47 protein-coding genes (1 of these 47 running past the window's edge) are annotated in these 57,671 nt (G+C 41.9%); 14 read left to right on the top strand and 33 right to left on the bottom strand.

Annotation, left to right across the window (positions count from 1 at the left end; all coding sequences use genetic code 11):
* The 11 genes from Q0Q74_RS02180 to asnA all read right to left on the bottom strand — a co-directional run.
* Positions 1-735, bottom strand: the 5' portion of a protein-coding gene (locus Q0Q74_RS02180) for a zinc-ribbon domain-containing protein (protein WP_294428071.1). It extends 588 nt beyond the left edge of the window; 735 of the gene's 1,323 nt are visible here — the first part of the coding sequence; it begins with the start codon at positions 733-735; its stop codon lies off the left edge, out of view.
* A gap of 18 nt (positions 736-753) precedes the next feature.
* On the bottom strand, positions 754-1,494 hold the full coding sequence (locus Q0Q74_RS02175) for a hypothetical protein (RefSeq protein WP_294428070.1): 741 nt from the start codon (positions 1,492-1,494) through the stop codon (positions 754-756).
* Between the two features lie 2 nt (positions 1,495-1,496).
* Complete coding sequence (locus Q0Q74_RS02170; protein WP_294428069.1) at positions 1,497-2,888, bottom strand: PrsW family glutamic-type intramembrane protease; 1,392 nt, start codon at positions 2,886-2,888, stop codon at positions 1,497-1,499.
* A 113-nt stretch (positions 2,889-3,001) separates the two neighbouring features.
* Positions 3,002-3,334: a hypothetical protein gene (locus Q0Q74_RS02165; RefSeq protein ID WP_294428068.1), complete on the bottom strand. Its 333-nt coding sequence runs from the start codon at positions 3,332-3,334 to the stop codon at positions 3,002-3,004.
* Positions 3,327-3,791, bottom strand: coding sequence for a hypothetical protein (locus Q0Q74_RS02160; protein ID WP_294428065.1), 465 nt, complete (start codon positions 3,789-3,791; stop codon positions 3,327-3,329). The genes Q0Q74_RS02165 and Q0Q74_RS02160 overlap by 8 nt, the downstream gene beginning before the upstream one ends.
* Before the next feature lie 104 nt (positions 3,792-3,895).
* The gene (gene dnaJ, locus Q0Q74_RS02155) at positions 3,896-5,047 is read right to left on the bottom strand and encodes a molecular chaperone DnaJ (RefSeq protein WP_294428059.1); all 1,152 of its coding nucleotides are present in this window, start codon (positions 5,045-5,047) and stop codon (positions 3,896-3,898) included.
* 145 nt (positions 5,048-5,192) lie between these two features.
* Positions 5,193-7,139, bottom strand: coding sequence for a molecular chaperone DnaK (gene dnaK, locus Q0Q74_RS02150; protein WP_294428058.1), 1,947 nt, complete (start codon positions 7,137-7,139; stop codon positions 5,193-5,195).
* A gap of 33 nt (positions 7,140-7,172) precedes the next feature.
* On the bottom strand, positions 7,173-7,820 hold the full coding sequence (locus tag Q0Q74_RS02145; RefSeq protein ID WP_294428056.1) for a nucleotide exchange factor GrpE: 648 nt from the start codon (positions 7,818-7,820) through the stop codon (positions 7,173-7,175).
* A gap of 100 nt (positions 7,821-7,920) precedes the next feature.
* Positions 7,921-8,922, bottom strand: a complete 1,002-nt coding sequence (locus tag Q0Q74_RS02140) for a hypothetical protein (RefSeq protein ID WP_294428054.1) — start codon at positions 8,920-8,922, stop codon at positions 7,921-7,923.
* 76 nt (positions 8,923-8,998) lie between these two features.
* On the bottom strand, positions 8,999-10,024 hold the full coding sequence (locus Q0Q74_RS02135) for a GGDEF domain-containing protein (RefSeq protein ID WP_294428052.1): 1,026 nt from the start codon (positions 10,022-10,024) through the stop codon (positions 8,999-9,001).
* Between the two features lie 250 nt (positions 10,025-10,274).
* Positions 10,275-11,312 carry an aspartate--ammonia ligase gene (gene asnA, locus Q0Q74_RS02130; protein ID WP_294428050.1) on the bottom strand — a complete coding sequence of 346 codons (1,038 nt, stop codon included), beginning with the start codon at positions 11,310-11,312 and terminating at the stop codon, positions 10,275-10,277.
* 80 nt (positions 11,313-11,392) lie between these two features.
* Between asnA and Q0Q74_RS02125 the strand changes: the two genes are divergently transcribed.
* Together Q0Q74_RS02125 and Q0Q74_RS02120 are read left to right on the top strand one after the other, a co-directional pair.
* Positions 11,393-12,403 (top strand): DNA/RNA non-specific endonuclease, encoded by a 1,011-nt coding sequence (locus Q0Q74_RS02125; protein ID WP_294428048.1) that lies wholly within the window; start codon positions 11,393-11,395, stop codon positions 12,401-12,403.
* A 105-nt stretch (positions 12,404-12,508) separates the two neighbouring features.
* The gene (locus Q0Q74_RS02120) at positions 12,509-13,861 is read left to right on the top strand and encodes a citrate/2-methylcitrate synthase (protein WP_294428046.1); all 1,353 of its coding nucleotides are present in this window, start codon (positions 12,509-12,511) and stop codon (positions 13,859-13,861) included.
* Positions 13,862-13,917: 56 nt separating this feature from the next.
* On the opposite strand, the gene Q0Q74_RS02115 is transcribed toward Q0Q74_RS02120, so the two are convergent.
* Entirely contained in the window at positions 13,918-15,009 is a 1,092-nt protein-coding gene (locus tag Q0Q74_RS02115; protein WP_294428045.1) for a hypothetical protein, read from the bottom strand.
* A 129-nt stretch (positions 15,010-15,138) separates the two neighbouring features.
* On the opposite strand from Q0Q74_RS02115, the gene Q0Q74_RS02110 reads away from it, so the two are divergent.
* Together Q0Q74_RS02110 and Q0Q74_RS02105 are read left to right on the top strand one after the other, a co-directional pair.
* Positions 15,139-16,476, top strand: a complete 1,338-nt coding sequence (locus tag Q0Q74_RS02110) for an AAA family ATPase (RefSeq protein WP_294428042.1) — start codon at positions 15,139-15,141, stop codon at positions 16,474-16,476.
* Between the two features lie 100 nt (positions 16,477-16,576).
* Positions 16,577-17,380: a pseudouridine synthase gene (locus Q0Q74_RS02105; RefSeq protein ID WP_294428041.1), complete on the top strand. Its 804-nt coding sequence runs from the start codon at positions 16,577-16,579 to the stop codon at positions 17,378-17,380.
* A 242-nt stretch (positions 17,381-17,622) separates the two neighbouring features.
* Here Q0Q74_RS02105 and fabG read toward each other — a convergent pair whose 3' ends face one another.
* Positions 17,623-18,372, bottom strand: a complete 750-nt coding sequence (fabG, locus tag Q0Q74_RS02100; RefSeq protein WP_294428039.1) for a 3-oxoacyl-[acyl-carrier-protein] reductase — start codon at positions 18,370-18,372, stop codon at positions 17,623-17,625.
* A gap of 13 nt (positions 18,373-18,385) precedes the next feature.
* On the bottom strand, positions 18,386-19,342 hold the full coding sequence (locus Q0Q74_RS02095) for an ACP S-malonyltransferase (protein ID WP_294428036.1): 957 nt from the start codon (positions 19,340-19,342) through the stop codon (positions 18,386-18,388).
* Between the two features lie 161 nt (positions 19,343-19,503).
* Between Q0Q74_RS02095 and Q0Q74_RS02090 the strand changes: the two genes are divergently transcribed.
* Positions 19,504-20,451, top strand: a complete 948-nt coding sequence (locus Q0Q74_RS02090; RefSeq protein ID WP_294428034.1) for a phosphatase PAP2 family protein — start codon at positions 19,504-19,506, stop codon at positions 20,449-20,451.
* Between the two features lie 12 nt (positions 20,452-20,463).
* Here Q0Q74_RS02090 and Q0Q74_RS02085 read toward each other — a convergent pair whose 3' ends face one another.
* A complete protein-coding gene (locus Q0Q74_RS02085; RefSeq protein ID WP_294428033.1) occupies positions 20,464-21,135 on the bottom strand; it encodes a M15 family metallopeptidase in 672 nt (223 codons plus the stop codon).
* 73 nt (positions 21,136-21,208) lie between these two features.
* Positions 21,209-26,428, bottom strand: coding sequence for an Ig-like domain-containing protein (locus Q0Q74_RS02080; protein WP_294428031.1), 5,220 nt, complete (start codon positions 26,426-26,428; stop codon positions 21,209-21,211).
* Positions 26,429-26,555: 127 nt separating this feature from the next.
* Here Q0Q74_RS02080 and Q0Q74_RS02075 point away from each other — a divergent pair, with 127 nt between their 5' ends.
* Positions 26,556-27,299 (top strand): NAD-dependent protein deacylase, encoded by a 744-nt coding sequence (locus tag Q0Q74_RS02075; RefSeq protein WP_294428029.1) that lies wholly within the window; start codon positions 26,556-26,558, stop codon positions 27,297-27,299.
* Here Q0Q74_RS02075 and Q0Q74_RS02070 read toward each other — a convergent pair.
* Positions 27,248-28,543, bottom strand: coding sequence for an SAM-dependent methyltransferase (locus tag Q0Q74_RS02070; protein ID WP_294428028.1), 1,296 nt, complete (start codon positions 28,541-28,543; stop codon positions 27,248-27,250). The two genes, Q0Q74_RS02075 and Q0Q74_RS02070, sit on opposite strands and share 52 nt — an antisense overlap.
* Positions 28,544-28,855: 312 nt before the next feature.
* On the opposite strand from Q0Q74_RS02070, the gene Q0Q74_RS02065 reads away from it, so the two are divergent.
* The gene (locus Q0Q74_RS02065; protein ID WP_294428026.1) at positions 28,856-29,626 is read left to right on the top strand and encodes a ParA family protein; all 771 of its coding nucleotides are present in this window, start codon (positions 28,856-28,858) and stop codon (positions 29,624-29,626) included.
* A complete protein-coding gene (locus Q0Q74_RS02060; RefSeq protein WP_294428025.1) occupies positions 29,619-30,677 on the top strand; it encodes a ParB/RepB/Spo0J family partition protein in 1,059 nt (352 codons plus the stop codon). The genes Q0Q74_RS02065 and Q0Q74_RS02060 overlap by 8 nt, the downstream gene beginning before the upstream one ends.
* Before the next feature lie 160 nt (positions 30,678-30,837).
* Here Q0Q74_RS02060 and Q0Q74_RS02055 read toward each other — a convergent pair whose 3' ends face one another.
* A complete protein-coding gene (locus Q0Q74_RS02055; protein WP_294428023.1) occupies positions 30,838-31,851 on the bottom strand; it encodes an ABC transporter substrate-binding protein in 1,014 nt (337 codons plus the stop codon).
* 372 nt (positions 31,852-32,223) lie between these two features.
* On the opposite strand from Q0Q74_RS02055, the gene Q0Q74_RS02050 reads away from it, so the two are divergent.
* From Q0Q74_RS02050 to Q0Q74_RS02035, 4 genes are all read left to right on the top strand, one after another.
* Positions 32,224-33,654 carry an ATP-binding protein gene (locus Q0Q74_RS02050; RefSeq protein ID WP_294428021.1) on the top strand — a complete coding sequence of 477 codons (1,431 nt, stop codon included), beginning with the start codon at positions 32,224-32,226 and terminating at the stop codon, positions 33,652-33,654.
* Positions 33,655-34,011: 357 nt separating this feature from the next.
* Entirely contained in the window at positions 34,012-36,849 is a 2,838-nt protein-coding gene (locus Q0Q74_RS02045; RefSeq protein WP_294428020.1) for a hypothetical protein, read from the top strand.
* Positions 36,850-37,090: 241 nt separating this feature from the next.
* A complete protein-coding gene (gene gpmI, locus Q0Q74_RS02040) occupies positions 37,091-38,758 on the top strand; it encodes a 2,3-bisphosphoglycerate-independent phosphoglycerate mutase (protein WP_294428019.1) in 1,668 nt (555 codons plus the stop codon).
* An 82-nt stretch (positions 38,759-38,840) separates the two neighbouring features.
* Positions 38,841-38,978, top strand: coding sequence for a hypothetical protein (locus tag Q0Q74_RS02035; protein WP_294428017.1), 138 nt, complete (start codon positions 38,841-38,843; stop codon positions 38,976-38,978).
* Between the two features lie 17 nt (positions 38,979-38,995).
* Here the strand turns inward: Q0Q74_RS02035 and Q0Q74_RS02030 are convergent, their stop codons facing one another.
* The 6 genes from Q0Q74_RS02030 to Q0Q74_RS02005 all read right to left on the bottom strand — a co-directional run bounded on the left by Q0Q74_RS02030 (position 38,996) and on the right by Q0Q74_RS02005 (position 46,591).
* Positions 38,996-40,348: a cell wall metabolism sensor histidine kinase WalK gene (locus Q0Q74_RS02030; protein WP_294428015.1), complete on the bottom strand. Its 1,353-nt coding sequence runs from the start codon at positions 40,346-40,348 to the stop codon at positions 38,996-38,998.
* Positions 40,345-41,040: a response regulator transcription factor gene (locus Q0Q74_RS02025; RefSeq protein ID WP_294428013.1), complete on the bottom strand. Its 696-nt coding sequence runs from the start codon at positions 41,038-41,040 to the stop codon at positions 40,345-40,347. Before Q0Q74_RS02025 ends, Q0Q74_RS02030 begins: the two co-directional genes overlap by 4 nt.
* Positions 41,007-41,594 (bottom strand): hypothetical protein, encoded by a 588-nt coding sequence (locus tag Q0Q74_RS02020; RefSeq protein ID WP_294428011.1) that lies wholly within the window; start codon positions 41,592-41,594, stop codon positions 41,007-41,009. Before Q0Q74_RS02020 ends, Q0Q74_RS02025 begins: the two co-directional genes overlap by 34 nt.
* 73 nt (positions 41,595-41,667) lie before the next feature.
* Entirely contained in the window at positions 41,668-42,012 is a 345-nt protein-coding gene (locus Q0Q74_RS02015) for an Hpt domain-containing protein (protein WP_294428009.1), read from the bottom strand.
* Positions 41,999-43,702: an EAL domain-containing protein gene (locus Q0Q74_RS02010; protein ID WP_294428007.1), complete on the bottom strand. Its 1,704-nt coding sequence runs from the start codon at positions 43,700-43,702 to the stop codon at positions 41,999-42,001. Before Q0Q74_RS02010 ends, Q0Q74_RS02015 begins: the two co-directional genes overlap by 14 nt.
* A 36-nt stretch (positions 43,703-43,738) precedes the next feature.
* Positions 43,739-46,591, bottom strand: a complete 2,853-nt coding sequence (locus Q0Q74_RS02005; RefSeq protein WP_294428006.1) for an amino acid permease — start codon at positions 46,589-46,591, stop codon at positions 43,739-43,741.
* A 172-nt stretch (positions 46,592-46,763) separates the two neighbouring features.
* On the opposite strand from Q0Q74_RS02005, the gene Q0Q74_RS02000 reads away from it, so the two are divergent.
* A complete protein-coding gene (locus Q0Q74_RS02000) occupies positions 46,764-47,306 on the top strand; it encodes a DUF5666 domain-containing protein (protein ID WP_294428004.1) in 543 nt (180 codons plus the stop codon).
* Between the two features lie 29 nt (positions 47,307-47,335).
* Here Q0Q74_RS02000 and Q0Q74_RS01995 read toward each other — a convergent pair whose 3' ends face one another.
* The 4 genes from Q0Q74_RS01995 to Q0Q74_RS01980 all read right to left on the bottom strand — a co-directional run bounded on the left by Q0Q74_RS01995 (position 47,336) and on the right by Q0Q74_RS01980 (position 51,045).
* Entirely contained in the window at positions 47,336-48,136 is an 801-nt protein-coding gene (locus Q0Q74_RS01995; protein ID WP_294428003.1) for an ABC transporter ATP-binding protein, read from the bottom strand.
* Positions 48,130-49,050 carry an ABC transporter permease gene (locus tag Q0Q74_RS01990; RefSeq protein WP_294428001.1) on the bottom strand — a complete coding sequence of 307 codons (921 nt, stop codon included), beginning with the start codon at positions 49,048-49,050 and terminating at the stop codon, positions 48,130-48,132. Before Q0Q74_RS01990 ends, Q0Q74_RS01995 begins: the two co-directional genes overlap by 7 nt.
* A gap of 64 nt (positions 49,051-49,114) precedes the next feature.
* Positions 49,115-50,485 carry an MATE family efflux transporter gene (locus Q0Q74_RS01985; protein ID WP_294428000.1) on the bottom strand — a complete coding sequence of 457 codons (1,371 nt, stop codon included), beginning with the start codon at positions 50,483-50,485 and terminating at the stop codon, positions 49,115-49,117.
* Positions 50,482-51,045: a hypothetical protein gene (locus Q0Q74_RS01980; RefSeq protein ID WP_294427998.1), complete on the bottom strand. Its 564-nt coding sequence runs from the start codon at positions 51,043-51,045 to the stop codon at positions 50,482-50,484. The genes Q0Q74_RS01985 and Q0Q74_RS01980 overlap by 4 nt, the downstream gene beginning before the upstream one ends.
* 73 nt (positions 51,046-51,118) lie before the next feature.
* On the opposite strand from Q0Q74_RS01980, the gene ybaK reads away from it, so the two are divergent.
* Complete coding sequence (ybaK, locus tag Q0Q74_RS01975; RefSeq protein WP_294427996.1) at positions 51,119-51,607, top strand: Cys-tRNA(Pro) deacylase; 489 nt, start codon at positions 51,119-51,121, stop codon at positions 51,605-51,607.
* 95 nt (positions 51,608-51,702) lie between these two features.
* Here ybaK and Q0Q74_RS01970 read toward each other — a convergent pair whose 3' ends face one another.
* The 5 genes from Q0Q74_RS01970 to aroA all read right to left on the bottom strand — a co-directional run bounded on the left by Q0Q74_RS01970 (position 51,703) and on the right by aroA (position 57,504).
* Positions 51,703-52,449, bottom strand: coding sequence for a hypothetical protein (locus tag Q0Q74_RS01970; RefSeq protein ID WP_294427994.1), 747 nt, complete (start codon positions 52,447-52,449; stop codon positions 51,703-51,705).
* A 16-nt stretch (positions 52,450-52,465) separates the two neighbouring features.
* Complete coding sequence (locus Q0Q74_RS01965; protein ID WP_294427992.1) at positions 52,466-53,407, bottom strand: ABC transporter substrate-binding protein; 942 nt, start codon at positions 53,405-53,407, stop codon at positions 52,466-52,468.
* A 111-nt stretch (positions 53,408-53,518) separates the two neighbouring features.
* The gene (locus Q0Q74_RS01960; protein ID WP_294427991.1) at positions 53,519-54,334 is read right to left on the bottom strand and encodes a hypothetical protein; all 816 of its coding nucleotides are present in this window, start codon (positions 54,332-54,334) and stop codon (positions 53,519-53,521) included.
* 83 nt (positions 54,335-54,417) lie between these two features.
* Positions 54,418-56,100 (bottom strand): formate--tetrahydrofolate ligase, encoded by a 1,683-nt coding sequence (locus Q0Q74_RS01955; RefSeq protein WP_294427989.1) that lies wholly within the window; start codon positions 56,098-56,100, stop codon positions 54,418-54,420.
* A 3-nt stretch (positions 56,101-56,103) separates the two neighbouring features.
* Positions 56,104-57,504, bottom strand: coding sequence for a 3-phosphoshikimate 1-carboxyvinyltransferase (gene aroA, locus Q0Q74_RS01950; protein WP_294427986.1), 1,401 nt, complete (start codon positions 57,502-57,504; stop codon positions 56,104-56,106).
* Positions 57,505-57,671: the final 167 nt, after the last annotated feature.

Below are 57,671 nucleotides of genomic sequence, written 5' to 3'. Positions count from 1 at the left end.
GCCCACTTTAAGTCCTGTATTATATTCAGCTGCTGAATTATTGTTTTTAGTATTTTTACTTGTTTCTATAAAAAATGCCAAAATTAAAGATAATATAAAACCAATAATCAAAACTATTGCAAATGTAGAACTTCCTTTTTCCTCAGTAGAAGTCTTTGGAATGTTTTCCTTTATAGATTCAGCCTTATTTGGAATATCCTGTTTTGTACTTCCTTTTTTGGAAACCTGTGCATCAGAAATTAATTGTTCATTTTTATCGTTAGGAACTTCTGATTTTTGATAGGTAACTTCGGAAGTGTCTTCCATTTTGTCGATTTTTGTTGCTACAGCTTTTTCTTCGATTGTTTTGTCGTTTGCAAAATTTACTAATGGAGAAGTTTTAGTTTCTAGAGCACCTAATTGTATATTTTCCCCAGTTTTCATTTCTTCTATCGTTTTAGGGTTGTCTTCGCATGAATTCTCAGATGCTGCAATTATTGGAATATCATTTTCTGTCTTTTCTTGAGTTGCCTCTATTTTTGAGGAGTCTGGTATTGTTTCTGTAGAAAAAACACCATTGAATTCAATCTTTTTCCCACAGTTCGAACAAAATGCAGAATCTTCGTCCAGTTTGCTTCCGCAATTTATACAGAACCTGATTTCTTCTTTTGAGACATCAGCTGTTAGTTTTTTCCCGCAATTCGTACAGAAAACTGCATCGTCATCTAATTTGTTTCCACAATTTACACAAAACATACTTATCTCCCTTTCTATTTATTTTCTTTGTCGCCATTTTCCTTGTTTTTGTTTTTCTTCAAGATTTCCTTTACAAGCTTTCAACTTATAAATACAGAATAAAATTAAGGCACTGATTAAAATTCCTAAGATTTTAGCAAATATTTGTTCGTTATTTTGGACAAATTGACAAAATCTTTTATTTAAAAATAAAAGTATAAAATGAAATATACTTAAAACAGCAGAAACAACCATCAAAATTATTGAAGTCACAGTTGTAATCTTCGTAACAGAATAGTCATAAGCAGACTTTCTTAATGCAGACTTATCAAATTCATCCGTTTCAGTATTCAGAATCGTTTTATACAATTTTCCTGAAAACAAATCTTCCATTACATCAATATGGGCTTCCCAGTTTTTCTGCCAAAACTTAGAACCTTTATTTATGAGAACCCATGAAATACAGAATATAAAACACATGCAAGAAAGAAGTAAAAGGAGAATTTTTGATAAAGATGGAAATCGTATTAGTGTACAAAGTGTAAGACATTTATCTCCAAGTATTTTTTCAAAGAGCATGAAATACGCTGTAAACGAAGCCAAAATAAAAGCCCAAAAATAAGTTCCGCGTTTCCAAAACAATTCAATTTCAAATTTACGGACATCATGAGCTAATTCAAACGCTTTTTCTATTTTTTTATAATCGGATGAATCAATTCTGTTTTTAGCCGAGTCAAAAACTTTTTCAAAGTATTCATCATCATTAAAACAATTACTCATTTTTATTCACCCTCCCCATTTTTACTTCCTTCTTCCCCCACAAAGTTCTCATCCACAAATTTCGAAATCTGCCATACTATTACAACCCATGCTACAATACAAAGCATAATTAACTTGAAATAAGCCGCTGGAGTGTTTGTGTCCCAAATCGCATGAAGAATAAAACAGACGGCGAACATCTTTATAAAATTAAAATTCAGTGTTTTTTCTTTGGCGAATGACGCTCCTGTTATCGCTGCCCAAGCTGTGTGTCCGCCGAACGAAAGAATAGAACGCAAGAAAATGTTGAAATTCATTTCAGCAATTGAATCCGCATATTGATATTGGTAGTACCATGGAAGATATTCATTGACCATATTTGCACGAGTATTCCAATCGTGAGCGTCCAAGAAAACATTGAAAGCATAACCTGCACTCTCAAAAACTGCGAATCCACAACCAATTGCTCCGCCAATCAAAAGTCCATGAAGAACCGTGTAATTTTTGTTACGAGTTATCAACATCATCACAATGCAGGCTTTTCCTATTTCTTCAACAACACTTATTAAAGAAGCATGTGCAAAATCATAATTCTCCCCACTTGGAAATATCGCATACAAGAATAATGTAAACAAAAGTGAAGTGGCTCCGCCTAAAAGAAAGATACCTATTACTTTATAGAAGCTGATGTCTTTATAAACATTCAATTCAAAATACATCGTAAGAAGCGAAAAAGGAATCATCAAAGAACCTATCAGCATTACAGCCGGCATTAAATTTGAGTTATGGAAACTGAGAAGCCCGATTTCAAAAACGCCAAACACTGCAAGCAAAATCAAGAACACACGAGAATAAAGCCAGGGCTGGAAACTTTCATTTTTGATTTCTAGATTTTCATTTGAAACAATACCAGCTTTCAAAATCTCATCTCTTTCTTTTGGTGTATGAGATTTAAAAACTTGAACGAACAGATTTCTAATGGAAAATTTTTCAATTTTTTGAGTTACATCGAAATCTTTTTCTGTTTCAGGCTTTTCGTTGTCATTTAGCTTTATAGAAGTATTTTCTGACTCTTCCTGTTTTTGTTGTGGATGCTCAGTTGTATTCAAATTCTTTTGAATCTGATTTATCTCTGTTTTTGCAGAGAGTGTTTTCGGACTCTCACTTTTATCTTCAATTTGCGTATTTAAAATTGGTGAAGGTTGTTTTCCACATTTTGAGCAAAATTGTGCTGTTGCAGACAATTGTTTTCCGCAGTATTTACAAAACTTTATTTCTTTGACTTCGTCAGATTTGTCTGTAGCTTCATTAATTTTTGTTTCAACGGCATTTAATTCAGAAACAAGTTTCCCGCCACATTTTGAGCAAAATTTCACATTATTAGCTAATTCTTTTCCACAATACTTACAGAACATTTTTACCCTAAAATATAAACCTTCGCTTATATTAAAATAATTATAAAGTATCATCTGTAAGTTTTCAACAGAAGCCCATTTAGTCTAAAATAATCAATAAACGACTTTACAATTCATTGCCAAATATCTTCTCTGAGAGGGGGAAAGAACAATAATTTTATCACTGAATGAAAAAGGCTTCTTTTTGTGGGCTTGTATAAAACAGACGCATTAATATTTCTACAGAGTTTTACAGAAACAGAAACTATTTTACCGATAAAAAATTTTTTCATTTCATTTATAACATCATTATCTGTTCTGAAATTTCCCCTTTCAACCGAAAGTCCGTTTTTATCAAGAAATGCTGCGGATGAAACATGATTTCCATCTTTCCAAAACATTTTACTCATTTCCGGCGGATAAACGGCTCTGTATAAAAGCTCTGCATCGTTGAAAGTATTATTCATAAAACACCCCTACAAGATTGTTCAATTCTACAGGAGAGAAACGAATAAATCCCGTAGACTCAACGCCGTTTTTGTCTACCTTATAATATGAAAGTTTATTCTTTTTCGTAATCTGAAGCTCAAGATAAGAATTATTTTCTCCGTCATATTCAATCTGAATCGAGTCGTTCGCTGTCGGAAAAATCTGAGGTTGTTTTTCCAAATCTATGATTAAAGTCTTTGCTTTCTTTATAATTTTTTTTGAAATGGGTTTCGAATTGTTACCATTCCAGTTTTTTCTTAGAGCTTTGATTTCCTCGAGTTTTGAAAGATTCGCACGCAAAGCTGGGGAAAAGTTTTTTTCAATTGTCTCTCCCCATAGTTTTTCAATCAGAATTTTTCTGACTGATTTTCCTGTAAGAGAAGACTCTTTTTTGACGACTGTTTGTATTTCATACGGAATTGAAAAATATAACATCAGAATCTCCTCCTTAAAATAAATTTATGTAATATATTATTCAAAGTCAAGTAAAAAAAAACTGACGAAAAACATATTCGTCAGTTTGTGATAATAAACTTATCTTATCTGCTCAGGCTTGCCAGCGGCACACAGCTTGGAGATGTTGTTGCGTTCTCAATGCGGGCGAATTCTTCCATGAGTTTTTTCTGCTCGCTTGTAAGGCGGGTCGGAATCTGCACGATAATTTTGACATACAAATCGCCTTTGCGGGAATCTGCATAAGGAACGCCTTCCCCCTTGATTTTGTAGAGCTTACCGTTTGTAGTTCCAGCTGGAAGCGCGAATTTGATTTTTTTGCCATCCAAAGATGTAATGTCAAGCGAAACACCCAAAGCAGCTTGAGCAAATGTGACAGGAACCGCACAATACAAGTCACGGCCATCACGCTCAAAATATTCGTGTTGCTCGACATGAAGAACGACAATCAAATCACCTGCCGGACCGCCGTTCGAACCGGCATCGCCCATGCGCGGAATTGCGATTCGCTTTCCGTCATCAACGCCAGCGGGAATTGTAAGAGACATTTTTTTGGTGACAGTCTCAAAACCTGTACCACGGCATTTTTTACAAGGATTGTCGATTTTTGTTCCGGCACCACCACAGGCAGGACAAGTCTGCTGAACTGCAAAAAAACCTGCCTGACGACGAACCTGACCTGCACCGCCACAAGTCGGACAAGGCTTTCGTTTTGCACCTTTTGCACCGCCTGTTCCATGGCATTCAGTACAAGATTCATTATGCTGGAATGTGATTTCGGCTTTTGTTCCGTAAACAGCATCTTTGAAAGAAATATTAAGATCGTAGCGAAGGCTCTGTCCCTGGCTCGGCTCATCCGGTCTTCTGCGCGAAGAGCGTCCACCGCCACCAAAGATATTCTCAAAAATGTCTGAGAAGCCACCGCCCCCCATTCCACCAAACAAGTCTGAAAAGTCATGGAACGCGCGTGAATACTGAGCGCCACCGCCGCCGCCCATGCCACCCATTCCGTCAAGGCCGGCAAAACCATACTGGTCATAAATAGGACGCTTCTGGTCATCAGAAAGAATCTCATACGCTTCAGTGGCTTCCTTAAACTTTTCTTCTGCCTCTTTATTCCCTGGATTTCGGTCAGGATGATACTTGACAGCAAGCTTTCGGTAAGCCTTTTTAATTTCATCCTCAGTAGCGTTTTTCTGAATTCCTAAAACTTCGTAATAATCTCTTTTTCCAGCCATGATTTTGTTCCGTAAATAATTTCGTTACAACACAAGAATGCCCTGCACGAGGCAGGGTAGAAGCAAAGAGAGAAAATTCTGTTTGCCGTTAGTTGAACAGAATTTTCTCGTTATGCCAAAAAATACAAGGATGTATTTTTTGGTATTAGTGTACTTCGTACTCTACATCGTCGGCACTGCCTTTGTCGAATTTGCTGCCGCCATTGGCATCACCAGCATTTCCGGCATCAGCACCAGCCTGTGCATTCGGGTCAGCGCCCGGCTGTGCACCAGCTGCACCCTGCTGTTTGTAGACTTCTTCGGCAATTTTGTATGAAGCGTTCTTCAAAGCCTCTGTTTTTGCCTTGATGTCTTCTGTATTTCCGCCTTCCAGAGCCTTTTTGAGGGCTGCAACAGCATCATCAATTGCCTGTTTGTCAGCACCCTTAACTTTGTCCCCAAGCTCTTTCATGCTCTTTTCTGTCTGGTAAACAAGGCTGTCTGCCTCATTCTTAACATCGATTGCTTCACGCTGTTTTTTATCTGCCTCAGCGTTTGCCTCAGCATCTTTTACCATGCGGTTGATTTCTTCTTCGCTCAAGCCGCTTGAAGAAGTAATCTGGATGTGCTGCTCTTTGCCTGTTCCCAAGTCTTTTGCAGAAACATGGACGATACCGTTTGCGTCGATATCGAATGTAACTTCAATCTGTGGAACACCACGAGGAGCGGCAGGGATTCCGACCAGGTCAAAATTGCCCAAAGTGCGGTTCTGGCTTGCCATCTCACGCTCACCCTGCAGGACATGGATAGAAACTGCTGTCTGTCCGTCGGCTGCTGTTGAGAAGACCTGGCTCTTCTTTGTAGGAATAGTGGTGTTGCGAGCGATGAGTTTTGTCATAACGCCGCCCATTGTCTCGATACCAAGTGAAAGTGGAGTTACATCGAGCAAGAGGATGTCTTTTACATCGCCCTGGAGAACGCCGCCCTGAACGGCTGCACCGATTGCAACAGCTTCATCCGGGTTAACAGCGCGTGAACCTTCTTTCCCGAAGATTGATTTTACGATTTCCTGAACTTTTGGCATTCGTGAAGAACCACCAACGAGGAGAACTTCATCGATGTCGCTTGTTGAGATGCCTGCATCAGCGAGAGCCTTTCGACAAGGTTCCTTTGTGCGCTCGAAGAGGTCATCTGTCATTTTTTCAAATTCTGCACGAGAAAGGCTTCTCTGCAAGTGTTTTGGTCCTGTTGCATCAGCTGTGATGAATGGAAGATTGATGTCTACAGTTGTCTGATTTGAAAGAGCGATTTTTGCTTTTTCTGCTTCATCACGAAGTCGCTGGAGAGCCATTGCGTCTCCGCTCAAATCGATACCTGTGTCAGCTTTGAAGCCTGCGATGAGCCAGTTTACGATAGCACGGTCCCAGTCGTCACCACCAAGGTGAGTATCACCGTTTGTTGATTTAACTTCGAATACGCCGTCAGCAAGCTCAAGGATAGAAATATCGAATGTACCACCACCCAAGTCATAAACAGCGATTGTCTTTTCTTTTGACTGGTCTTTGTTAAAACCGAAAGCAAGAGCTGCGGCAGTCGGTTCGTTGATGATTCGTTTTACATCGAGACCTGCGATTTTACCGGCATCTTTTGTAGCCTGACGCTGAGAGTCGTTGAAGTAAGCAGGAACTGTGATTACGGCTTCTGTGACTTCCTGACCAAGATAATCTTCAGCGGTTTTCTTCATCTTCTGCAGGATGAAAGCTGAGATTTCCTGAGGGCTGAACTCTTTTTTAGAGCCGTTCTCCGTAACCTCAACGCGGACATCCTGACCGTTATCTTTGATTGCATAAGGAAGTTTTGTAGCTTCGCCAGAAAGTTCTGAATATCTGTGGCCGATAAGTCGTTTTACAGAATAAACTGTGTTTTTTGGGTTTGTGACCATCTGGTTTTTAGCAGGAAGACCTACAACACGGTCGCCTTTTGCAGTAAAACCAACGATAGATGGAGTTGTGCGGAAACCTTCAGAGTTCTGAATAACAACTGGTTCACCGTTTTCCATTACAGAAACACAAGAGTTTGTAGTACCCAAGTCAATACCAATAATCTTTCCCATTTTTATGTTCTCCTATAGTATTATTTACGATTTTTACTCAGCCGGCTTAACCACCATGACTTTTGCGTGGCGGATAACCCTGTCTTTGAGTTTGTAGCCTTTAAGATAGACTGCGGCAAGTTCTTCTTTTTTGACTTTGCCTTCCTGCATACCGATTGCCTCGTGCAAATCAGGATCAAAAGCATCGCCCTCTTTTCCGAATGCGACGAGATTGTATTTATTTTCAAGCATGCTAACGAGCGATTTGTTAATCATACGGATTCCGTCAGCAATTGATTTTGCATCCTTTGCATCTTTTGCGGCATCAAGGGTACGGTCAAAGTTGTCGAGTGAATCAAGCAAGTCTTTGAGGAGATTTGCATTGCCGTAATCAAATGCATCCTGTTTTTCCTGCATCATGCGCTTACGGTAGTTGTCGAAGTCTGCAGCGCGACGCAAGAGCTGATCTTTAAGGTCAGCATTTTCTTTTTCAAGTTCTGCAATCCGCTCTTCCGGGGTCTTTTCTTTTGGTGCTTCGGCAGATTCTTTGGAATCTTTTGACTCTTCAGAACTTTCCGATTTTTCAGCAGATTCAGAAGCCTGAGAAGCGCCCTCTTCTGCTTTTTCTGAAGTCTGCTCAGTTGCTTTCTGCTCAGACTCGTTTACATTTTCTTCGGTTTGTTCATGTTTTTCGTGTTTCATGATTACTTCCTGAATATTCTTTTCTTATGAATAAAGATAGTAAAATCTATCAAAAATCGTCAAGAAAAAAAAGATGATAAATAGATTTTTTTTTGAATTTCTAGCAATACCGCCAGTCGACATCTTCTTTCCCCATGAAGACTTTGACCGTGCTGTTTTCCATGAAGGAATTGTCGAAAAAGCCCTGAATGTCCATTGCGGCACCCGAAAGAAGCTCATCCGGATTGTAGGATAAATCAAGCCGGCTTTCCTCGCCCTCACCGAAACAGCGGGAAAAAGCACCGTTCAGGCGAACGACATTGCTCACTACCTCAAAAAGCTGCGGTTTGTTTTTTTCTTCATATTTGAACTTTAAGAAGGCGAGCTGCATTTTTTCGATTTCGGTGTGCTTTGCCTGTTCAGGTTTCCAGCCAGAAGAAAGCGAAAAGTTATTGTGGTTCTGCCACTCAGCAAAATCCTGGAAGAATTTTGAAGGAGTCATTTTGAGCGGGGCAAGAACTGCCAGAAACCATGTGACCGCCCTTCCATAGCTGTAAAAAGTAGAAGCCGCAAAGGCCGTCTCCTTCGTCATCTTTATGTCCTGAGTAGAGAAAGTCGCCGTCGGTTTAGGCATTTTAATAGAAGAATTTGCTTCGTTCTGGGAATCAATCTGCGGAAAATCAATGTGGTTCGGGTAAAGTGAAAGCGCAAAATCAAGTCTGTCGCGGAAAGATTTTACCGAATCGCCGGGCACACAAGCAAAATCCATGTCAAAGCCAAAGACAAGCCCCAAAGTATTGAGCATATCCGAGCGGCGGGAAAAGAATTTTTTGTCAAAAAGATAAGAGCCGCCCTTGCTGAGCCCCGAAAAAGGAATTTCAAGCGTACAATAAAGCTCGGCACAGGCCTTGCACACGTCCATATCAAGAACGTTCGCCGAAACAGGCAAAGTCAGGAAAACATCTCCCGCCTCTTTCTGGAAAACCTGCAAAAAATGAAGCAATTTGCCCTTATGAGAAAGAATCTGCTTGTCCTGCAATGTGAATTCAGTGATTCCTTTTGACGAAAAAGACGAAAGAGAAGATTCTAGCTGTGAAGAAGAAAATTTTACCGTATCTGCCATATACAATTCCAATCAAGTATATTTGAAACGGTCATAAAAATCTATCTGATAATGAGAGTTTATTCGGAATAAACAATTACCTTACGACACAATTTTTTCCGTTGCGCTTGCCGTAGTAAAGTTTGTCGTCGGCCTGACGGATTACATTTTCATAGTCTGTAAGGTCACTTCCGGTGCACATTCCGACCGTAACAGTGACTCTAATTTTGTGCTCATCATATTCAACTGTAGTACTGCGGATTTTATTGCATAATTTTTCAAGATGATTATAGGCTTCATTTTCAGAAGTCTGAGGCATGTAAAGTATGAATTCCTCTCCGCCCCATCTGACCGTAACATAATCTTGCTGGGAATTGTCTTCAAGGATTTCACTCACCGTTTTTAAAACGCAGTCGCCCGCCTGATGACCGTAAGTGTCATTGACCTTTTTGAAATCATCTATATCGAAAATTGCAATCGTGTAATCATTTTCATTTTCTGTCTTGTTGCGCTGCATGATATGCTCAAAAAAACGACGGTTAAAAAGACCAGTCATCAAATCATGGTTCGAGCAGTAAGTAAGCGTATCACTAGCCGCATTCATTTCAAAGAAGTAAAGATTTGAAATATAGAACAAAGTGAAAAGTGTTATGCCAAGATTCAGAAAACCGATTTTTCCCTTGTAAGAATCAACGATTTGAGCGTATTCCGGGAAAAGACAGATTTGCTTCATGTAAACAAGATAAATTGCAATCGCATAAATGATTCCAATCCACTGAAAAAGATGCTTCATTCGTTTTTTGGGCGGAAGAAGATAGAAAACCACGGAAATCATTCCGACAACATAGAAAATATAGCAGAAAGCTCCGCCTGAAAAAAGTTCGCTTATAAATGAAAAAGTGATAATTTCAAAATATGTGAAGACAATGTAAAAATCAGTATTTTTTTTGAAACAAAGTAAAACTGTTGCATAGAAAATCGTGCTGAAAACATTCAAAACTGAAAAAGGAAACAAGCCGATGCAATAGAAAAGAACAGCGTTAAATGCATGTACCATGAGGCACATTATTAAAAAAAGCAGCGTTTTCTGTTTGGAAAGGAATTCGAGTATCTTTTCACCCATACAGACTCCCAATTCTCTGAAAATTGCCTTATACAATTGTAACACAGAAAGCAGAAAAGGAAACAATTTTTTTTTAGAAAAAAACACAATTAAGAAAGGAAGGTTCAGCGTATGAGCAATAATCGAAAAAAAAAGAAAAGCAGTTGGCAAAGATAGGGAAACTTTCAGGGGCACAGAAAGTTTCCCATAAAATTAGCAATGTGCAATTAGCAATTTTTTTTATTTCTCATTGCTAATTGCTAATTTCTAATTACAAAAGGTGGATTCCATGCTTTTCGCAGTCGGCTTTCATTGAATCCGGCCACATTGAAACCTGGATTTCGCCGATGTGAGCTTTTCGAAGGAAGAACATGCACAAGCGGCTCTGACCGATACCGCCACCCATCGTGAAGCTGAGCTCACCGTTCAAAAGTCGTTTGTGGAATTCAAGATTTGCTCGTTCCGGGCAGCCCCGCTCTTCAAGCTGAAGTTTGAGACTTTCTGGACTTACGCGGATACCCATTGAAGAAAGCTCAAATGAAGATTCCAAAACAGGATTCCAGACAAGAAGATCGCCATTCAAGCCTTTGTGACCGTTACCGCTGTCAGAAATCCAGTCGTCATAGTCAGGAGCACGACCATCGTGAATTGTGCCGTCCGGCAATTTGCCGCCGATACCGATAATGAAAACAGCTCCATATTCTTCACAGATTTTTGACTCGCGCTCTTTCGGAGTCAAATCTGGATATCGCTTCTGCAAATCATCAGCGTAAACAAACTGAATGTTTTCTGGCAAAATCGGTTTAATATCTTCGTAGCGGTCGTAAATGTAGAATTCAGTGCGTTTAAGGCAGGCATAAATCTTCTGGACAGCAGCTTTTAAATATTCAATAGTGCGGTCTTCTTTATTGATGCACTCACACCAGTCCCACTGGTCAACATAAAGAGAGTGAATGTTGTCCAAATCCTCGTCGGCACGAATTGCGTTCATATCAGTGTAAATTCCAAAACCTGCAGGAAGCTTCATTTCGCTGACCTTAACACGCTTCCATTTTGCGAGCGAGTGAACGATTTCCATCTGAGCGTCGCCCATGTCCTTAACAGGGAATTTTACGGCTCGTTCAACGCCATTCAAATCATCGTTCAAGCCCTTTCCGCTCTGAACAAAAAGCGGTGCGGTAACTCGTGTGAGATTGAGAGCTGTTGAAAGCTGAGTCTGGAAGAAATCTTTAATCATTACGATTGCGTGCTCAGTCTCTTTTTCACCAAGCAGCGATTTGTAGTTTCCTGGAATCTGTACTGTTGCCATTATGTGCCTCTATTTTTTGAATTAATTTTTATCTTAAAATTATGATAGCTAAAACACATTTTTTTTTCTATACTATATCCATGGCAAAAAAACGAAAATCACGCAGACGAAAGCAGTCTCACTCGCTAATATTCTTCTATATAATTCTTGCAGTTCTCGTCGCACTGGCAATTTATTCATACAAAACTAACGAAGAATTCCGCGCTCAGGTTGACGAAATTTTCAGTCCAATTCTGAAGCCCGAAGATTCCTCTCCAACTATTATAGAAGATTCTGAAGCAGAACCTGCACAATCATCAAAAAGCGGGCAATCCACTTCCGAAAAACAGAAAAAGCCTTCAAAACAAAAAGGATTCGTCGCTCTGCCCGAAAATCTAGAATTTCCGCTGTGCGCCGGAAAACACAATGCGGCAGACCATCAAATCAGGAATTTTGCGCATTATTCCGTATGTTACAGAGAAAGCTACGAGCAGGCTGAATGGAGCGCGTACTGCCTCACCGAAGATGAGCTTGTAAAAAACACAAACCGCTCCGATGACTTCCGCTCGGACCCCGAAATCGTCACAGGTTCGGCAACACCGGCCGACTACAAAAAATCCGGCTACGACAGAGGGCATCTTTCACCGGCGGCAGATTTTGCTTTCGATGAGATGGCGATGAGCCAGACTTTTTACATGAGCAATATGAGTCCGCAGACAGGCGGATTAAACCGCGGAATCTGGAAAGACCTTGAAGCCGAAGTGCGTCTCTGGGCAAAGAATTTCGGACGCGTTTATGTTGTTTCAGGCCCGATTCTTGAAAAGCCAGCCTCTGAATACAAATCAATCGGTGAAAACCATGTTGCAGTTCCAGAATTCTACTACAAGGTGATTTTAGCCCCGCTCTATGCAGACGAAAAAGACAAAGCGACTCCCGAAGACGCAGAAAGCGCAGTCGCTCTTGGCTTCATTTTTCCGAACGAAAAATGCGAGGGTACTCTCGACGATTACGCCGTCACTGTTGATGAAGTTGAAAAACGCACCAAACTGGATTTCTTCTCGCTTTTGGAAGACAAAGTTGAAAATGAGATTGAAAGACAAATTAAGCGCTAATTTTTATCTTGCAACGATATGCACAAATTTGTATAATTATAAACATATTTTCACAAAAATTGCATAAATATGCAATACCGCTAACGCGGGGTTTAAGGAGTAGCTATGACAGAATCAGAAAGTTTGTTTATCGGCAGATTGTCCGTTCTTGCGGAACGAAATGACCCAATCGACAAAAGCCTTTATGACAAATACGATGTCAAACGCGGTCTCCGAAACGCAAACGGCACCGGCGTTCTTGTCGGACTTACGAGCATTGGTGATGTAGTCGGTTACGAAGTTCAGGATGACAAAAAAATCGCAATTCCTGGCCGCCTTATTTACCGTGGCTACAATGTTGAGGATTTGATTAACGACGCAGAGGCTCACAATCAGTTTGGCTACGAGCAGTGCGTTTATCTTCTATTATTTGGTGAGCTTCCGACTCAGGCTGAGCTTGATCATTTCAAAGAATACCTCGGTTCTCTCCGCCAGCTCCCGGACAACTTCACCGAAGACATGATTATGAAGGCTCCTTCTGCCGACATCATGAACAAACTTGCGCGCGGTGTTCTGGCTTCTTATTCTTACGACTCAAACCCGGAAGACCGCTCGCTTTCAAATGTTTTGCGCCAGTGTATCGAGCTTACTTCACGATTCTCCACTCTCACGGCATACGCTTATCAGGCAAAACGTCGCTACTACGACGGAAAATCAATGTACATTCACAATCCGCTGCCAGAGCTTTCTACAGCCGAGAATTTCTTGCGCCTTATCCGAAACAACAAGGCTTTCACTGACGAAGAGGCAAAATTGCTCGACCTCGCTTTGATTTTGCACGCTGAGCACGGTGGCGGTAACAACTCTTCTCTTACAGTTCATGTCGTTTCTTCTGCTGATACGGACACTTATTCTGCAATTGGTGCGGCAGTCGGCTCACTCAAAGGCCGCCGTCACGGTGGTGCGAACATTCAGGTTGCCGCAATGATGGACGACATCAAAGAGAATGTAAAAGACTGGTCAAGCGAAATCGAAGTCAAACGCTACCTCGAAAAAATTGCCAACAAAGAGGCTTTCAACCGCACAGGCTTGATTTACGGTATGGGTCACGCAGTTTACACAATCAACGATCCGCGAGCAACAATCCTGCGTGACAGAGCTGCAAAACTCGCACACGAAAAGGGCCTCGACGAAGAATACAATCTTTACAAGATGGTAGAAAAATTCAGCCCGGATATTCTTTACGAAAAGCACGGCGACGGCAAGAAAATCTGTGCGAATGTTGACTTGTACTCTGGATTCGTTTATTCGATGCTCAATATCCCGCGCGAGCTTTTCACACCGATTTTCGCAATCTCACGAATCGCAGGCTGGAGCGCACACCGAATCGAGGAAATTGTTGCAGGCGGAAAGATTTACCGTCCGGCATACAAGAACATTTCCGCAGAAAGGGAATATGTTCCAATCGAAAAACGATAAGAAACACCTGATTCCACGGATTAACAAAAAACAGCTTTTGTATCCGTGGAATTAGCTCACACATTGATTCCGATATTTTGCAAGAATCGTTTTGTAGTATTCAGTGTAGAGTGATTTAGCATCTTTTTTACACTTTCCAGGTTATGACTTTTAGAATATTCCATTAACACAGCAAAGTATCGGAAATTTTTTAGTCCGTATGGATGTTTTATTTTGCCTTCCGAATACAGTTTCTTTATTTGTTTCAGAATTATATTTTTACATGATTGAAAAGAAATATTTTTATTTGAGAAATACGCCTCTCCAATTCCATAATATTCATTTTCCACATGGTCACGACTGATTTTTTCCCAAAATCTCGCCAGTAAATCATTATACCATTGAGGAGAATTTATATATTCATAATATCCTCTAAAACCTGCACCATCAGATTCTGAAATAATCCACCCTTCAGGCTCCACTGCATTCCAATTTTCATCAGGTCGATAACAATAAGCAACTGAAATTTCTGTACCTTGTAAAACTCCATCGACAAGAATTTTTTGATTTAGATTTTCAAATTCCGCATAAGAAAAAGATGCCTGCAAAAAATCAGCATCAGAATACGCTTTCACACTAATAACTGCAAGAATCACAGCTTTTTCTATTGGCAAGGAATTTATTATTTCCTGGACTTCCTCTTCTGAAGGAATTAAATACTGCTCGCCACATTTATAATCAATTTCAGACAGTTTTACATCATCAAACGGATTTGAAATCAGAAGTTTCTTTTCATATATGAATGAATAGAATTTACGGACACGAGAAACCAATACACGAACAATCCCCTGAGACATTCCGTTACTGTACGCTTCTTTCACAAAGGCAACAATATCATTCCCGTTCACTTTAAAAAAAGGAATGTTTTGTTGAAGACAAAATTCATCGAACTTCGATATTGCTTTTTCGGCTTCTTTTTTGTACTCCGGACTCACACTCTCCAAATATTCATTAACCAAATCAGATTGTCTTGGAAAATTGTCAGTCGCCTTATAATCCAAAAGGAAATTCTGAAATTTATTCGTAATTTCAATTATTTTTTCTGGCTCATAAGTCAGCAATACAGGGAAAGTTGAAATGATTTCTTTAAATAGTCGTTCTTCATCCATATGAATAACAATAGAATAAATACAAAAAAGATTCAATATAACGCGTTAATATTGACAAAATCTTATTTTCGTATAAAATACAAATTATAACGCGTTATTTTACACTTTAAAAAGAAAGGAGACACAAAAATGGACCAAAATAAAAATATGCTCTCTATCGCAAAAAAAGCCGTAGCACTCTTGGATAACAACGACTTATCAGACGAGACAAAATACGAACAGCTGGCCACTCTTTTGGTACAGTTCGCCTTTACATGCACAAACATTTCTAATTCAGAAGAAACATACACCATCGAGGAGTCTGATGAAGCTCCAACAGAAGAGGACTATACAGAAGACCAAGATTTTGATGAATCTGATGAGCCTAATGATTACCTCCAAGAAGCCATTCGAGAAGCAAATGAAGTAATGCAAGAGGAAGAGCGTACAGAAAACCAGGATTCTGCTGAACATGATTCCTTGTTCTCTATTGATGAATTCAACAGAATCTATTCATCGCTTGATACAACTAAGGAAAATGACAAAAACATCAGCTCTATCAAAGAATCTCTGTCCGGCGTTCCATATTTTAAAGAATACACGGAAGAACATATTCAGAAAATGAAGGACTTATTTGAGAAATATCCGAATTTTAAGGAATATGAAGAAATTTTCATCCCTTCCAAAGAAGTTTTGAGCTTAAAAACGGATAAAAAAATCTTAATGAGCAACATCCTTATAATCGGTGAACCATCCTGCGGTAAATCATCTTTTGTAAACAAATTATGCGAAATTTATGGATATTACCATCGCACCACTTTGGGAAGCGGAAGCGTAAACTTCACCTTGACGGGAGGTGACAAAGGCTACGACAAAAGTAACTGCGGTGATATTTTACGCTCACTTTTTAAGAAAGACGGTCATCCTATCGCAAACCCGCTTGTAATTCTGGATGAAATAGACAAAGCTGACTACGGCTATGGCGGCGACAGAGATTTATCAGGAGCATTTTCGGTACTTCTTGAGAAAAACAATGCAAAACATTTTGCAGACAACTTCTTTAAGGTTGAAGTTGACGCATCGCATATAAATTATATTGCAATCGCAAATGATATTTCAAAGATTCCGGCTCATATTCTAAGTCGATTTCCAATAAAGCTGAACATCAGAAATTACACGAAAGAAGAAATCAAATCCGTTGTCATTGAAAATCAATACAAGGATTGGATTACTGATAATTCAATCAATACGAAGCTTGTTCCAGAGCATATACCTGAAAAAACTAAAGAATTGATTTTCGAGCTAAGTCATGGTCGACCAAGAGAAGTTCCTTCCGTGCTATCACAAATCGCAGCGAAATCAATATGTCAAAAAAACGAATGCGTCATCGCAAGTTTTTCTCTGGATGAAAATAACACAAGAGAATTAAGGAAATTATTTGAATCCGAGAGTTTTGGCAATAACAGGAAAATAGGATTTCAGAATTAACAGGTAAAAATAGGATTCTGGATTCTTTCTCTTGGCAGGCATATATTATATAATGGAATCTTGTTATGCTTCAAATGTTTGAATTAAAGGATTACCGCTAATGGAAAGAATCGATAAAATTTTGTCTCATCATGGATTCGGCTCTCGAAAAGATGTCAAAAAGCTGCTCCGTGATGAACGAGTCACCGTCAACGGCAAATTTGTTTATGACTCAGGATTTCAGCTCGACATTGAGAATGATGTTGTTTGCGTGGACAAGGAAGAAATCCGACTTCAGCACGACCTCTACATTATGATGAACAAATGCCAGGATGTCGTTTGCGCGAACAAGGATGGAGAGCATCAGACAGTCTTCGATTTGCTCGACGAATCTCTAAAACACAAATTCTTAGGCGGCGACCTTCACTGTATGGGCAGGCTCGACATCGATACCGAGGGTCTGCTGATTCTCACTACAGATGGGAAGCTCACGCACAGGCTTCTCTCGCCAAAAACTCACGCACCCAAAACTTACGCCGTGGGTTTGCGGGATTCTCTCACCGAAGAAGAAAAACAGAACTACACAGAAAAATTCTCAAAAGGCTTCTGGATTGACCGCGAAGGAAACGAAAACGGATTTGATGCAAAACCGGCAGAGATTAAGTTTGAAGTTAGCAGTGAGCAGTTAGCAGTGAGCAGTTGTGAAAGCTCGCAGGGGAGCGGGGAAAACACACGGCATATCGATTGTCTTCTCAAGATTTATGAAGGGAAATTTCATCAGGTAAAGCGGATGTTTGCTCAGCTGGGAAACGAAGTTGTTTATTTGAAACGCGTGAAGATGGGAAATCTAGAACTTGATCCCACAATTCCTCTCGGTGGTTACCGTGAACTCAGCAAAGAAGAAATCAAACTACTGAGCGACTAAAGACAGCGGCACGGATAGGGAGCGACCCGCTCTAGCGGGGCAAAACCTGTGAGACAGGTTTTGAGCTAGTCTCCAAGCAGCTATGCTGCGAAGGGCCGCGTCATTTAAAAGACAGGGAATTCCGCGAGTTTTTGGAACAAAAACTCGTCGAAGTAAGAAACTACATGGATACGCTAGCCGCGTAAGCGGCGAGTTAATTATTTCCACTCATGTCAACGACACGAAGTGGCGTATGTAGTTTCTTACGCCCCCATACCGCCGTCAACGCCAAGAACCTGGCCTGTGATGTATGTGCTCAAATCACTTGCGAGGAAGAGCGCTGCATTTGCGATGTCCTCTGGTTTTCCGGCCCGTTTGAGTGGAAGACCTTCAATCCACTGAGCTTTCATGTCGTCTTTGAGAACGGCAGTCATATCAGTCTCGATGAATCCTGGTGCGATTGCATTTACGCGAACTCCACGGCTTCCGACTTCTTTTGCAAGAGCCTTTGAGTAAGCGATGATTCCGCCCTTAGATGCTGCATAGTTGACCTGACCGCCCTGTCCGTGAAGACCGACGATTGAAGCCATATTGATGATTGAGCATGATTTGTCTTTTGCACGAATCATGTTGCTTGAAACAATCTGGCTGATAAGGAATACGCTTGTGAGGTTGATGCGAAGAACATCGTCCCAGTCCTCTTTCTTCATGCGGAAAGAAAGACCGTCGCGTGTGATTCCGGCATTGTTTACGAGAACATCGAATGTACCAGCTTCTGCAAGGGCTACCTTTACGACTTCAGTAACCTGCTCTGCATTTCCGACATCAGCGTAAATCTCATGGAAAGCAACTCCGTTCTCTGAAGCAAGCTTCTCCAAATCTTCTTTTGCGGCACTAGGCTTAGAGCACAAGCCCCAGACTTCAGCGCCATTTTTAATGAAAGCCTCAACGATAGCGCGACCAATACCGCGGCTAGAACCAGTTACAAGTGCTTTTTTATTCTTCAACAACATAAATTTCTCCTTTTTACAGTGACTGAATAGCCTCAGCTGTGTTTACTGGTGTACATGCGAGAGTTGCACCGAGTTCTGTCTGCCCCCACAAGCCGCTCAGGACTTTTCCTGGTCCCACTTCGAGGATTACCCATTCGTTTGCAGAATCTTCTTTAATCATGTCTGCGAGAACTTTCTCTTCGTCTGTCCAGCGAACCGGGTGTGTGAGGTGATCAACTGCGCTTGCTTTTGCAGGAGCACCTTCTGTTACTTTTTTGCCTGTAACATTTGAGAAAAGAGTGATTTTTGGGTCACAGAATGTGTACGGCTCCAAAGCGATCTTGAAATTATCAGCGGCACGCTGCATGAGCGGGCTGTGGAATGGGCCTGCAACGGCGAGGCGGACGGTTCTGCGAGCACCAGCGGCTTTTGCAGCTTCTTCAGCCTTTGTAAGACCGTCAGCAGTACCAGAGATTACGGTCTGTTTGACGCTGTTGAGGTTTGCGGCATAAGCACCTTCGATTCCGTTTGCAATTTCTTCAACTTTCTCTGGTGGAAGACCAAGTATTGCGCTCATTCCAGGAGCATTTCCTGCGTTCTCTTCAGCAATCTGTTCACAAACTTTCTGCATGATTGAACCACGCTCGCAAACAACTTTGATTACATCTTCAAAAGAAAGGATTCCTGCAGCATACAAAGCAGGGAATTCACCCAAGCTGAAACCCATTGCGGCACTTGGCTCGATTCCTTTTGATTTCAATGCTGCCATTACGGCAAGACTAGCTGCAGTAATTGCAAGCTGACTGTTATCACTTCTGTTCAATTCAGTCTGCTCAGTTTCCCAGAGCAATTTAGGAATATCTTTTCCAGTAACCTTGGAAATATCGTCAATGACCTTGCGTGCTTCCGGGAAAGCCTCACAAACATCTTTAATCATTCCCTGAGCCTGTGCGCCCTGTCCTGGGAACAAAAATGCATACTTCTTAGCCATTTGCTTCTCCTTTTATTATGACAAAAATCGTTAAAATGTCATACTCGATTATATTATAGGAATATATGGATTTATGCAAGAGAAATGAGGCAATTTTAAAACTTGCAGAATATCAGAAAAGCGTGCTATTCTGACTATAAGATTTTTTTAAGGAGGCCACAATGTTGGATATTCAATACTTATTATTTCTTCAACGACTGAGGGAATTATCAGGGGGAGTTTTCGATGAAGTCTTCAACGATATTTCAAAAATTGCACTCGATGTTCTTTTCTATCTGCCTTTCGTGATTTATTGGGCTATCGATAAGGAATGGGGCAAGCGTTTTATCGGGGTAATGCAAGGCTCAGAGCTAGTAAACTCTTTGGTAAAACTCACAGTCTGCGCATACCGTCCGTGGATTCGTTCTGATTTAATAGAGCCTGCCGGTGATTCAAAAGTTGCTGCCACAGGCTATTCATTTCCAAGCGGTCATACGAACCGTGCAGCAGCGGTTCTTGGAACAACAGCCGTCTGGCAATACAAAAAAAGACGCTGGCTTGCGATTTTGAGTGCAATCGGCATTCTTCTCACAGGTTTTTCACGCAATTTTCTTGGCGTACACACACCACAAGATGTCCTCGTTGGATTCCTTCTTTCAATAATCGCAATTTTCGTAGTAGGAAAAATTCTGAATTGTGTCAAAGGCAAAGATAAGCTCGCCGATATTTTGACATTTGCAGGTCTCGTGTTTGTTGCGGCAGCCATCGTATACATTAAATTCAAACCGTATCCAATGGATTATGTTGACGGTAAATTGCTTGCTGATCCAGAAAAACTTATGAACGATGCCTTCAAAATCTGTGGAAGTTTCAGTGCACTTCTTTTGGGCCTGTACATTGACCGGCATTATATTCATTATGAAATTCCAGTCGGACACAAAAATCTTCCAGTTCTAACAGCTGTTGGGCTGGGTATCTATGCTTCATGGAAGATTTATCTTTCAAAGACACTTTTAGTCACACCTCTCGGTGGCCACCTTGGAAATTTCATCGCCTATTTTATTGGTGGAATCCTTGCAATGGTGATTATTCCGATTTTTATCACAAAGTTCACAAAAAACGAAGAATAGACAGCACAGATTTCAGTTCTTGAATTCAAAATGCTGCCAGTCTTTACAGTCCTGCCAGTCGCCGCCCCATTCAAAGCCGCGACTGGTAAAGAGCTTGTATGCAAGGTCATTGTGGTCGATTTTGTACGGAAAGTTTTTGCTTCGGTCAAGATATTCGCCGCTGTTTGCAGGCTCCAGGTTCGGTTTACCGTTCACGAACTTGTAATACGGGTTGTAAAGCGGATTTATGTCTACGGCCAGCCCTGCCCCATGTTTTGAAACCACCTTCGTATGGGAAATAAATCTGAAATTGAAGCACGAAGAGTTATTATCGCTCATACTTCGCTCATCGTCGGCATCATATTCATCAATCAGGTGGATTTTTTCAATAGGATAATCAGCAGAATATAATTCCTTGAAAATATCAAGAAGTATGTCAGCGATTTTTACATTGCAGACAAGTTCGCCATCTTTTACAGTGCCTTCAAGAGTTTTATGAAGAACATGGAGATAACGCAAATCTGAACGAGGAATAGTACAGTTATCCTTAAAAGATTTTCCCTGCATTTTCTTGAAAAGGGCATCAGAAATCTCAGTAATATAAAAATCCTTTTCCAAACTCAAATCCTTATCTTCAACAAGAAATATCTCTTCTTTTTGGGCGCAATTTTCTGTGACCTGAGGCTTTTCCCAACGGACAGCCATATTTTTTGGATAAAAAAAATCTTCCGCATACAGACCGAAACAAAATGCAGTCAGCAGCGGAAGATAAATGATTTTAGAATACATTTACACGCAAACCGAATGAAATCTGCGGAACAATACTTCTGATTTCCTCTTCTGAAGAAACATCAGTTGGAATGAACCACAGCTGCCCCTCAGTATAGAAGGCAATCGTTCGGAACATCTTCTGGCGTGAGAATGTAACACGCGGGAATTCAAGTTGCAAGAGTCCGGCAGAAAGAATCTGCGGCTTACCAGAACCAGATTCATTGAATCGTGTAAAGTTTGCACCAACCGCAACATTCAAGCTGAGCCATTCCCAGTCAGGTCCAAGATAATACCTGAACGGCATATAGAACACATTTGCAAGAAGCTTGACACCAAGAACATTGTTTCCGCCGTAGCGCATGTCATTCTGGTCAAACAGAGCGCGCTGCTGCTGTGTAAACTGTCCCCACTGAAGCTGGAGCTTAACATTGTCATCGAAGAATGTAAGGCCTGCACCGACATTGAAGAGCGTAGCACCCCAGAACTGCCAGTCAAAGTAGAGGCCCTGAATGAATCCAGGAATCTCATACATAGACTTATCGCCCTGTCGCAATGCAAGGGTAAGGCTCTTGAGAGCAACATCATCCTTTGCAAGACCAGAGAATTCAAGCTGCTGATTATAATGTCCGCCTGAACCAGGTGAAATAAGCTTAATAGTCGGCTTAGTGCTGTCAACCTGAACAATACAACGGGTAACAGCAACTTCACCATTTTTCATTGTAGCTCGAACGAGAAGGAAGTGGTATCCCTCTTCAATATCCTCATTTTCGACTCTGTAGCGCCATTTTCCAGAAGTAGAAAGACGCTTGAAAGTTTTTCCATTGTCGAGTGAAAGTTCAACACATTCTACTGATTTGCCAGCAAGACTGTCTTTGATTTCTTTAGAAGCGCCCTTTGCATTTGCACGGACAACCTCTTCTTCATCGTAAGAATAACCGGCATTTCCAATGATATACGGTCGTTCAACAGCAAAATCACCATAAGTGAAGTTATCAATTGTAACCCAAGGACCTACAGCACCATAATTGAGATACTGAGTATTCGAAACAATTTTTGAAGTATCAGCAAGAGAAGCTTCAACTCGGATAGTGTGAGCACCCTCCTCAATCATTGTTTGATCGAGTGTATATTTGAAGAAACCGCTTTCACTAAGTTCTGTCTGGGCAACAGTTTTTCCGTCTACGAAAAGCGTAAGGCTCTGAATATCAACTTCACTGACAGCCGTACCATAGATATTAAAGATACCCTGAACAAACTCGCCGTTTAGAGGATAAAGCAGGTCAACTTTAGCCTTAGGAGCTTTTTTATCGAGCTGAATGTTTCGGCTCACACGGGTGATGTTTGCAGCGGCATCAACTCCAGTAAGTTCAATATTGTAGAATCCATCATCAAGATTTGAAATATCCAATGCCTGAGTAATGATTTCATCAGGAGTCAAATCTGTGCGTGCAAGTTTTGAATTGACCGATTTTCCATCAAGAGAACGGATTGTAATATAAAGTTTCGTAAGGTCAATGTTATCCATAGTCTGACCAGAGAAGAATACCATACCAGTAGATTTTGAATCGTCTACAGGGAGAGCAAGGTCAATTTTTGGAGCTGTATTATCGATGTTGATTAATGATGAATACAAACCTTCTATGCCGTACCAGTCAACAACCTTCATGAATACAACATGAGTTCCGTCTTCTACGACGCGTGTATCAAATTCGTAAGTCCAGTTACACTGAGTCATTTCGTGGCCAAAGTTTCCTTTTGCCTCATTGTAAGAATTTCCGTTATCAACTGAAATATAGACAGCCTTAATGCCGTTCTTATCAGTTGCGATACCAGTCATTTTTACAGTCTGCTTTACAGTTTCACTGATTGGTGGTGTAAGGACAGAGCCTTTTGGTTCCTCAAGAGAAATTCTGAAATTGCGGGTGAATTCAGGTCCCTTAACGCCATTAATATCAACTGCATAAACAGTAATTGCATGTTCGTTATCCGTGAAATCAGTCAGTTTTTTAGGGATGATAAAACTTGTACCAATCTGATCAAGTTCTTCATATCGTCCGCTGTCAAATTTATAGAAGATTTTTGGACCTGCAACTACATTTCCAAGCTCATCTTTCTTAACACCGTCATCATCATAGATTACGCCAGAGAATTCAAAATCACGCGTAATTACGGCATTTTCTTCAGGAACATGAACTTCCGCAACAGGAAGGTCACTTGCATTATCAATGATAAAAGCCCACTGCTTGATATCAGTAGAATTTCCGATTGCATCAGAGAATTTGAATGTCATCAAATCATCAATCGGTTTTTCAGCCGTTCCGACCTGAGTTACAATCATTGAAGCAAGAGGAATATCAACCGGCTTTGAAGTTTCGCCACGCTTTGCAGGAGCAAAATACTCAACCTTTGAAAGAAGACCGTTATCCTTTGCAATAAATGCAATCAGGTTTTCACCATTTACAATATCCTCACTGCCAGGAAGAATTACTTCAACTTCCGGAGGAGTTGTGTCTTTATGAATTGCAATAGATTTAACAGTCTGACGACCTACAGCATCAGTTGCACGGACATCAATTCCAACAAGACCGTCTTCAAAACTGCTCAGTCCGACATTTGCAGTGTACTGACCACCAGCCAGTTTCAAGTCTGCCCATGATGCACCGCCGTCAAGAGAATATTCGACCTTAGAGATTCCGTTTGCATCAGAAGCACTTACATTAAGAGTTGTGCTATTCTGAACCCAAAGATGATTCTTAGGCGCAACAATCTCAACAGAAGGAGCCTCGCTGTCAACAACAAGATTTACGAGAGAAGAACTGTAACTCTTGCCTTTGCCATCCTTAACGCTAACTGCAATATTTTTATATGTTCCGTCTTTTGAAGGAATTACTGCAATTGATTTTCCGTTATTCTCAAGCTGAAGTTCTGAATTTGAAAGACTAGCCGTGACCGGAGAAGCTACATGAGCGTATCCATAGAATGGCTCGCCAGCTTTAAGAACATAAGCATTGAGCGAACTGTTATATCGAGCATTTTCGGCAGGAATCCAGTGAATGTCGCCCTCTTTCCAGCTGCTCTTCTTTGAAGGAACCGGTCGAACAACACAGAATGTGACTTTGCAGCTTCCTGAAGCAATTTTTCCAGCTTCAGCACGAACAGTGAGGGTTGTAACTCTTGACGGAAGATTTGCTAATTTGACTTCATAGTGATCATCAACAAGAACGGCCTTTCCAGACTGTTTAAGATCACCACCGACTTCGTCTTCGCCTTCGATTAAATATGAAACGGAAACCGTTTTTTCTTCTGTTCCAACATTAAATACAGCAGTAGCAGGTTCTGATGCCCCGTACGGAATGATGACATTCATGCCGCCCTTATACTCAGCACCATTAATGCTTACGATTTCGACTGAAACACCTGAATTATCTGAACCTTCGATGATTTTGTCAGCAAGCGGAGAATTGAGCAAATCCTCGTGGATATAAGTCAAATCCTTAATGTTAATAAGAGACTTCTTTTCAACCACGCGCTCGTAAATATCCTTTACTGAAACAGTTATCTGAACAAGTCCCCACGGAGCATTTGAAAGCGGAATTCGAACAGAGACATTCTTTTCTGGAGCTTTTGTGGTAAATTCTTCTGTTGCAAAGACTTCATTGAATCCAGATTCGATTGTATAGCTGTATGAAACGATGCCTGTCGGTGAAGAAGCAGAAACTTCATATACAGGGTTTGATTCCGGGTGAACAAGAAGACCATTTGTGACTTCTGTAGAACCGATTTTTGCATTTGAGAAAGAAGCTTTTGGTCCCATTGAAGTGAATGAAACTGTTGCAGGATTGCCTTTTACACCGTAAATATCTTTTGCAACAACCGTGATTCTATGAGTACCAGCAAAAAGGTCATCCGCAGGAATCTGTGCAGCAAAAACGCCCTGAGATTCAAGTGTAACTGGTGATGAGCCATCAAGGCTGTATTCAACAGAAGCAACCCCATCATCATCCTTTACGATTCCGCGAACAAAGACAGTTCCAGCCTCGCCAGAAAGAACTGAATCGGCAACAGGACTCTGAATTGTAACTACAGGCTTGTCATCTTCCTGATTGAGTGCGATGGACTTTTTGACTGTAACGATATTTCCAGCTGTATCGACTGCAGTAATGGTAAATTCTGTACTTTTGCCAGCAATTCCGCGAGTATCAATTTCTTTTGACCAGTACGGGTTTCCAGGAATAAGCTCAAATTCTTCGCTCTGACCATTGAAAGACCATGAAAGCTTATGAAGACCAACTTTATCTTTTGCAAAACCTGCGATAGTGAAAATACCATTGCAAACTTCATCTTCTTTTGGAGAAACAACCTTTACATCAGGCTTTGTATTATCAATGAAGTAAAGATATGAAGAAACACCGACAGACCCCATTTTATCGATTGCCTTGAACCAAAGGATTGCCGGACCATCTTTTGAAAGTCGTGTATCGATAGGCAAATCGAAATAGCAGTTTCCGTCTTTTTTATCTTCAGAAATTTTTGTCTGAATATAGGTTTCGCCGTTATCGAGAGAATAATAGAGGGATTTGATTCCATTGCCGTCTGAAACAGTACCTTTGAGACTGATTTTTCCAGAAACAAGCTCACCGAGCGCATGATTTGTTACGGTTGTAACCGGCTTACGGCGGTCAAGGTTCCAGGTTACGAAAGCCTTTTTCTTTGGCTTTTCCTGAGAAGAAAGGCCATTGATATCAACACCCCAAACTTCGATTGTATGAGGACCTTCTTCGAGATTATTTGTATCAAGATAGTAAGACCAGAATTCCTTGCCTTCTGCACGAACAGGTTCTCCGCCGTCCAAAATGAGCCAGACTTCAGCAACGGCATCATCATCAACACAAGTACCGACGATATTGAGGTTGCCCGGAACACGCATATTATTGATTGGGTTTGTTATGCCGGAAATTGCATAGTCAGAATCCGGGTCAATGAAAAGATTGAAAGGACCAGCTACTTCGGTATTGCCACCCTTATCTTTTGCTTCAACATAGATGTTATACTTACCTTCTTTCTTTTCGTTGATGTCAAAAGTTTCCTGCCAGCTGTCCATGTGTTCAACATCACGATAATCTGCATCTCGTTTTCCAAAAGCAAATGCACCAAAACAGCTTGCGACAAAAACAGAAGCCGAAATAATTTTTTTGAGGTTTTTCTTCATAGCCCTGACCTTAAACATTTTTTTACTCCTCATATTCTAGACGAAGAAAGAAACAAAATCAAATCTATCAAAAAAAATTTTGCATTTTTTTGAAATTCATTCTAAAATTTCGGTAAATTTACATAAATTCTAGAGGAAAAAACACATGGATGAAAAAATTTCTGAATTGCAAAAGATGATTGACGAGTCAAACCAAATCGTTTTTTTCGGCGGCGCAGGTGTTTCAACCGAAAGCGGAATCCCTGATTTTCGAAGCCAGGACGGTCTTTATCAGCAGGAATGGAAATATCCGCCCGAAACAATTATATCGCGTTCATTCTTTGATGCGAATCCAAAAGAATTCTACCGTTTTTATAGAAAGAAATTGATTATAAAAGATGTCAAACCGAACATCACGCATATCAGGCTTGCCGAACTTGAAGCCGCAGGAAAGCTTAATTCAGTTGTGACTCAGAACATCGACGGACTTCACCAGCTTGCAGGAAGCAAAACCGTCTGGGAACTCCACGGAAGCACGCTCCGAAATTACTGCATGAAGTGCGGCAAATTCCACGACATAGATTTTATCGCCGCAAGCGAAGACCGTGAAGACAAACTCCCGATTTGTGAATGCGGCGGTCTCGTAAAGCCAGATGTAGTCCTTTACGAAGAAGGTCTTGACGACAAAGTGATTAACGGTGCAGTTGAAGCAATCGCAAATGCCGACATGCTGATTATCGGAGGCACATCGCTGGTAGTGTATCCGGCGGCAGGCTTAATCCGCTACTTTAGGGGCAAACATCTGGTACTGATAAACAAAAGCGAAACCTCAGCCGACGCAAACTGCGACCTGGTAATTCACGATTCGCTTGGCAAGGTGTTTGAGCAAATCAAAGTATCTAAAGTCTGATTCACTTGCAGCGTGTTGAGCAGTGGAGATTTTTCTGGATTTTGATTCATCTGTGTTAATCTGCGTGTATCTGCGTCCATTTTTTTCACTGCGCGAATCAAAAGATTCTTTGGAGTTGCACTTTCTTCTATAAATTCGAGTATCTGGACTTTGTAGCCTTCTCTTTCCAAAAGCTCTGCGCGGATTGCATCGGTTACAAGGGCAGAAAATCGCTCTTTTATGAGACCGTGCTTCAAGAGAGGTGCGAACGGAGAATCTTGTGGAACAGATTTTGCTGAAAGCTGACTGTTGATTTCGTGCTGGCAACATGGAACAGAAAGAATTGCATTCGCTTTGTGCGAAATCGCATAATCGAGAGCATAATCAGTAGCGGTGTCACAAGCATGAAGCGTCACGATGATGTCAGGGTGCTTTTCTTCGCCAAATGAAGCTATATCCCCTACCGCAAACGAAAGATTTTTGAGACCGAGTTTTTGAGAAAGACCATTGCAATAAGCGATTACATCTTTTTTAAGGTCAAGTCCAAAGATTTCGCAAGGGATTTTTTTGATTTCGGTGAGGTAATGCTGCACGGCAAAAGTGAGATAGCTCTTTCCTGAACCAAAATCTACTATATTAAGAGGTGAATTTTCAGATACAGGATTTTTTCCGCCCTCACGAAGAGCGATTACATCCTCAAGAATATCGTCAAGCATTTCAAGGAAACGGTTAATCTGCCTGAATTTGTCATATTTTGCCTTAACGACCTTCCCCTCCGCCGTCATCACGCCCAAATGCACAAGAAAAGGCACCGCAACGCCTTCCTGAAGAAGATATTGCTTTCTCTTTTGACAAGGATTAAAACCAGCCCCATTCAAATAACTGCTCCCTGCTAACTGCTCCCTGCTAACTGCTAATTGCTCACCGCTAACTGCTAACTGCTCACTGCTCATTGCTAATTGTTTGCGAAGCAAACGCACTTTTCCTTTTTTATTCGCAAGAATCGTGATTTCCTCGGATTCAGTTCGCTGAACGCAATTTTTGAAAGTCGTGCCGGCATGCGCGGCGATAAACTCGTTAAGTTCAGCCTCGCTCATCTTTTTATGGAAGACCTGCTTTTGAGTGTAGAATTCGGCGAAGTAGTTTTCATTTTTAGAAGCCGCAAGTGAAGCCGTGAGCAACCTGATTTTAACGCGGGTATATTCCTCACCCAAAATTTCAGCGATATTTTTAACTGGTTTCGAAAATGTAACTGATAAAATCATAAAATTCCTGTCCGCTTTAAGGGGTGCGCAAGGTAGGGAGCCGGTCGCCGCAGGCGAAAAAACTCGTGAGACGAGTTTTTAGGCGAGTCTCGGAAAAATCTGTGATTTTTCCGCGGGAAAGGCCTCTACTTTGCATTGCTCTCAGCGCAAGGGTATGGAGCACCTGCGAAGCAGTTCCGAAGCGTATGCGTAGGAATGAGCGTTAGCGAAGTGCGGAACACCCGACCCGAAGGGGTGCGCCCTGAAAAATGTTTCACAAATGTTTCACGAAACACTATATATTTTAATTTAAAAATGCGATAATATAAATATATGGGAAAGATTTTTGTTTTTGTTAATCAGAAGGGTGGCGTTGGCAAAACAACTTCCGCTATCAATATTGGCGCTTACATGGCAGAACTTGGCAAAAAGGTCCTGCTCGTGGACTTCGACTCTCAGGGCAACATGTCAACCGGAGTCGGCATCACAAAAGACAAGCCTTCAATTTACGAATTCATGGACGATGATGCCCTTGCGGACACCGCAATCAAACACACCGCGGTCGCAAATCTTGATGCGATTTGTGCTGACGAGGATCTGGCTGGTGCTGCGATTGAATTTGCAGACGCAACAAAAGTTCCTGTCGATAAGCGTGATTTCATCTTAAAAGAAACACTCGAACCGCTTAAAAGCGTTTATGACTATATTTTGATTGACTGCCCTCCTTCACTCGGCGTTCTCACAACGAACGGTCTTGTTGCGGCAGATGCAGTGCTTGTTCCAATGCAGTGTGAATATTTCGCTCTGGAAGGAATTACGCTCCTTTTGCAGACAGTAAAACGAGTTCAGAATTCCACAAACCCGAACCTCACAATTGGCGGCATTTTTTTCACCATGTACGATTCAAGAACACGGCTCGCTCAGGATGTCGTACGAAATGTTCAGGCTTACTTCAAAAATTTCGTATTCAATACAATCATTCCGCGAAACATCCGTCTTTCAGAAGCACCTTCTCACGGTCAGCCAATCTGTCTCTATGACCCGAACTGCGTTGGAGCCAAGAGCTACAAAAAGCTTGCAGAAGAGGTAATCAGCCGTGGCTAAAAAATTCGGTCTTGGAGCGGGTGTTGACGCTCTCATGGGAAAAGTGGGACTGAGTGCAAACGATTTTATGCCACACGAGGAGCAGACCAATCAGTCTCAGGATTCCCAATCACAGGAATCTCAGAATTCTCAGCTTTCCGATTCAGAACAGGCGGCTCAGGCTGTCGAAAAGGCAGTTGAAGCTGGCAATATTCCGGCAGAAGTTGCTACTGGTGAGCGAAAATTGCCTGAAGGAATCAGCGTTGATGAAAACGGTCAGCTCTGGCTCAATGTCGATTTGCTCAAACCAAATCCTCACCAGCCACGAAAAGAATTTGACGAAGAAGCACTTCAGGAACTTGCAGATTCAATCCGCGAACACGGCATTTTGCAGGCAATCACAGTTGAAGATTCCGGAGACGGTTACTTCTATATTATTGCAGGTGAAAGGCGTACCCGTGCGGCAAGAATCGCTAATCTGTCAGAAGTACCAGTACAGCTTCGAAAATACTCAGATCAGAAAAAACTTGAGATTGCTTTAATCGAAAACATTCAGCGAGAAGATTTAAATCCGATTGAAGAAGCAGAGGCTTATTATCAGCTCATGGAGATTTCTGGCTTGAGTCAGGAACAGGTTGCTGCCCGCGTCGGTAAAAACCGTTCGACCGTAGCAAATGCCATCCGTCTCCTGAAATTGCCGGAAGACATGAGGACTTCACTGGTTCAGGGCCACATCACGGCCGGTCACGCAAGAGCCCTGCTTTCTGTAAAAGAAAATGCCGACATGAGGATTCTTTTTGCTAAAATCATCGGCAACGGAATGAATGTCCGCGATGCAGAAGAAATGGCAAGAACGCTCAACGAAGGTGCTGGAAACGGTGTCTCAAAAAAGAAAGAGCCTAAAGCCGACAACAAAGATCCAAACATCAAGGAACTCGAACAGAAATTCATCGAAAAACTAGGCACAAAAGTTCAGATTAAAGGCACTATGGAACGAGGCAGCCTGGAAGTTCAGTTCTTTACAAAAGACGACTTAAACAGAATCTATTACCTTATCTGCGGCAGCGAGTAAACAAAAAGCTGAAAATTGAAAATTTTACGGGACGACACTCCGCTCGTCCCGTTTTTTTTGTTGCAAGTGATTTCTTGAGAACCACACTGCTTAAAAAAGACAGAAAATGCGAAAAAAATAACCTGTGGGACGCACAGGTTATTTTTTTGTATTATTCGATTTATTTTTTTGTAAGAACGCCGTTCTCAAAAATCATGTTTGCTTTTTCGATGAATTCCTGCGGAATCGTGATTCCACAATTCTTTGCTGCATCAAGGTCAAAGAGCAAATCTGAATCACTCGGCTCCGTCATAAAGCGGACCGGGATTTCACTCGGTTTTTCGCCGTTCAAAATCTGCAAAACCATTTCGCCAGTTGCACGACCAGCCTTATAATAGTTGAATCCGCTTGCAATCACGCAGCCGCCAGACTGAGCACCTGTAACATCGCCAGAGAAAATCGGCTTTTTGCCCTCCTCAAAAACCTGTTTGAGAGCCGAAAGTGCGCTGAATACAGTGTTGTCCGTAGTCAAATACAAACCGTCAACACGGTCAACGATTGTTTCAGCAGCCTGTTTGACTTCACTTGAATTTGTGATTGCCTGTGTAACAAGAGCGAGGCCTGCCTGTTCACAGCCTTTTTTGACAAGTTCAAGAGAAGAGACAGAATTTGCCTCGCCCGTTGTATAGATATAGCCCAAAGTCTTAATGCCAGTAAGCTGCTTGAAAAGTGCGATATGCTGTTCGGTCGGAATTGCATCGCTCATGCCGGTAACATTGCGTTCACCGTGCTCCAAAGTTGAAACAAGACCTGCTCCAAGAGGATCAGTTACTGTGCCAAAAACGACAGGAATTTCATCGAGAACATTTGCAAGTGCAAGCGCAACAGGAGTTGCAATTCCGACAGCAACATCAACATTTTCATCACGATATTTCATCGCAATCTGAGCGGCAGTGTTCGGGTCGCCGTTTGCATTCTGAAGGTCGAAAGTGGCATTAACGCCGTTCTCATTGAGAACATCGACAATGCCCTGCTCAACCGAGTCAAGAGCGACATGCTGAACGATTTTAGCAATTCCGATTTTAACAGACTTTGCTGAAGCAGAATCGCCAGAAGCAGCCTTTTTGTTACAGCTGGTTAATGCGGCAAGTGAAATAAGAGCCGTTACAGCGGCAAGAATTTTTGATTTTTTCATTTATTTCTCCAATTTTTTTGATTTCATAGCTATGTTACTATAAAGAGAAACAAAATGTCAAGAGAGCAGAGCTTTGAAGAAAAAGAGAAAAATGTTTGGACAAGTCACTCTGAAATCCAATTCAGTCAAATCGTGATTTGGCGGCTACCGCTTACGCGGTCGGGCTATCCGGGGTTCCGTGCTAACCGCACTCCATTCCTACGGTCGCAAGGCTCTCTTCGGAACAAGCCTGACGGCTTGCCCCTACTATCCCTAGCCTGGTGCAAGACCATACAAAAACATCATTGACATCAGTATTTTCCGGTGTTATCATCCTTAATCAGAGGTGAAATATAATTTTTACAAACTCACCTCTGATTAAGGATAATTGTTATGATAGGTCGAAAAAAAGAGATTGCTGAATTAAACAAGCTTTATGATAAAAACAGTGCGGAATTTGTTGCAATTTATGGTCGTCGTCGTGTAGGAAAAACATTCCTTGTTGATGAAACTTTTGCAGGCCGTATTACATTCAGACACGCAGGCCTTGCACCAAATAAAGATGATGCAAAAGGTCAGATGAAAAATCAGCTTGAACACTTTTATAAATCTCTTCTCCTTCATGGAATGGAAGAATGCGATAAACCAAAATCATGGCTTGATGCATTTTTCCTGCTTGAAAAGTTTTTACAGAAAATCGACAACGGTTCCCGCCAACTTATCTTTATTGATGAATTGCCATGGCTTGATACACCTCGCTCAAAATTTTTGCAGGCTTTTGAAGGATTTTGGAACACATGGGCTTGCCATCGTAAAAACCTTATGCTGATTGTTTGTGGAAGTGCGAACTCATGGATTCTGGCCAAGCTCATTAACGCACACGGAGGACTTTATGACAGAGTTACTCATGAAATAAAACTGGCCCCTTTTACACTTTCTGAATGTGAAGAATTTTATAAATCAAACAATGTAAAACTTTCTCGATACGATATTGTTCAAAGCTATATGATTTTTGGTGGTATTCCATTTTACCTTGGCTATGTAGATGGGGAACTAAGCTTAGCTCAAAACATCGACAACATAATTTTTGCAAAAAATGCAAAATTAAAAGATGAATATGATCGTCTTTTTGCCTCAGTATTTGAAAATCCAGATTTCGTTAAATCAATTGTCAATCTGCTCGGAAAAAAGAATGCTGGTTATACGAGACAAGAAATAATTGAAAAGTTACATTTAACAGATGGTGAAGGCATCACAAAAAATTTAAAAGCACTTATTACAGGAGACTTTGTTGTTAAATATGTTCCATTCGGCTTTACAAAGCGCGAATCTCATTACAAGCTCGTAGATCCATTCTGTTTATTCTATCTTAAACTTGTAAAAGAACTGAAAACAACAAATGAAAAATTCTGGCAGCAGAATACAAGTTCACATTTACTATCATCCTGGAGAGGGAATGCTTTTGAAACTGTCTGCTTTAATCATGTTGAACAGTTAAAAAAATCTCTAGGAATTTCTGGTGTAAATACATCATCATCTGCCTGGTCTAAAAGAGCAGATGATGAAGAAGGAACACAAATCGATTTGCTCATTATTCGCGATGATAATGTAATCAATATGTGTGAGCTGAAGTTTTACAGCGGAGAATATGATGTAGACAATAAATATTATAAAACTCTAATGACTAGGGAATCTCTTCTACAAAAAGAAGTTTCTCCGAAGACAGTAATCCGAAGTACCTTAGTAACAACTTTTGGATTAAAGAAAAACGAATATAGCAGCGTGTTTTCAAATGTCATTTTGATGGATGATTTATTTGATTAAATTTAGTTTTTTCAGCAAAAGTATCAAAAGTTCCAGTTCTCTTAAGATTTTCAATTTCACTTAGAAAACAGGACTAATTTCCACCCTTCCGCTTCCGCTTTCGCTTCATTCCGCCGCTTCGCTACGCGGGCACTCTCTTTGTCGTGCCCGTTCGAACGCCTTCGGCGGGGTTACATAGCCCTGTTATGTTGTGTATAGCACAGTTGTTATGTACAGATTCTTTATCCTGAAAGTGGCAAACCGCCTTTTTTTCTCATATCTTTTTCCACCACTACAAAAACTTGACTTAAAATCGTTTTTCTTTTTACATTTGTATAGCCTTATAATGAGGTAAATATTAATTTAATGGAGATACAGATGAAAAGACTTTTAGCTGTATTAGGAATTTCAACTCTCTTGTTCGCTGGCATTTTGTTCACTTCCTGTGGAGAAGCAGAAGGTGATACGTTCTATGCCACCACTACAATCGGTACGCCGGATGTAAGCGCAAAGGCTTATCCCGGCGTAAACATCCTTACATGGAAAGAGATTAAGGATGCAGGCTCTTATACTGTTTACCGCACCGTCGGAAACGGCAAAATTGAAGAAGCAGGTGTCAGTGCTTCAAATTCTTACTATGACACAGACATCGATGAGGGCGTTACATACAAATACCGTGTCGTCGCAAATCCTTTAAATACAGCTATGCATGACGCTTCTCAAACTGAAGTCTCGCTCACGACTGCAAAAACTGCAACAGACAAAAACATTAAAGGAACATGGGCTCCGACAGGAACTTTGTTTTCAGACCTTGCACAATACGAAAAAGATTACAACGCAAATGACGAAGTTCTTTCTGCGGACACAATAAATGTAAAAGTCCTTGCAGACTCAAAGGCAAGCGTCCGAATCTCATTTCCGACAAAACCTTATGCAAAATACACTGTTTATTTGACTCAAGAAAACGGCGGACTGCTAGCTTCAAGCACAGCCCGTGAAACTTCAAAAACTATCAAAGGCTATGACTATAACGGAACTGCAAGCCTTACGCTTGATGCGCTCTATTCTGGCAAAAAACAAATCATGATTTATGCAACTCCGCTCAACGATGTGCTCTACGGAAGAAGCAGAGTCATTTCTTCAGCAATTGTTGAGGTCAAAGATTTCAATGCGGTTGCTTCTGCAACTGCAAGTAGCGTTTCTGCAAAATGGACGAATTACGATTACTATAAAAAAGTCGCTGACGCACGCGTTTACTTCAATCCTTATATTTATCAAGGCGAAGAATTTGCGACATCTGAGTACACGATTTACCGTGCCGTCTATTCCAACTCTGAAGAGCTCAGCGTAACAGATGCAAGCGGAAGCGATTTGACATTAAAAAGCTATGATTCAATCACAGAGTTGGGCTCACCAAAGAAAGACACTGCCGTCGATGTCAACGGATTGACCGTATACTACCTTGATGATTCTTTTGAAATCTCTGATATCGCAGGCGTACGCTATTTTGTCGTTCTTAACCATAACGGCTCACTCAAATCAAACTCTTCAAGGATTAAAGTTCCAAATGATTCTGATTCAGACTGGAATTTTACGACGGATTCTACAACAGTCATAACAAACGATGCTGATATTTATGACATCTACATTGAAAATGACGGAATTTTCTATTTGAAAGCAAACACTTCATACAGTGGCACACTTTCTGTCACTTATGGCACATTCAGCACATTGAATGAAGCGAAAGTTGCCGTAGAAAGCGAACTTCCAAACAAACTCACAAACAGTTATTCTTATGCGACATATACGACTTACACAGGCGTTAAAGTTAACACAAACAAATACTACGCGTTCCGAGTGCTCTCTACAAGAAGCAGTACTGCCGACGATGTTGCCACAACGATTGCCATTCCTGTAAAAGAGGGCGGCACATACTATTGGGACATTAAGACGACTCAGCCGAGCAATTATGCTTATGAAACTGTAAGCACACCTTCACTTACCCTCAAAAGCGATGTAGGCACAAGCACTTACAACAACATCACGCTCAACTACTACGCTTCAAACGCAAAGTATTACAACATTTATCGTTGCATCAGCAACTATAGCAACACCCCATATTCTTATGAGTTTGAGCTTCTTGCAACCATCACCGATTCAACTTACACAGATTCAGGCGTAAGCGGCAAGTCAATCAGCTCAAAATATATCTTCTACAAAGTTGAGGCCGTGGGCTATTACAATGCTTCTGAAAGCTCGGTCACAAAAGCATCCGCTCTTGCAACTCCTATCCTCAGTCGTGATTCAGACGGCAAAACTCTTAGCTGGAACGATGTTACAGGGGCAAGCACATACTGTCTATATCGTGCAAAAACAGAAGACGAATTAAAAGCTTTGTATGCATCCGAATACTTCACAAGCACAACTTCAACTTCATATTCTGATACACAAAGCTATTCTTCTGATTACTACTATGCAGTCCGTGCTTATGACTACTCAGATTACTCAAATCTCAGCACAAGCGTTAAAGTTCAGAAGGCAACTTTAGAGGCTCCAAGCGTAAGTATGGATTTGTACAGCTACAACGGCTCAACTTGCACATGGAATTTGACATGGGATTCTGTAAGCGGTTACTCAAACAACTATTACATCTTGAGATACACAGACTCTACTGGAAATGAAACAGAAGAAAGTGTAAAAGCTATGTTTACTGCAAATCCAGATTCTTACAACTATGGCTCAACCTACAGCAGATACTATCAGATTTCCAATGCATCTTCTTACAATAAGATGTTTGCTGCTGTTGCAACAGAAGTTTACGACAATATCGAACGCAAATATGTTTACTCTTTTGAAGATGTTTTTGAAATTGATTACACACTAAAAACAGGTTCTACACTCAATGTAAGCTCTTCTGGCAGTGCTTATGATTTGAGTTGGGATGCTATGGAAAATGCAGTTTCATACGCAGTCTATTACTACGGTTCATACTCTCAAACTCTCTATGCTTCATCAACTTCAAGCGGTCTATCGGAAGATATTCTTAGCGGAACAGGTTCAATGTCAATGGTTACAACAGTTGACGCAACCCTAGACGCATCAACTGAAACTTACAGTTACACAGGTTCAACAAACTCTTACAACTTCTTTACTGTAGTTGGATTTGACTCTGAAGGTAATCCAATTAACATGACGAATATTGTTCGAGTTCGATAATTTAATCTGTTAAATCACACTTTCTAAAACGTTTTGCCGCCCAGCAGATTCTGTTTGGCGGCATTTTTTTTCTTCATTGTCTAAAATGGAATAAAAGTGTATTATTGAGGAAATTAAAAAGCGTTAAGGATTGTAGCAGCAGCGTTAGCTGTACCGCTTGCGGTATGGAGCGATAGCGGAACTGCGAAAAGCCTGGCTCGACCGCTGAAGGCGGGCGAGAAACGCCCAAATGGAGATTCTTATGGCAGATACAATGCATGCTTTGGAAAAAAATCCAAACTGGAAAGGCCGCCGTGGTCCTGTAGTTCTCGTAATTATGGACGGCGTTGGATATGGTAAATATGAAGAAGGAGATGCTGTTAAGGCTTCAAAAATGAAGTACCTCGACTGGTTCACAGCAAACTGCCCTCACACTCAGCTCAAGGCTCACGGTACAGCAGTTGGTCTTCCTTCTGATGACGACATGGGAAACAGCGAGGTCGGTCACAATGCAATGGGTTGTGGCCGCGTGTTCGCTCAGGGCGCAAAACTCGTCGGCGAGTCAATTGCAAACGGCTCAATGTTCGCCGCTGACACATGGAAAAAACTCGTCAAAAATGTAAACGACAAAAATTCAACATTGCACTTTATTGGTTTGGTTTCAGACGGCAATGTTCACTCTCACATCGACCACCTCAAAGCAATGGTCACACAGGCTTCAAAAGACGGCGTTAAAAAGCTCCGCGTTCACGCACTTTTGGACGGCCGCGATGTTGATCCTACATCTGCTCTCAACTACATCACTCCGCTCGAAGAGTTCCTTGCAGGCTTTGCAGACGTTGACTATCAGATTGCTTCTGGCGGCGGACGAATGTACATGACAATGGACCGCTACAATGCAGACTGGTCAATGGTAGAGCGCGGCTGGAAGGCTCATGTTTTGGGCGAAGGACGCAAATTCGAATCAGCTACAAAAGCAATCGAAACATACCGTGCTGAGGTTCCAGGCCTTCTCGACCAGGATATGCACGAATTCGTAATCGCAAAAGACGGAAAGGCTGTCGGCACAATCGAAGATGGCGACAGTGTAATCTACTTCAACTTCCGTGGCGACCGTGCTCTCGAAATGACTCGTGCATTCGAAACACCAAAGGGCGGCGACTTGCCATTTGACCGTGTTCGCGTTCCAGCTGTTGAATATGCCGGCATGATGGAATACGATGGCGACGCACATGTTCCTGCTCAGTACCTCGTTAACCCGCCAAGCATCGACCGCACAATGGGCGAGTACCTCACAAAAACAGGCGTTAAATTGCTCGCTATCTCTGAGACTCAGAAATACGGCCATGTAACATACTTCTTCAACGGTAACAAACAGGGCAAATTCGATGAGAAACTTGAGGACTACATCGAAGTTCCTTCAGATGTCGTTCCGTTCGAGCAGCGCCCATGGATGAAATGTGCTGAAATCACTGACAAAGTAATCGAAGCAATCAAATCTGGCAAATATGACCACATCCGCCTCAACTTCCCGAACGGCGACATGGTTGGACACACAGGCGTATTCAACGCAGTTGTATGCTCTATGGAAGGCATGGACTTGCAGCTTGGCCGCATCAAGGCAGCAATCGATGAAGCCGGTGGTATCCTCTGTCTCACAGCTGACCACGGAAACTCAGACGATATGTACGAACACGCAAAAGACGGTTCTGTCAAAATGGACAAAGCTTCTGGCGAGCCAAAGGCAAAAACAAGCCACAGCTTGAACCCGGTTCCAGGCATCATCTATGACCCGGAATACAAAGGCGAGTACGACAACACATCTTTGAACAGCGGTCTTGGAATTTCTTCATGGCCAGCAACATTGATTAACTTGATGGGCTTTGTTCCACCAAGCGACTACGACAAATCAATCATTAACATGAAATAAATTTTCGGAATGCCGTACCGTACTTGATACGGCATTCTTTTTTCTGCTATAATGGCATACACTTTTTTAAGGAGAATTCTGTATGAGACTTGCACGACGATTCCGACCATTGGTTAGCAACAAAACAACACGCGCTAACAGCAAGAAACAGGCAAAAAGAACTGCTGCAAACTACGCACTCATTGCTTCTTTGTCAGCTGCTGATTCTAAATCAAAATAATTTTTGCTGAATACGGTTCATTCCGAACCTGCTGGAAATCCGTCTTCATTACGAGGCGGATTTTTTTTGTCTGTGAACACGAGTTTTATTACCGCACCGCCATTTTCTGCATTTTCAGCAAAGATTTCTGCCTCAAGTGCCTTTGCAAGCACTTTAGCAATTGCAAGCCCAAGTCCTGAACCGCTCACATTTCTGTCATGAGATGAATCGCCTTTGTAAAATCTCTCGAAAACATGAGGCAGTTCATTCTCTGAAAATCCCCTTCCATTGTCCCGGCTAGAAAGCTCAATTCTTCCATTGCCGCCGATTTTTGCTTCAAGCGTAATCCTGCAATTTTCTCCGGCAAATTTTACGGAATTTGACAGAACCACCGTAAAAATCTGATGCAGTTTTTGCTCATCCGTTTCGATTTCAAGAAATTCTTCGTCTTTAATTTCAAATGCTACATCAGGGCGCGTGATTTTAAACTCTTCTTTCAATTTTGCAAAAAAATTGGTCACGAAAAACCTGCTTGTTTCAACTTTGAGCTTTCCGTTTTCAATCCTGCTCATATCAAGCAAAGTCGTGACAATCGAATTCATGTTCTCTGTCTCATGAAGAATCGCAGCAATCGACTCATCAAGCTGTTTTTTATCATCTTTTCCCCAGCGTTTCAAAAGATTGGCATGACCATAAATAATCGAAATCGGTGTTTTAAGCTCATGACTGACATTGCTCGTGAATTCCTTTTCCCTGTCATAATCAGAACGGAGCTTTTTAAAAGAGGCAATCGTCTGTCGTGAAATCAAATAAGAAAGCACGAAAGAAATAAAAAGAACGGGCAACAGAGCGACCAGCGCAAGATAAGGCAGAAGATGAAGCATCTGGGCGGCAGAATCGTTGGCAATATCAATCGCGCACTCGATTATCAGTTTTTGCCCTTCAAAATCAATTTTTTTTGTTTGAAAACGGATGTTCAAATCACTGTCTGTGTAAAAATTTTTCTCAAAATAGTTATTCGCCCTTTCCGAATCCAAAAGCGGTAAAAGTGAATCGTTCGTGGCCAAAACATTCTTCGAACTGCTCTCATAAACCGTGTAAGTGATGTAATAAGGAAGCTCCAGAAAAGCCAGCTCGTCCGCTCCCCCGCCCCGAAGAGTCTGTGCGACAAGCGAAATGCCCTTCTCCAAATCAGAATCCTGTTTGTGCGTGACAGAAAGCCGCAAAAGCTGAACAAAAATCAACGCTAGAGAAAGCATTGCAAAGGCCAGAAGAAGCATGAACCTGAATGCCAGCGGAATTGATATGGAAGGAGAAAGCGGTTCAGGCACTGACGCGTTTTTTGCTCCCCCTTTTAACGGAAATGCCCTCCGTAACGCCTCCTTTCTCATTCAGCCTCCTGCATGATATAGCCCATTCCCCGCACAGTTTTAATCACTTCATCACCGAATTTTGAACGCAGATGCCGCACATATACATCAACGCTGTTTTCTTCGATGAAATAGTCTTCGCCCCAGACTTTTTTAATGATTTCGTCGCGCGAAAGGACTTTTCCTGTGTTTTCAAGGAAGTATTTTAAAAGAAGGAATTCGTTTTTTGAAAGCTCTACGGACTTTTCTTCAAAAATGACTTTCATTTCATCGGCAATCATTTCTATAAGGCCGTTTTTCAGCACATTCCTTACGACAGAGGATTTTTTCTGGCTACGGCGCAAGACTGCATTCATCCGAGCAAGAAGTTCTTCGATTTTAAAAGGCTTTGCAATATAATCATCCGCACCGCTGTTCAAGCCGTCAACCTTGTCGATTGTTTCGCCGCGTGCTGTCACCAAAATCACCGGCAAATCAGAATTCATATCGCCCCGGAGTTTTCGAAGGACTTCAAGCCCGCTCATTTTTGGGAGCATTACATCGAGCAGAATCAAATCAGGCTCTTCATTTTCAATTTTTTCAAGAGCTTCCCGGCCATCAAAAGCACTTATTACCTCAAAGCCTTCATGGCTCAACTCAAGCTGCATGATTTTTGAAAGTTCAGCATCATCCTCTACAATCAAAATTCTGTTTTTTTTGGTGATTTCTGCCATTTCTGCTCCTTTCTGCTGTATTTATAAAAAGAATTTGGTTCGAGATTTTGGATTTCGACCGGCTGAATCATTTTTCCGTCAAAAGAACGGGCAAACAGGACTTTCAGAGAGAAAGATTCCGACTGATTTTCCGTAAAACCAGAACCTACAAAGCCTTGACCGTATTCCCAAAAAGCTTTATCTACTTCAAATCGAATCATGTTTCGCGGCTTATTAAAAAGAAACTCTGTATCAGGCGGCAGGGGTCTTTCGTTTATCAGAAATCCCCGGCTCTGAATTGATTTTGAATCGAGCGGTGCGTTAAAAATCACGGAAAGCGAAAGAAAATTCCCCATATCGAAAACTTTTACGCCAATCACGCTGAGTTTTTCTTCACGCTTCTGCATTTTACGGCCATTGAAATTCATTATGTCACGAGGCGGCATCTGGCGTGGCGGTAAAAAATGCTCCTTTTCATGCCAGTCAGATGGAAGAGGCTCGGATTGCTCAGAAAAAGCAGAAAATCCGTTAAAAACGAGAAAAAGCAAAATCAGGAAAGAAAATCTTTTCCGCATGAAAAAATTATAGCACAGGCACCGCGATTTTTCTCTGAATAATCGATGAACTTTTCATGAAAATTCTTTAATCTTAGCCGTTCAATCCCTGACAAATCATCTTGCGTGCTTCAAGCAGTTTTGTCATAAGTTCAGTGCAATCACATTCTTTCATCGGACGAAGCTTTTCCGTAAGCTCACAAGCAATATCGACAAGCGGTGCAAGCGAAAGATTTGAGACAACGCCTTTTAAGGCATGAGAGCTTTCAAAAGCACCTTTCCAGTCCTGAGAATCAAGCTGTTCTGAAATCTTTGAATAGCGGCTTTCTTTAAGAGCAGATTCCACCAGCTCAAGGTAGAATTCTTCGTCATTGTCGCACCTTTTTATTGCCGTCTCGACATCACAACCAGCATCCTTCAAGAACTTAATTATAGTCATACGACACCCTTTCTTTTATGAAAGCCTCGAAATCTTTTGCCGGAACAGGACGCGAATAATAAAATCCCTGAATTAGGTTTACGCCGATTTTTTTTAGGAGTTCGTGCTGTGCTTCAACTTCAACCCCTTCCGCAACGACCTTTACATTCAGAAGCCGCGCAATTTCCATTACGATTTCGACCAGCCTGAGTGCCTTGGGATCTTCATGAATATGCTTTACAAAAGCCATGTCGAGTTTGAGAACATCGATTGGGAGAGATGAAATCATGTTCAGCGAAGAATAGCCTGTTCCAAAATCGTCCATTTCTATATGGAAACCGAAATTCCGCAACTGCTGCACGATGTCGATGATATTCTGCGAGTCTTCTGTATAGGCCGATTCCGTAATCTCAATCATGTATTCCGCTGGGGAAATTTGAGCATCCCGCACGATTTTACAAATCGTCTCGACGAAATTAGGTTCAAGCAAGTCAATTCTTGAAACATTCACTGAAATCGGGATTGTTACACCAAATTTTCTCTTCCATTCCATGACCTGATTTGCGGCCGTTTTCCAGATGAACTGATCGAGTTTCTGAATCATGCCGTTCTTTTCGAAAATCGGAATAAAAGTGTCAGGATTGATTACGCCAAGTTCATGATGCTTCCAGCGAATCAGTGCTTCCGAAGAGCTGAGATAAGGCTGTTCGGCCTGAATTGCAAATTTGGGCTGATAATAGACTTCAAATTCCCCCGCAGCAATTCCCTTTTCCATATCCTGCATAAGCCGTTCTTCATAATGCTCTTTGATGTGCATGTCAATGTCATAATAAGCAATGTCACCTTTGCGGTTTTCTTTTATGCTTTTGCAGGCCAGAAGAGCACAGTCAAATCTCTTTTCAATTTCAAGATTTTTATCAACATGGGAATAAACGCCCATTCTTATGCTGATTTTGTCTTCACCAAGCGCATCTTCAAGGGCAAGGTGTATTTTCCATAAAAGCTCTTCGGGATTATCCTGATGAAAAAGATAAATGTAAAAGGAATTCGTTCCACTGCGGCATGAAACACCGTATTTGTCATCGATATATTCAGTGATTGTTTTTCCGACAGCGGCAAGCACACGGTCTCCATAATGGCGACCGTGAATTTCGTTTATAATATGGAATCGGTTTATGTCAAGAACAAGAATATCCCTGTCCTGCTCCGGTGCGTAATTGTCTGCCATACCAACATAATTCATGAAATATTTCCATTGCAAAACCCCAGTGAGAGAATCACGCTTTGTGGCAGAAATAAGATTAAGGCTCTCATATAAAAGGATTGTCTTGTTGATTCGAGTGAGAACGACTTCAGGAATATCATAAGGTTTAGGAATAAAGTCAGCCGCTCCCATCGTAAGGCTTTTGACTTCAGCTGAATTGTCCGCCGTAAGAACAATAATCGGGATTTTCCGTAAATTCTCGTTTTTTGCGACTTCGGCCAGCAAATCATAACCGTTCATTTTTGGCATAAGAAGATCGAGAAGCACGAGTGAAAGCGTGTCCTGATTTTCTTTCATGATGGAAAGCGCTTCCTGCCCGTCAGCAGCAAGAAAGACCCTGTAATCTTTCTGCAACATTCTTTTGAGCATTTTCCTTTCAATTTCTTCATCATCAACGACAAGAATTCGCCGTTTGAGTTTAAGCCTGTTCTCAAGGAATTCTTTCAAAGCATCTCCTCCTTTTTTTGCACTCAGTTCACCCTTTTAATTTATCAGTTTGCCAAGACATTCTATGAGCTTGATTCGGTCAATCGGTTTTGTGATGAAGCCGTTCATTCCAGCTTCTTCGGCCTTTTTACGGTCTTCTTCAAAGGCATCAGCCGTAAGTGCAAGAATCGGAACATTGGCCTTTGTTTTGTTCTGCAACATTCTGATTGCACTCGTTGCCTGATAGCCGTCCATGTTTGTCATGTGAATGTCCATCAAGATTATATCATAAGTTTTCTGCGGTTCGGATTTTACTTTGTTAACCGCCGCCCTTCCGCTGTCAGCCTCATCCCAGAGCATGTTCAAGCGAGCAAGATTGCGTATAATCAGCTTGCGGTTAATGTCGATGTCGTCAACAACAAGCACCTTCTTTCCTGCAAGTTTTTTGGCGATTTCTGCCTGATGCGAGTTTTCTTCTTCAACCTGCGCAGGAGACTTTTCAACTTCTTCATCCAGCACTTCAAGTTCATCAGCTTTTTCGGCTTCAAGAAGAACCGGAAAATTAACTTTTACAGTGAAAACCGTGCCTTTATGAAGTTTGCTTTCAACAGAGATTTCACCGCCCATAATATCAACGATTGACTTTGTGATTGCAAGCCCAAGACCAGAGCCTTGCACGCCGTTCACGAGAGATTCACGCTCCCGCTCAAAAGACTCGTAAATCTTTTCAAGGAACTTCGGTGCGATTCCGATTCCATTGTCACGGACTTTAAATGTGAAGCAGGCCATTTCTTCTGTATCTTCCTGTGCGGCATCAACTTCAATAATTCCGCCCTCGTCAGTGTATTTTATGGCATTCGATACGAGATTCAAGAGAACCTGATTAAGACGAAGCCGGTCGCACATAACAAGCTCATTCTTTATTGGCGCATTTATTACAAGAGTCTGATGCTTTTGCTGAACCTGCGAATCAACGATAGTGCGGATGTCCATAAGCAGCTTTTTGATATTCACAGGGGTATTAACGAGTTCCATTTTGCCACGCTCAATTCGACTCATTTCCAGAATATTGTTGATAAGCGAAAGAAGGTAGTCGCCGGAAATCTTAATATCCTTGAGGTATTCTTCAACCAGTTCCGTGTTTTTTGTGTCCAGAAGAGCCAAATCCGTGTAGCCGATAATCGCGTTCATCGGGGTGCGTATATCATGCGACATATTTGAAAAGAAGTCCGATTTTGCCTTGTCTCGTTCTTCTGCCTGAATAATCTTATAGTCCAAATCCTTTTCGCGCTTTAAGACCGTTGAAAAAAGACTGAAAAGCATAATCAGCGCAAATCCCAGAACGAAAATCTGAATCAAATTATTGCGGATAAGCACAGTATTGATGATTGAATGTGGGCCGACAGCCGTTTCAATCTGATGTTTTGTAGTTAGTCTGAACCACATTCCGAGCGCAAAAAACAAGATGAAAAACATCATCATCCACATGACCGAAGAATAACCAAACTGCCTGTCTTTATCTTTTTTGAAAATAAACCAGTAAAAGACGATTCCCAAAAGACTCCAGACGGTGAGCATAAAATATGACTCAGGAGCAAGCACATCTTCAGTGAAAATATTCGGAACCAAAAGCAGAATAAAACTCAGTGCGGAAATCAATGCCCCGACTGCGCCGCCAACCATGTGCCTTCTGCTCACCTTTTCTTTTGCGGTGAGGTAGCAGCAGATTGAAATGTACATATAGACGATTGAAACGCTTAAAGTCGCGATGTCAGCGTTCCAGCCGATTGCCGTTCTGCCCAAAAAAGGAATAGGAAGACAGAGCAAAAAGATTACGAGGGCAGCGAGCTTTGGCTTTCCGTTCGTTTCCTTTGCAATTTTGCTCGAAATCAGATTATCATTCGCCATAATCTGAAGATTTCGCATGGATGAATTGAAAAAGCCCAGAACGCTCGTTGTGAGGGCAGAAAGTGCCGCGATTCCAACAAGCACAAGACCTTTAGTTCCCAAAATTGCATACGAATTGTAGAAAGTCGGAATCTGCTTTAATCCACGGAAATATTTTAAATGCCCGATATAGGCATGCCAGTTCGCATATTCAGGAGGAACACCGGCACAAGCGACAAAAAGCATGAAAATATAGATGAGCATTCCCGCAAAAATAGCAAAACCTGCGATTTTAAATACGGAACCAGCCTTCACCTTCACTTTGTCAATGACTTGCCCGACGACTTCAAAACCAACGAACATCCACGGTGCCAGAACGACCACATGAAGAATCTGATTCACGCTTGACTCCCGGTTGTTAAAAAACGGACGCGGAATCATAAAACCGCCCTGAGCATGGACAATCAAGGCAAAAAGAAGGACGACAGAGGCAAAAAGCGTGATTCCAAAGAACACTCGAAGAGCAGAGGCAAAACGCGGTAAAAAGCATACGACAAAGGCAAAAATCATGTCGATTATGATGTTGATTATGATTTCACCGGCAAAAATATCATAACCTGCGACCTTATAATGAATGCCCCAGCTCAAGATGTCTCCAAAAAAGTAGCGCGTCATCATGGTGAAAGTGACGGAATTCGCCCACAAAAGCGAAACATAAGCCAATTCCAAAGACCAGATTGCAAGGAAGGCATGATCACGGCCAAAAATATTGCGCGTGTAAATGTACGGGCCACCGGTTCCGGGAATATTCTGCACAAGATAGGAATAATTTGTGGCGATGACAAGCATCATAACGGTGGAAATAACAACACCGATTATCGTGCCGAGCGGGCCTGATTCGGGAAGAAAAGTGGTACCAGGCATGACAAAGGCACCCCATCCGATAATACAGCCCAAAGCTAAAGTCCATATTTGGATTCCAGAACATACATTTGATAATAAGCCAGTTTTTTCTTGATGCATGATTAAAAATTATAACACAGAAAATTAAATCTGAGAAATTTTTAATCTTTGTTTCATCTATTTTTAATGTCCTGTTGCACCAGATACGCTAAAGTTAGTATCGTCAGCTTGTGCTGATAAATCTTATCAGGCGTTTTTCCTTCTTTCCGCCGCAAATTTTAAGGAGTTTAATATGAAAAAATCATTATTCACTTCAGTCGCAGTTGCCGCACTCGTTTTTGGAATCGGCTCATCACAGGCTTTCGCTAAAGGCAAAGAGAATTCTCCCATGAATCCATTCGGGCATCCAATGGGAAATTTTTCTGAAAGAAATTTCAATCCATGCACTCCGAATATGCCTTGGATGAATGGACCCGAATTCGGCGGAATCGAAAATGCTGACCTGCTCGGAACAATCACCGCTGTAAACGCAGAAACAAAAACGCTGACCGTAAAAGACGCAGACGGAAAGGAAACACAGGTTCATGTAAATCCGTTCACAAAGCTGAAAGAACGCAAATCGCCTTCTGTTAAAGAGAATGAGCCTGCAGAAAAAGACAATGCACCATCCGAGAAAAAAAGAAAGCTGGGCCGTGAGCAAAACAATTTCCCAAGACCAGAAATCAACGAACTCAAAATCTCTGACTTAAAGGCCGGAGACTGGGTCGCAGTCAAAAAGATGCACACAGAGACAAAAACAATCGAAGCCGCACGAATTATCGTTGTAAAAGAATAAAGCGAAAACTCGACATTCGAACGGACGCTCTAATTCAGCAGAACATTGTCGTTATTGACTTTGATTTTTTTGAACAGCTCAACGATTGAATCCATCGTGAGCTGTTTTTTTTCGTCGCCGCTGATGTCGCTTATAATTTCACCTTTATTCATCATAATCAGACGGTTTCCGAAATCGAGGGCATGCTGCATGTTGTGAGTGACCATCATCACCGTAAGATTGTATTCCTGGGCAAAACGGCGGGTTAAATCCATAACGATTTGAGCGTTCGTCGGGTCAAGGGCGGCGGTATGTTCATCAAGAAGAAGAATGCTCGGCTTGCTCATAACAGCCATTAAAAGCGTGAGAGCCTGCCTCTGCCCTCCTGAAAACTGGTCAACATTGTCGCCGAGACGATTTTCGAGCCCCATATTAAGGACTTTAAGCTGCTCACGGAAAAAGTCACGCATTTTGTTGTTCAGCGAGATTTTCAAGCCCTTGAAGCCCTTCTTATAACAAATCATCATGTTGTCTTCGAGGCTCATTCTTCCGGCAGTTCCTAAAAGCGGATTCTGGAAAATTCGGCCGATATAACGAGCCCTTTTGTATTCAGGATCATTCGTGATATTCTTTGGCGCAGACTGTTCATCTGCCGAAAGAAGAAGCGTGCCCGTCGTGGGCTTTAGAGTTCCTGCAATAATATTGTAGAGAGTGGATTTTCCGGCTCCGTTCGAGCCAATCACCGTGATAAAGTCACCCTTTCTGATTTCAAGATTTACATTCTTGAGGGCAGTGTTTTCATCTGGTGTATTCGGGTGGAAAGTGATTCCGATATTTTCAAGTTTTAGCATGTTTCGTTCCTTTTCAAGTGCTGCTTAAGCCAGGCGATGATGTCTTGTTTTGAGACAATCAGGCACACTATAATCAGCAAGCCCGTAACGAGCTTTAAGTCATTGGCGTTCATTCCGATATTGTAACCGTAACGGCGGGCAAAGAACATGAGCGCACGGTAGATGATTGAACCTAAAATAACGCGCAAAGTCTGCCATCCGATTTTGTTCGAATGAATGACAAATTCACCGAGCATCAATGAAGCCAATCCAGAGACCACGACACCGCTTCCGCTTCCGACATCAGAAAATCCTGAATACATTGCAAAAAGCGCTCCACTCAAAGCAGCAAGTCCGTCACCAAAGCAAATTCCCACGCCACGAACGATTTTTGGGTCAACGCCCTGTGAAATTACCATCTGCGGATTAGAACCAAGGGCGCCCATCGTAAGGCCAAAATCAGTTGAAAAGAAAAGATTTAGAATCACGAGCAGGATTCCAACAAAAATCAAAAGGAAGAATACAATTCCCCAGTCAGGAGAAATCAAAGGAAAATAAGCCTTCATGAGATTCTTGATATTAGAAAAAGTCGTTGGAATTCGAAGGAGAGAAACATTTGCCTGATTAGACATGACACGCAGATTCACTGAATAAAGCATGGTCATCATCAAAATACCGGCAAGCAAATCAGGAATGCGGAGTTTTGTATAAATCACCGAAGTGAAAAGACCGGCAAGCATTCCGGCGACAAAAGCAATACAAAGAGCCAGCGAGGGCGAAATACCGTGAACCAGACAAGCTGCAAGAACACAGGCTCCAAGCGGAAAAGAGCCGTCCACAGTCATGTCGCAGAAATTTAAAACACGGAAAGTCATGAATACACCCAGTACCATGATTCCGAAAATCATACCTTCAATAAAAATGCCTTGAATCATACCGAATATAATATAGAAAATATTGGCAGTTAGCAATCAGTGAGGGAAAAATGCAGCGCCACAATTAAGCAGGCCGTCTTCCTTCTGCAAACATTTTAATCAGCTTTTTTCTGCTCGAAAAATATGCCGGGAGTAAAAATGCGTCGGCCAGAACCCATGCAAGCGGACTTGCAAGACAGGCCCCCTGAAAACCGAATACAGGAACAAGAAAAAGACCGATTGTAGCACGACCGACAAGTTCAAAAACTCCTGCAAAAATCGCGAGCCGTGAAAATCCCATTCCCTGAATCATAAAACGGACTACATTGACAAGCGTCAGAAGCCAGTAAGTGCAGCCGTTCGCCATGAGGAAATAGAAAACATTCTTAATCACAAGTTCTGAAGTTTGAGCGGATTCGGTTCCGCTGATAAAAAGCGCGGCCAGATTATCATAGAAAAAGTACAGAATCACAAGTGCGACTAGCGACCATGCAAAACCGATTGCAGAGCCCCAGAAAAGCCCCGGTGTGAGCCGTTCAATTTTCTTAGCCCCGACATTCTGGCCGCCATAAGTTGCCATTGTTGTTCCCAAAGCGTCAAAGGGAGTCGAAAAGAAAATCGAGATTTTTTGAGCGGTAGTCATCGCTGCGACATAAATTGAGCCAAGCACATTTACAGAGCTTTGCAAGATAACGCTTCCGATTGCCGTGATTGAATATTGCAGCCCCATTGGCACACCAATTCCCAAAAGAGTGAGCATTTTCCGCCTTGATAAGATTTTATCTTCTTTTGAAAGACGAAGAATTTCGAATTTTGACCTCATGTAAAAAAAACACAGGATTCCAGAAATTCCCTGCGAAATGACAGTCGCATAAGCCGCACCGGGAATTCCAAAGTTGAAGACCGCGATAAAAAGCAGGTCGAGAAAAATGTTCAGGCAGGCCGAAATCAATAGAAAATAGAGAGGTGTCTTTGAATCACCCACAGAACGAATCACGCCGGAAAGAATATTATAGAAGAAAACAACAGGAATTCCCGCAAGAATAATCGAAAAATAAGAATTTGCCATATCGAGGATATTTGAAGGCGTTTTTAGAAAGAGGAGCATTTCACGACAGCAAAGCACAGTCGGAATCGTGATGAAAACTGAAAAAGCAGCTACAAGAATCCATGCATTGAAAACGAACTGACGCATTGTCGTATATTCATTTCCGCCGAATTTCTGCGCAACAGGAATTGCAAAGCCGGAGCACACGCCCATGCAGAATCCGATTATGAAGAAATTGAGGCTTCCAGTGGAACCGACTGCCGCAAGAGCATCTACGCCCAAAAACTGACCGACGATGATTGTATCGACAAGATTATAAAACTGCTGAAAAAGATAACCAAAAAAAACAGGAACAGCAAAATTGAAAATGATTTTAAGTGGATGACCGCTTGTTAAATCTTTTGTCATGAATAAAACTCCGCTTTTACAAGGTCAAAAATTTCCTTTTCGTGAGGGTCTGAAAAGTGGAAATTTTCCGAACTTGAAAAGCATAACACACAATGGCTTTCAATTTCCTTAAAAAACGGCATAAATTCCTGGCAATTCTGCTCAAAATAAAGCCAGCAAAGAAGATAGATGAACTGCCCGCCCTGTGTGTAGCTTGCCTTGTCAGCCAGCGGAGAATAGATTTCAATATTTTTTATGTAAGTCGCCCCGATTTCGTCCTGATTTTCCTTATTTATGTCCATGCAGGATTTGTAAAGATTATACGCCTTTATAAGATTCTGCTCGTCACGGTCAAGAGATGCCGCTCTTTCGGAATTTTCACCAAGGACTTCAAAGGGTGAGCGGAAGATTTTATAAGTCTGAGCGACAGAAGAACGCAATTTTTCGCCGCGCTCCCTCAACTTTTCTTCGTAGTAGGAATTTTTGGACGGCGGAACGACACGCTCTGCTTTTGAGGATTTGTTGAAGCGTGCAAGTTTCTCTGAAAATGTGCTTAATACATCCTGAAAATTCTGGCTCATAATCCCCGTCCTTTATAACCATGCGGTTTCTTTTTTTCAATTTTTACTATAACATACTTCAGAGGAAAATAAAATGAAAAAAACAAATGCAATGAGGATTCTTGACGGCCTGAAGATAAAATACGAAGTTCTTTCTTACGATGATGATGGTGAGCATGAACTTTCACACGGAGCAGCAAGTCAGACAGCAGCCAAACTCGGCATTGATCCGGCAGCGTGCTTCAAAACGATTGTGATGAGAAGTGAAAGCCGACAGGTATTTGTTTTCTGCCAGAGCGCACTCCATGAAATAAACCTCAAAAAAGCAAGAAATGCCTGCGGTGCAAAAGAAATTTCACCGGTCAAACCAGAAGAACTTCTGGCGCTCACAGGTTATATCCGTGGCGGATGTTCTCCACTTGGAATGAAAAAGAAATTTCCGACTTTTATAGATGAATCAGCATTGAATCACGAAAAGATTTATGTGAGTGCGGGAATGCGCGGGGAACAGATAGCAATTAAGCCCGAAGACCTTATTAAGGCAAGTGATGCACAGCCAGTTGATTTGATTTTGGAAGGTTAATGCGGCGCCAGCTACGGAGTGGTGGCTTTGCCAGTGCCCTGTGGCACCGAGCGAAAGCGAGCCACGGAGCAGCGGCAGACAATAGAATTTTCGCCCTATAGTCCTATAGAAATTCCTGTCTGGAAGAAGGGGCGTGCACCGAAATGCGGGATTTCAAAGTAGATTCCGATATTTTTTTCTGGGCAGAACTGAATTCCGAACGGACAGAGGTCAAATGCGAAATGGTAATCCTTTGAATCCTCGTCATCGAACTCCATTGCACCAACACTAATCTCGCCGTAGAGCGAAAGTCTTGTACCGATGTCGTTGAACACTAAATGGCAGTACTCGCCATGGAATCCCACATAGTAAAAGTTCATTGAGTAAGTGTTTGAATCGGAATTCCATGTATCAATAGCAGCACCGGCCATAAAACCACAGTGAAAGTTTGCAAACGGCGGGTAAATAGTGACATTCAAATCAGTGGCAAGTTTTGGAGTCATGTGGTCATAATCATTGCCGAACGAAAAAATCGTTCCGAATACATCGCTCATTCCGGCTCCAAAAGACTGGAAAACGCCATGCGATGTAAAGAACGGGAACAACGGAATGGCAGCACGAGCTTCCAAAAATCGATGACCGCGAAGACTTGTGAAATTCTTAAGAAAAACACTGTCATTTTCATCCGAAACTTCTGATTCATTTGCAGGCAGGCTTTCAGAAGAGTTTTCTGCCGATGCCGAAAGCTCTACGCTCTCAGAAGCAGGAGCTTCAACCGGAGCCGCTTCAGATTCCTGAGCAAAAAGCCCCATAGCTGAAAAAAACATGGCAGCAGTAAAAAGATTTCTAATCTTCGCGTTCATAAATTACCCCTTTTTATTAGAGATTGTCAGGAATTTCGATTCCGATTGCTGCAGCTGTGTCTTTGTTGTAAGTGAAATCGAATTTTTCAAGATACTCGATTGGCATTGTTGCCGGAGTAGCTTCTTTTTCGATGATTTTTACAGCCTGTTTTGCAGTAAGTTTTCCAAGCTCGTAGTAGTTGATTCCGTAAGTAGCCAAGCCACCAGAAACAACCATTCCGTCTTCACCACAGATTGTCGGGAGTTTTGCGTTGTTAGCAACCATTGCAACATTTGCAAGGCCTGCAGCGAGCATATTGTCAGTCGGGATATAGAATGCATCAACTTTGCCAACGAGACTCTGTGTTACCTGCTGGATTTCATTCGAATTTGAAACAGAACCTTCAAGGAATGCAAGGCCGTTTGCAAGACATGCTTCTTTAGCGATGTTAATCTGGAAGATAGAGTTTGCTTCGCTTGAGCAATACAAAAGGCCAACGGTTTCTGCAGTTGGAACCAATTTTTTGAGAAGGCTGATCTGAGCAGCAACTGGAGTCAAGTCAGAAGTACCTGTAACATTTGTCTCTGGTTTTTTGTTTGATTTTACGAGTTTTGCTGTCTCTGGATCAGTAACAGCTGTAACGAGAATCGGGATTTTTTTGGTGAGATTAGCAACAGCCTGTGCAGCTGGTGTTGCAATTGCAAAAATCAAGTCGTCGCGATCATTGATGAATTTGTTTGCGATAGTAACACAGTTTGCCTGTTCAGCCTGTGCGTTCTGATAGTCGATAACGATATTTTCACCGTCTTTGTAGCCAGCTTCAGCAAGACCATCAACGAAGCCCTGATAGCTTTTGTCGAGAGCCGGGTGCTCAACAAGCTGAATAACACCAATTCTGATTTTGCCGTCTTTTTTGTTACATCCGGTCAAAATACAAGCTGCAGTTAAAAGAGCAGCAGCAGTAAGAAGTTTTTTCATTTTCTTTTTCTCCTAATTTTAAAGAATGAATTAAGTCTACAACTTATTGAAACTTCTATCAATAGAAGCAAAATATTTTGACTGACAAAAACAGCCTGTAAAAGCTCTGCTCTACTTCCACGGGAATACAAATGAAAGCAATTTTCTTGGGCCAAGCGATTCCATGTCATCTGCCAGCAATTCATCCCAGGGAACTTCATTTCGCTTATCACGGTCATTCGCAAAATTCGGATCTGTTTCGGCCATTTTCTCAATCCAATCATATTTGTACAGTCTGAGTCTCAGTGCATTGGTTGAAGAAAGCAAAAGGCCGTTGAGTCCAGGAACGATGAAGAAAAACACGCACGAAAGAGCAAAAAGGATTATATTATAGAAGAAAACTGAAATCGAGAAGAAAACATTATCGTAGAAGATAATGAATGATTTTTTGAGGCACTTCTTGAATCCGTTATTTTCCTGCAAAAAGTAAAGCGGAATGAACCACTGCAAGGCAATGACAGAAACCAGAAGAACCCAGCCAAGCGCAGCCGTCAGAAGAAGATTAAAGAGACTGTTTTCCTTGAAAAAAATCGAAAGATAATAGGCAATTGCAAATCTGAAAATAAGAAGAACAAGTGCAAGCAAAGAGCCGGACATAAATCCGATTTTCCACACGCTCTTTAGTGCTGAAAAGAACAGCGGAAAGGAGGCCGAACGGAAATCAGCAATTTTTGCAGCATTTGCTCCCCATGCAAAAAGGGAAACCATCAAAATCCCGGAACAAATGATGAAAGCAATTGCCGCAAGGTAAGGATTTTGAGTCACAGCAAAGCGAATTGCAAAAAAGCTCCCCGCGAGCAGAACAATTGTAACCGCATTAGAAAGCACAAGGAAGAAAAAATTATCCCAGCCGTCACAAAAATTTTTTTTCAGAAAGAATTTGAACATAGTTTCTCCAATTAGAAGGGAGCAGGTAGCCGAGAGCAGTTAGAAAAAAAAATAATTGCTAACCGCTCATTGCTAACTGCTAACTAAAATAATCCGCTGATGTTGCCGTCGTCATCGATGTCGATGTTAAGGGCGGCAGGCAGTTTTGGAAGGCCCGGCATCGTCATGATTTCACCGGCAAGAGCGACAACGAAGCCCGCACCCGAATAGAGCTGAACATCACGAATCGGGAAGATGTAATCGCGCGGTGCACCCATGAGTTTCGGGTCGTGACTGATTGAATTCTGAGTTTTTGCAACACAGACAGGAAGGTCTTTGTAGCCAAGTTCCTCGTACTCACGGAGCTTTTTAAGTACATTCGGAGCGAATTCAACATCCTTTGCACGATAAATCTCTTTTGCAAGGATTTTGATTTTATCAGCAAATGAAAGGTTAGCCTGATAAAGATAGTGGAAGTCCGCTTTGCCAGAATCAGCAACTTCTGCAACGACTTTTGCAAGTTCAGTTGCACCCTCGCCGCCTTTGCCCCAGCCTTCACAGAGAACAGCTTTTGCGCCTTTAGCTTCACAGAGTTTTTCGAGCAATGCGATTTCTTCGTCTGTATCAGTGATGAATTTATTGACAGCGATTACAGCCGGAACACCGAATTTTGCGATATTTTCGATATGAACCGCCAGATTTTCAAAACCGGCCTGCAATGCGCCTACGCTCGGAGTTGATAGGTCAGCCTTTGCCATGCCACCGTGCATTTTGAGTGCACGAACAGTCGCAACGATTACAACTACCGAAGGAGAAATTCCTGCAGCGCGACACTTGATGTCCATGAATTTTTCGGCACCCAAATCAGCCGCAAAGCCTGCCTCGGTTACAACATAATCGCCGGTCGCAAGGGCAGAAAGCGTTGCATTTACAGAGTTTGTTCCCTGAGCGATATTTGCGAATGGTCCGCCGTGAACAAAAACAGGATTTTTTTCAAGAGTCTGAACGAGATTCGGCTTGATTGCGTCTTTAAGGAGAACGGCAATCGAACCCGTACATTTGAGTTCACCGAATTTAACAGGTCGTTTGTCGAAGGTCTTTCCGATTATGATTGAATCAACCCGGTTTTTGAGGTCAGAAATTGATGTTGAAAGACAGATGATTGCCATGAGTTCGCTTGCAACCGTGATGCAGAAATGGTCTTCGCGGGGCATTCCGTCTGCGATTCCGCCCATTCCAACAACGATGTTTCGAAGCTCACGATCGTTAAGATCAACACAGCGTTTCCATGAGATTGTGCGCGGGTCAATTTGAAGCTGATTTCCCTGCTTGATGTGGTTATCGATGAGGGCAGCAATCAAGTTGTTTGCAATAGAGATTGCGTGGATATCACCTGTAAAATGAAGATTGATGTCTTCCATCGGAACAATCTGAGCGTAACCGCCGCCACATGCACCGCCCTTTACGCCAAAGCAAGGCCCAAGTGAAGGTTCGCGGAGTGCAATTACAGCTTTTTTGCCGATTTTATTGAGTCCGTCACCCAATGCGATTGAGACAGTTGATTTTCCCTCGCCGGCAGGAGTCGGAGTGAGGGCAGTCGTAAGAATCAGCTTGCCGCGGTTCTTTGGATCACTTGCCTTTTTCTGCAAGGCACGAAGTTCTTCCATTGTGATTTTTGCCTTGTATTTTCCGTAAAGTTCAAGGCTGTCTTCTTCAATTCCGATTTTTTTTGCCACATCAACAATCGGAATCATTTTATTCTTCTGTGCAATTTCAATATCTGTCATTTTTTACTCCTCAGTTTTGTAATTTGCGTTGATTTTATTCATTATCTCGTAAAAATGCGGGAAACTGACTGAACAGCATTCCGCATCATTAATGATTATTTTTTCACCTTCAGCAAGACCTAAGCCAGCGCAGGCAAGAGACATTGCCATTCGATGGTCATCATAGCTTTCACAGACAGCGCCATGCAATTTGAATGAAGGATTCGGAGAGCCGTCTTTGAGAAGCGGCGAGTGACCGTGAATAATCAGAGAATCTTCTTTTTCTTCAATTTCAGCACCAAGCCGTGAAAGTTCGATGTTGAGTACTTTGAGGCGGTCTGTTTCTTTTCGACGGCAAACTGCCGCATCTTCAATTACGACCGTTCCTTCCGTAAAGCAGGCAATCGCACTCAAAGCACACACTGCATCAGGGAAACCGGAAATATTAACATGAAGCTCACCGTTCGGGCAATTTTCTGTTGAAAGCCTGCCGATTCCGTCTTTTGAGCATTTTCCACCGGAAACCACGAGAGTTTCAGCATTTTTATCCCAAACAATATCCGCACCAATAGACTGTAATATGGAAACAATTGCATCATCTCCCTGAGTGCCGCTTGAATCCACATTTTCAATAGTGATTTTACTGTCTGTAATAAGAGCCGCAATCAGCGGGAATGCAACCCCTTCCCAGTCGCTTGGAATCGTGACATCAAAGCCCTTGAAAGATTTGCAGGGAGCTACCTTTATATGCTTAAAATCTTCAGAAATTTGACATTTAATGCCGACTTTTTCGAGCCATTTTTGAGTCATTGTGAGATATGGAGTTTCTTTTGGATTTGTGAGTTCAATTTCAATAGGATTTTCCGTGAGGATTCCGGCCATCATCAGTCCGGAAATATACTGACTTGAAATTTCCCCGGCCGTTTTGACTTTACCACCGTTTTTGATAGAACCAGTAATCACAAGAGGACAGCCGTTTGAATTTGGTCGAGTTACGAAAGCATCCGCGCCAAGCTGAGTCAAAGCATCAACCACATGAAGGACAGGGCGCCTTCGGATACTTGCATCGCCCGTAAAGACAGAAGTTCCTTCAAAACAAGCCGCAATAGGCGTAAGAAAATACAAAAGTGAACCAGAATCACCAACATTTACTACATCATCCGGAAGATGAAGATTTTTACCGGCACCTTTTACAATCCACTCAGTGCCAGGCTCTCCTTCCGTAGAAAGATTAAGGTCAATTTCCGAACCGATAAGCGGAACAGCGGCCGCCGTTGAAAGACAGTCTGCACTTGGCAGTGGATTTTTTATATGAGAATCCCCTTCTGCAATAGTTGCCAGCAGGAGAGCACGAATCGTATGAGATTTTGAGCCAGGAACAGTAATTGCCCCCGACAAAGTTGAGCGTGATGCGATAATGTTCATGTTGTCAGTGTAGCATATTTCGCACGGAATTGACACTAGGAAAGCACTGATTATTCATATCCGCCAATTTTAGTACTCTTTCCGTTATTGCAAGTGCGTAATTTCCTCAGCTGAAAGCCCAACCCCTTGGGCAATTTGTTCTACAGGTAACCCCATTTGAAGAAAAC

Source organism: uncultured Treponema sp., from assembly GCF_946187725.1.
Classification (GTDB): Bacteria; Spirochaetota; Spirochaetia; order Treponematales; family Treponemataceae; genus Treponema_D.
This window is presented reverse-complemented; position numbering and strand designations above follow the sequence as displayed.

Coding starts and splice junctions, on each gene's coding strand:
- Q0Q74_RS02175 (WP_294428070.1), bottom strand. CDS start 1,494: ATGAGTAATTGTTTTAATGATGATGAATACTTTGAAAAAGTTTTTGAC.
- Q0Q74_RS02170 (WP_294428069.1), bottom strand. CDS start 2,888: ATGTTCTGTAAGTATTGTGGAAAAGAATTAGCTAATAATGTGAAATTT.
- Q0Q74_RS02165 (WP_294428068.1), bottom strand. CDS start 3,334: ATGAATAATACTTTCAACGATGCAGAGCTTTTATACAGAGCCGTTTAT.
- Q0Q74_RS02160 (WP_294428065.1), bottom strand. CDS start 3,791: ATGTTATATTTTTCAATTCCGTATGAAATACAAACAGTCGTCAAAAAA.
- dnaJ (WP_294428059.1), bottom strand. CDS start 5,047: ATGGCTGGAAAAAGAGATTATTACGAAGTTTTAGGAATTCAGAAAAAC.
- dnaK (WP_294428058.1), bottom strand. CDS start 7,139: ATGGGAAAGATTATTGGTATTGACTTGGGTACTACAAACTCTTGTGTT.
- Q0Q74_RS02145 (WP_294428056.1), bottom strand. CDS start 7,820: ATGAAACACGAAAAACATGAACAAACCGAAGAAAATGTAAACGAGTCT.
- Q0Q74_RS02140 (WP_294428054.1), bottom strand. CDS start 8,922: ATGGCAGATACGGTAAAATTTTCTTCTTCACAGCTAGAATCTTCTCTT.
- Q0Q74_RS02135 (WP_294428052.1), bottom strand. CDS start 10,024: ATGGGTGAAAAGATACTCGAATTCCTTTCCAAACAGAAAACGCTGCTT.
- asnA (WP_294428050.1), bottom strand. CDS start 11,312: ATGGCAACAGTACAGATTCCAGGAAACTACAAATCGCTGCTTGGTGAA.
- Q0Q74_RS02125 (WP_294428048.1), top strand. CDS start 11,393: ATGGCAAAAAAACGAAAATCACGCAGACGAAAGCAGTCTCACTCGCTA.
- Q0Q74_RS02120 (WP_294428046.1), top strand. CDS start 12,509: ATGACAGAATCAGAAAGTTTGTTTATCGGCAGATTGTCCGTTCTTGCG.
- Q0Q74_RS02115 (WP_294428045.1), bottom strand. CDS start 15,009: ATGGATGAAGAACGACTATTTAAAGAAATCATTTCAACTTTCCCTGTA.
- Q0Q74_RS02110 (WP_294428042.1), top strand. CDS start 15,139: ATGGACCAAAATAAAAATATGCTCTCTATCGCAAAAAAAGCCGTAGCA.
- Q0Q74_RS02105 (WP_294428041.1), top strand. CDS start 16,577: ATGGAAAGAATCGATAAAATTTTGTCTCATCATGGATTCGGCTCTCGA.
- fabG (WP_294428039.1), bottom strand. CDS start 18,372: ATGTTGTTGAAGAATAAAAAAGCACTTGTAACTGGTTCTAGCCGCGGT.
- Q0Q74_RS02095 (WP_294428036.1), bottom strand. CDS start 19,342: ATGGCTAAGAAGTATGCATTTTTGTTCCCAGGACAGGGCGCACAGGCT.
- Q0Q74_RS02090 (WP_294428034.1), top strand. CDS start 19,504: ATGTTGGATATTCAATACTTATTATTTCTTCAACGACTGAGGGAATTA.
- Q0Q74_RS02085 (WP_294428033.1), bottom strand. CDS start 21,135: ATGGCTGTCCGTTGGGAAAAGCCTCAGGTCACAGAAAATTGCGCCCAA.
- Q0Q74_RS02080 (WP_294428031.1), bottom strand. CDS start 26,428: ATGTTTAAGGTCAGGGCTATGAAGAAAAACCTCAAAAAAATTATTTCG.
- Q0Q74_RS02075 (WP_294428029.1), top strand. CDS start 26,556: ATGGATGAAAAAATTTCTGAATTGCAAAAGATGATTGACGAGTCAAAC.
- Q0Q74_RS02070 (WP_294428028.1), bottom strand. CDS start 28,543: ATGATTTTATCAGTTACATTTTCGAAACCAGTTAAAAATATCGCTGAA.
- Q0Q74_RS02065 (WP_294428026.1), top strand. CDS start 28,856: ATGGGAAAGATTTTTGTTTTTGTTAATCAGAAGGGTGGCGTTGGCAAA.
- Q0Q74_RS02055 (WP_294428023.1), bottom strand. CDS start 31,851: ATGAAAAAATCAAAAATTCTTGCCGCTGTAACGGCTCTTATTTCACTT.
- Q0Q74_RS02050 (WP_294428021.1), top strand. CDS start 32,224: ATGATAGGTCGAAAAAAAGAGATTGCTGAATTAAACAAGCTTTATGAT.
- Q0Q74_RS02045 (WP_294428020.1), top strand. CDS start 34,012: ATGAAAAGACTTTTAGCTGTATTAGGAATTTCAACTCTCTTGTTCGCT.
- gpmI (WP_294428019.1), top strand. CDS start 37,091: ATGGCAGATACAATGCATGCTTTGGAAAAAAATCCAAACTGGAAAGGC.
- Q0Q74_RS02035 (WP_294428017.1), top strand. CDS start 38,841: ATGAGACTTGCACGACGATTCCGACCATTGGTTAGCAACAAAACAACA.
- Q0Q74_RS02030 (WP_294428015.1), bottom strand. CDS start 40,348: ATGAGAAAGGAGGCGTTACGGAGGGCATTTCCGTTAAAAGGGGGAGCA.
- Q0Q74_RS02025 (WP_294428013.1), bottom strand. CDS start 41,040: ATGGCAGAAATCACCAAAAAAAACAGAATTTTGATTGTAGAGGATGAT.
- Q0Q74_RS02020 (WP_294428011.1), bottom strand. CDS start 41,594: ATGCGGAAAAGATTTTCTTTCCTGATTTTGCTTTTTCTCGTTTTTAAC.
- Q0Q74_RS02015 (WP_294428009.1), bottom strand. CDS start 42,012: ATGACTATAATTAAGTTCTTGAAGGATGCTGGTTGTGATGTCGAGACG.
- Q0Q74_RS02005 (WP_294428006.1), bottom strand. CDS start 46,591: ATGCATCAAGAAAAAACTGGCTTATTATCAAATGTATGTTCTGGAATC.
- Q0Q74_RS02000 (WP_294428004.1), top strand. CDS start 46,764: ATGAAAAAATCATTATTCACTTCAGTCGCAGTTGCCGCACTCGTTTTT.
- Q0Q74_RS01995 (WP_294428003.1), bottom strand. CDS start 48,136: ATGCTAAAACTTGAAAATATCGGAATCACTTTCCACCCGAATACACCA.
- Q0Q74_RS01990 (WP_294428001.1), bottom strand. CDS start 49,050: ATGATTCAAGGCATTTTTATTGAAGGTATGATTTTCGGAATCATGGTA.
- Q0Q74_RS01985 (WP_294428000.1), bottom strand. CDS start 50,485: ATGACAAAAGATTTAACAAGCGGTCATCCACTTAAAATCATTTTCAAT.
- Q0Q74_RS01980 (WP_294427998.1), bottom strand. CDS start 51,045: ATGAGCCAGAATTTTCAGGATGTATTAAGCACATTTTCAGAGAAACTT.
- ybaK (WP_294427996.1), top strand. CDS start 51,119: ATGAAAAAAACAAATGCAATGAGGATTCTTGACGGCCTGAAGATAAAA.
- Q0Q74_RS01970 (WP_294427994.1), bottom strand. CDS start 52,449: ATGAACGCGAAGATTAGAAATCTTTTTACTGCTGCCATGTTTTTTTCA.
- Q0Q74_RS01965 (WP_294427992.1), bottom strand. CDS start 53,407: ATGAAAAAACTTCTTACTGCTGCTGCTCTTTTAACTGCAGCTTGTATT.
- Q0Q74_RS01960 (WP_294427991.1), bottom strand. CDS start 54,334: ATGTTCAAATTCTTTCTGAAAAAAAATTTTTGTGACGGCTGGGATAAT.
- Q0Q74_RS01955 (WP_294427989.1), bottom strand. CDS start 56,100: ATGACAGATATTGAAATTGCACAGAAGAATAAAATGATTCCGATTGTT.
- aroA (WP_294427986.1), bottom strand. CDS start 57,504: ATGAACATTATCGCATCACGCTCAACTTTGTCGGGGGCAATTACTGTT.